The sequence below is a fragment of the Bacillus bingmayongensis genome, assembly GCF_000299035.1.
GTDB lineage: Bacteria > Bacillota > Bacilli > Bacillales > Bacillaceae_G > Bacillus_A > Bacillus_A bingmayongensis.
Genome location: NZ_JH921518.1, coordinates 230,102 through 284,428, shown reverse-complemented (window position 1 = coordinate 284,428; position 54,327 = coordinate 230,102). Strand labels below are relative to the sequence as shown.

Annotated in this window: 45 protein-coding genes, 4 pseudogenes and 1 riboswitch (1 of these 50 running past the window's edge); of the genes and pseudogenes, 38 read left to right on the top strand and 11 right to left on the bottom strand. The window is 34.6% G+C overall.

Annotated elements, in window-relative coordinates:
- A pseudogene (locus Y7E_RS34470) lies at positions 1-488 on the bottom strand (helix-turn-helix domain-containing protein); the annotation flags it as partial.
- Positions 489-500: 12 nt separating this feature from the next.
- A pseudogene (locus Y7E_RS35070) lies at positions 501-602 on the bottom strand (hypothetical protein); the annotation flags it as partial.
- Positions 603-932: 330 nt separating this feature from the next.
- On the opposite strand from Y7E_RS35070, the gene Y7E_RS0115985 reads away from it, so the two are divergent.
- On the top strand, positions 933-1,835 hold the full coding sequence (locus Y7E_RS0115985) for a mechanosensitive ion channel family protein (protein ID WP_017152278.1): 903 nt from the start codon (positions 933-935) through the stop codon (positions 1,833-1,835).
- Positions 1,836-2,224: 389 nt separating this feature from the next.
- Here the strand turns inward: Y7E_RS0115985 and Y7E_RS0115980 are convergent, their stop codons facing one another.
- A complete protein-coding gene (locus tag Y7E_RS0115980; protein ID WP_017152277.1) occupies positions 2,225-3,943 on the bottom strand; it encodes a M4 family metallopeptidase in 1,719 nt (572 codons plus the stop codon).
- A gap of 235 nt (positions 3,944-4,178) precedes the next feature.
- Between Y7E_RS0115980 and Y7E_RS0115975 the strand changes: the two genes are divergently transcribed.
- From Y7E_RS0115975 to Y7E_RS0115960, 4 genes are all read left to right on the top strand, one after another.
- The gene (locus tag Y7E_RS0115975) at positions 4,179-4,625 is read left to right on the top strand and encodes a GNAT family N-acetyltransferase (protein ID WP_017152276.1); all 447 of its coding nucleotides are present in this window, start codon (positions 4,179-4,181) and stop codon (positions 4,623-4,625) included.
- Between the two features lie 27 nt (positions 4,626-4,652).
- Positions 4,653-4,997: a YunG family protein gene (locus Y7E_RS0115970; protein ID WP_017152275.1), complete on the top strand. Its 345-nt coding sequence runs from the start codon at positions 4,653-4,655 to the stop codon at positions 4,995-4,997.
- A 92-nt stretch (positions 4,998-5,089) separates the two neighbouring features.
- Complete coding sequence (locus Y7E_RS0115965) at positions 5,090-6,415, top strand: bifunctional S-methyl-5'-thioadenosine deaminase/S-adenosylhomocysteine deaminase (protein ID WP_026049236.1); 1,326 nt, start codon at positions 5,090-5,092, stop codon at positions 6,413-6,415.
- Positions 6,416-6,608: 193 nt separating this feature from the next.
- Complete coding sequence (locus Y7E_RS0115960) at positions 6,609-8,237, top strand: peptide ABC transporter substrate-binding protein (protein ID WP_017152273.1); 1,629 nt, start codon at positions 6,609-6,611, stop codon at positions 8,235-8,237.
- A 260-nt stretch (positions 8,238-8,497) separates the two neighbouring features.
- On the opposite strand, the gene Y7E_RS0115955 is transcribed toward Y7E_RS0115960, so the two are convergent.
- Positions 8,498-8,842: a hypothetical protein gene (locus Y7E_RS0115955; RefSeq protein ID WP_167321109.1), complete on the bottom strand. Its 345-nt coding sequence runs from the start codon at positions 8,840-8,842 to the stop codon at positions 8,498-8,500.
- 66 nt (positions 8,843-8,908) lie between these two features.
- On the opposite strand from Y7E_RS0115955, the gene Y7E_RS0115950 reads away from it, so the two are divergent.
- The gene (locus Y7E_RS0115950; protein ID WP_017152271.1) at positions 8,909-10,174 is read left to right on the top strand and encodes a lipase family protein; all 1,266 of its coding nucleotides are present in this window, start codon (positions 8,909-8,911) and stop codon (positions 10,172-10,174) included.
- 11 nt (positions 10,175-10,185) lie between these two features.
- Entirely contained in the window at positions 10,186-10,482 is a 297-nt protein-coding gene (locus tag Y7E_RS0115945; protein ID WP_017152270.1) for a hypothetical protein, read from the top strand.
- A gap of 408 nt (positions 10,483-10,890) precedes the next feature.
- Here Y7E_RS0115945 and Y7E_RS0115940 read toward each other — a convergent pair whose 3' ends face one another.
- Positions 10,891-12,321, bottom strand: coding sequence for an IS4 family transposase (locus tag Y7E_RS0115940; protein WP_017152269.1), 1,431 nt, complete (start codon positions 12,319-12,321; stop codon positions 10,891-10,893).
- Positions 12,322-12,540: 219 nt separating this feature from the next.
- On the bottom strand, positions 12,541-13,050 hold the full coding sequence (locus tag Y7E_RS0115935; RefSeq protein ID WP_017152268.1) for a ClbS/DfsB family four-helix bundle protein: 510 nt from the start codon (positions 13,048-13,050) through the stop codon (positions 12,541-12,543).
- A gap of 80 nt (positions 13,051-13,130) precedes the next feature.
- Between Y7E_RS0115935 and Y7E_RS0115930 the strand changes: the two genes are divergently transcribed.
- The 4 genes and pseudogenes from Y7E_RS0115930 to Y7E_RS0115915 all read left to right on the top strand — a co-directional run.
- A complete protein-coding gene (locus Y7E_RS0115930; protein ID WP_017152267.1) occupies positions 13,131-14,093 on the top strand; it encodes a helix-turn-helix transcriptional regulator in 963 nt (320 codons plus the stop codon).
- 501 nt (positions 14,094-14,594) lie between these two features.
- A pseudogene (locus Y7E_RS29980) lies at positions 14,595-14,750 on the top strand (VOC family protein); the annotation flags it as partial.
- A gap of 113 nt (positions 14,751-14,863) precedes the next feature.
- Complete coding sequence (locus tag Y7E_RS0115920; protein ID WP_017152265.1) at positions 14,864-15,616, top strand: YhfM domain-containing protein; 753 nt, start codon at positions 14,864-14,866, stop codon at positions 15,614-15,616.
- Between the two features lie 909 nt (positions 15,617-16,525).
- Positions 16,526-16,720: pseudogene (locus Y7E_RS0115915) on the top strand (response regulator); the annotation flags it as partial.
- Between the two features lie 22 nt (positions 16,721-16,742).
- Here the strand turns inward: Y7E_RS0115915 and Y7E_RS0115910 are convergent.
- The gene (locus tag Y7E_RS0115910) at positions 16,743-18,041 is read right to left on the bottom strand and encodes an Nramp family divalent metal transporter (protein WP_017152263.1); all 1,299 of its coding nucleotides are present in this window, start codon (positions 18,039-18,041) and stop codon (positions 16,743-16,745) included.
- 537 nt (positions 18,042-18,578) lie between these two features.
- Here Y7E_RS0115910 and trhO point away from each other — a divergent pair.
- Positions 18,579-19,553, top strand: coding sequence for an oxygen-dependent tRNA uridine(34) hydroxylase TrhO (gene trhO / locus Y7E_RS0115905; RefSeq protein ID WP_017152262.1), 975 nt, complete (start codon positions 18,579-18,581; stop codon positions 19,551-19,553).
- Between the two features lie 56 nt (positions 19,554-19,609).
- On the opposite strand, the gene Y7E_RS0115900 is transcribed toward trhO, so the two are convergent.
- Both Y7E_RS0115900 and Y7E_RS0115895 read right to left on the bottom strand, forming a co-directional pair.
- A complete protein-coding gene (locus tag Y7E_RS0115900; RefSeq protein ID WP_017152261.1) occupies positions 19,610-20,071 on the bottom strand; it encodes a YfbM family protein in 462 nt (153 codons plus the stop codon).
- Between the two features lie 89 nt (positions 20,072-20,160).
- Positions 20,161-20,706, bottom strand: a complete 546-nt coding sequence (locus Y7E_RS0115895; protein ID WP_017152260.1) for a GNAT family N-acetyltransferase — start codon at positions 20,704-20,706, stop codon at positions 20,161-20,163.
- Between the two features lie 235 nt (positions 20,707-20,941).
- On the opposite strand from Y7E_RS0115895, the gene panE reads away from it, so the two are divergent.
- The 3 genes from panE (at position 20,942) to Y7E_RS0115880 (ending at position 23,064) form a co-directional block, all read left to right on the top strand.
- The gene (panE, locus tag Y7E_RS0115890) at positions 20,942-21,856 is read left to right on the top strand and encodes a 2-dehydropantoate 2-reductase (RefSeq protein ID WP_017152259.1); all 915 of its coding nucleotides are present in this window, start codon (positions 20,942-20,944) and stop codon (positions 21,854-21,856) included.
- Positions 21,857-22,008: 152 nt separating this feature from the next.
- Positions 22,009-22,284: a hypothetical protein gene (locus Y7E_RS0115885; protein WP_017152258.1), complete on the top strand. Its 276-nt coding sequence runs from the start codon at positions 22,009-22,011 to the stop codon at positions 22,282-22,284.
- A 294-nt stretch (positions 22,285-22,578) separates the two neighbouring features.
- Complete coding sequence (locus Y7E_RS0115880) at positions 22,579-23,064, top strand: GNAT family N-acetyltransferase (RefSeq protein ID WP_017152257.1); 486 nt, start codon at positions 22,579-22,581, stop codon at positions 23,062-23,064.
- A gap of 27 nt (positions 23,065-23,091) precedes the next feature.
- Here the strand turns inward: Y7E_RS0115880 and Y7E_RS34465 are convergent, their stop codons facing one another.
- Positions 23,092-23,196: a hypothetical protein gene (locus tag Y7E_RS34465; protein ID WP_237741392.1), complete on the bottom strand. Its 105-nt coding sequence runs from the start codon at positions 23,194-23,196 to the stop codon at positions 23,092-23,094.
- Between the two features lie 184 nt (positions 23,197-23,380).
- Positions 23,381-23,526, top strand: a riboswitch (cyclic di-AMP (ydaO/yuaA leader).
- Between the two features lie 145 nt (positions 23,527-23,671).
- Between Y7E_RS34465 and Y7E_RS0115875 the strand changes: the two genes are divergently transcribed.
- The 8 genes from Y7E_RS0115875 (at position 23,672) to Y7E_RS0115840 (ending at position 35,777) form a co-directional block, all read left to right on the top strand.
- Entirely contained in the window at positions 23,672-25,498 is a 1,827-nt protein-coding gene (locus tag Y7E_RS0115875; protein ID WP_017152256.1) for an APC family permease, read from the top strand.
- Positions 25,499-26,144: 646 nt separating this feature from the next.
- Positions 26,145-27,668, top strand: coding sequence for a sensor histidine kinase (locus Y7E_RS0115870; RefSeq protein WP_017152255.1), 1,524 nt, complete (start codon positions 26,145-26,147; stop codon positions 27,666-27,668).
- A complete protein-coding gene (locus Y7E_RS0115865) occupies positions 27,631-28,290 on the top strand; it encodes a response regulator (protein ID WP_017152254.1) in 660 nt (219 codons plus the stop codon). The genes Y7E_RS0115870 and Y7E_RS0115865 overlap by 38 nt, the downstream gene beginning before the upstream one ends.
- Before the next feature lie 394 nt (positions 28,291-28,684).
- Positions 28,685-29,776, top strand: coding sequence for a hypothetical protein (locus tag Y7E_RS0115860; protein WP_017152253.1), 1,092 nt, complete (start codon positions 28,685-28,687; stop codon positions 29,774-29,776).
- A gap of 987 nt (positions 29,777-30,763) precedes the next feature.
- Positions 30,764-31,924 (top strand): non-hemolytic enterotoxin subunit A, encoded by a 1,161-nt coding sequence (nheA, locus tag Y7E_RS0115855; RefSeq protein WP_017152252.1) that lies wholly within the window; start codon positions 30,764-30,766, stop codon positions 31,922-31,924.
- Between the two features lie 52 nt (positions 31,925-31,976).
- Entirely contained in the window at positions 31,977-33,185 is a 1,209-nt protein-coding gene (gene nheB, locus Y7E_RS0115850) for a non-hemolytic enterotoxin subunit B (protein ID WP_017152251.1), read from the top strand.
- A 183-nt stretch (positions 33,186-33,368) separates the two neighbouring features.
- Positions 33,369-34,457, top strand: coding sequence for a non-hemolytic enterotoxin subunit C (gene nheC / locus Y7E_RS0115845; protein ID WP_026049235.1), 1,089 nt, complete (start codon positions 33,369-33,371; stop codon positions 34,455-34,457).
- Between the two features lie 372 nt (positions 34,458-34,829).
- The gene (locus tag Y7E_RS0115840) at positions 34,830-35,777 is read left to right on the top strand and encodes a sugar-binding transcriptional regulator (protein ID WP_017152249.1); all 948 of its coding nucleotides are present in this window, start codon (positions 34,830-34,832) and stop codon (positions 35,775-35,777) included.
- Positions 35,778-35,838: 61 nt separating this feature from the next.
- Here the strand turns inward: Y7E_RS0115840 and Y7E_RS0115835 are convergent, their stop codons facing one another.
- Positions 35,839-36,201, bottom strand: coding sequence for a hypothetical protein (locus Y7E_RS0115835; protein WP_017152248.1), 363 nt, complete (start codon positions 36,199-36,201; stop codon positions 35,839-35,841).
- A 163-nt stretch (positions 36,202-36,364) separates the two neighbouring features.
- Between Y7E_RS0115835 and deoC the strand changes: the two genes are divergently transcribed.
- From deoC to Y7E_RS0115760, 15 genes are all read left to right on the top strand, one after another.
- Complete coding sequence (deoC, locus tag Y7E_RS0115830) at positions 36,365-37,036, top strand: deoxyribose-phosphate aldolase (protein ID WP_017152247.1); 672 nt, start codon at positions 36,365-36,367, stop codon at positions 37,034-37,036.
- Positions 37,037-37,148: 112 nt separating this feature from the next.
- Positions 37,149-38,330 carry a NupC/NupG family nucleoside CNT transporter gene (locus Y7E_RS0115825; RefSeq protein WP_017152246.1) on the top strand — a complete coding sequence of 394 codons (1,182 nt, stop codon included), beginning with the start codon at positions 37,149-37,151 and terminating at the stop codon, positions 38,328-38,330.
- Between the two features lie 36 nt (positions 38,331-38,366).
- Positions 38,367-39,668, top strand: coding sequence for a pyrimidine-nucleoside phosphorylase (locus Y7E_RS0115820; RefSeq protein ID WP_026049234.1), 1,302 nt, complete (start codon positions 38,367-38,369; stop codon positions 39,666-39,668).
- Positions 39,669-39,707: 39 nt separating this feature from the next.
- Positions 39,708-40,103: a cytidine deaminase gene (locus Y7E_RS0115815; protein WP_017152244.1), complete on the top strand. Its 396-nt coding sequence runs from the start codon at positions 39,708-39,710 to the stop codon at positions 40,101-40,103.
- Positions 40,104-40,580: 477 nt separating this feature from the next.
- Entirely contained in the window at positions 40,581-42,932 is a 2,352-nt protein-coding gene (locus Y7E_RS0115810) for a xanthine dehydrogenase family protein molybdopterin-binding subunit (RefSeq protein ID WP_017152243.1), read from the top strand.
- Positions 42,919-43,755: an FAD binding domain-containing protein gene (locus Y7E_RS0115805; RefSeq protein ID WP_017152242.1), complete on the top strand. Its 837-nt coding sequence runs from the start codon at positions 42,919-42,921 to the stop codon at positions 43,753-43,755. The genes Y7E_RS0115810 and Y7E_RS0115805 overlap by 14 nt, the downstream gene beginning before the upstream one ends.
- Positions 43,755-44,222 carry a (2Fe-2S)-binding protein gene (locus Y7E_RS0115800; protein WP_017152241.1) on the top strand — a complete coding sequence of 156 codons (468 nt, stop codon included), beginning with the start codon at positions 43,755-43,757 and terminating at the stop codon, positions 44,220-44,222. Before Y7E_RS0115805 ends, Y7E_RS0115800 begins: the two co-directional genes overlap by 1 nt.
- Entirely contained in the window at positions 44,222-45,172 is a 951-nt protein-coding gene (locus tag Y7E_RS0115795) for an XdhC family protein (protein WP_017152240.1), read from the top strand. Before Y7E_RS0115800 ends, Y7E_RS0115795 begins: the two co-directional genes overlap by 1 nt.
- 1 nt (position 45,173) lies before the next feature.
- Complete coding sequence (locus Y7E_RS0115790; protein ID WP_081584643.1) at positions 45,174-45,776, top strand: nucleotidyltransferase family protein; 603 nt, start codon at positions 45,174-45,176, stop codon at positions 45,774-45,776.
- 275 nt (positions 45,777-46,051) lie between these two features.
- Positions 46,052-47,038, top strand: coding sequence for a hypothetical protein (locus Y7E_RS29975; protein WP_237741391.1), 987 nt, complete (start codon positions 46,052-46,054; stop codon positions 47,036-47,038).
- A 452-nt stretch (positions 47,039-47,490) separates the two neighbouring features.
- Positions 47,491-49,293: a DNA/RNA non-specific endonuclease gene (locus Y7E_RS0115780; RefSeq protein ID WP_017152237.1), complete on the top strand. Its 1,803-nt coding sequence runs from the start codon at positions 47,491-47,493 to the stop codon at positions 49,291-49,293.
- A gap of 344 nt (positions 49,294-49,637) precedes the next feature.
- Positions 49,638-50,699 carry a M4 family metallopeptidase gene (locus Y7E_RS0115775; protein ID WP_017152236.1) on the top strand — a complete coding sequence of 354 codons (1,062 nt, stop codon included), beginning with the start codon at positions 49,638-49,640 and terminating at the stop codon, positions 50,697-50,699.
- Between the two features lie 38 nt (positions 50,700-50,737).
- Positions 50,738-51,055: a protealysin inhibitor emfourin gene (locus Y7E_RS0115770; protein WP_017152235.1), complete on the top strand. Its 318-nt coding sequence runs from the start codon at positions 50,738-50,740 to the stop codon at positions 51,053-51,055.
- 590 nt (positions 51,056-51,645) lie between these two features.
- The gene (locus Y7E_RS0115765; protein ID WP_154652047.1) at positions 51,646-53,352 is read left to right on the top strand and encodes a peptidoglycan-binding protein; all 1,707 of its coding nucleotides are present in this window, start codon (positions 51,646-51,648) and stop codon (positions 53,350-53,352) included.
- Between the two features lie 70 nt (positions 53,353-53,422).
- A protein-coding gene (locus Y7E_RS0115760) for a SpoIID/LytB domain-containing protein (RefSeq protein ID WP_017152233.1) crosses the window boundary here: on the top strand, positions 53,423-54,327 show its 5' portion. Its footprint extends 133 nt past the window's final position; 905 of the gene's 1,038 nt are visible here — the first part of the coding sequence; its start codon is at positions 53,423-53,425; the stop codon falls past the right edge of the window.

Below are 54,327 nucleotides of genomic sequence, written 5' to 3'. Positions count from 1 at the left end.
AAATTGTTTCACCCAGTAGTAATACGTACTACGCGCAATCTCAGCTATTTTCACTAAGTGACTTACCTTAAAAACATGCCTTAATTCATAAATTACTTGCGCTTTTTGACGTTCTGAGATTTTCTCTCCTCTTGAACTAAGGCGTTCAACTTTTTTAAATATGCATTTTCCATACGTAAACGCTCTATTTCCGCTAATAATGCTTCTTGTGATCCTTCTACTGGCTGTTCTTTCTTTGTTTCTTTTTTCATCGTTGGACGCCCCCGTTTTTTTGAATAAAGGGCGTCAATACCTTGTTTTTCTAGAGTTTTTTTCCACTGTAAAATAGTCGATGGATCCGGAATATTATATATTACAGCTGTTTCTAAAAGAGACGTCCCTGTTTCATTCATAAAGTTAAGTACGTCCATTTTAAATTGTACAGAGTAATTTGTATACCTAGATCTCAAGCCTTCTATTCCATATTTTTTATAGAGACCTACCCATTTCATAATAGATTTATGATGCGTACCTATTCGATTGCCTATGGCTCTATAAGATTCTTTCCCTTCAAGATAGTCCTGAATAGCTTCTAATTTAACTTCTAATGAAAACTTTGCCATAAAAAAACTACACCTCCAATTGTTAATTGTGTCTAACAATTGGGGTGCAGTACAATCTGTTTATCTAAAGTGGTGTTTTTATAGTGAAAAGTGAAAAGAAGATCTGAACTGAAAGGCGGATTAAGGAACCGTTGAGTAGCGATAAAGTTACTCCGCTAAAGGGCCAGATTGTTGAAGATGAACCGGGAATAAAAATCAAAATACACAGTTAAGGAAACAATATTTAAGGTCAAAGTAATAGATGATCCTGGAAGAAATTTTGAGATGATCAAAAGGTATTTACAATAAAACAGCTTTGCATGAAATTTTCATTTTTAAGGAAGTGGATGGATGGATTTATTAACTTTTACTGAGGAATTTTTTAATTATGTAAGGAAGTTTTTACTTTTAAGATTTACACTATTTGCTTTGGTTCTCATGACCTTTTCCTTTGTCATAAACCGTATTATTGATTGGTTCTTTAGGAAGTCAAGTTTTTTTGATGAAGAAGTAGAACAGACGATTCAAAGTGTAATTCGATCAATTTTTAGGTATGGAATTATGATTAGCCTTGTTATTTATCTAATTAGTCAATTTGTAGATATAAAAGGTATTCTTGCAGGTGCAGGGATTGCGGGAGTTGTCGTCGGTTTTGCTGCACAACAGATGCTAAAAGATGTTATATTAGGGTTCGCAAGATTAACGGACAAAGAGTTTCGTGTCGGCGATTTTGTTACTTTTAACGGAACAAGTTCAGGTACCATTGAGGAAATCAGTATTCGCTTTATGCAAATTCGTGAATGGTCGGGAAAACTCCTTACCATCCCACATGGAGAGATTAGAACGATACAAAATTTTAATAAAGGCCGGATGCGGGTTATTGAACGGATTACGGTAAGTTATCAGGAAAATCCTACAAGAATAAAGGAATTGTTAGAAAAAGTAAGTGTTATCTGCAATGAAAAATTGGATCAAAGCCTATATAGGATAGAGGACGAGGCTGTTGAACCATTTCAATATATTGGTATTACAGACTTAAATCCAAACCTTAAATATGTTGGATACGAATTTTGTATTATAGGCTTGGTTAAACCTGAAGAGTATTTTGAAACTTCCAGGCAAGTAAGGTTTGAACTAATGTCTATATTCCATAAGAATCAAGTACAAATGCCAACAGCGAACATGTTCGTTCATACTGAAAAATTACAGGAGATTCCTGGAGAGCAGCTTTCACAAGCAGGTAAAGAAAACTAGCTGATTGGAGATCCTAGGTCAGTTCATGAGGCGCGATTGCAAATTATATTTAGAATTTGGGTTTGTAGACCGGCAGATTTCGATGAGCTTAAGGGTTTAAACAATACCTCCTAAAAAAGTAACTTCTGCACTCGGGCGCAATTCTGTAGCAAGAATTGTGCTCATTCTTTATGTATTGGGCTACATTCTTGTATAACTAATTGTGGAAATAATGGCAATTTGAGATAATTGTTATTAAGTTAAAGAGCAGGTTAGTTTAATAACATCAGTAACAGTTTGTTTAAAATAAAGAGCTAACTACATCCAGTTAGCTCTTTATTTTTCTCTAAAAAGGAACTTATTAAAGCGAATAATTCGATTGATATGTTGTTAAAACTTTAATTCTAGTATTAATCAATAAAAGCTGCTTTATAAGCTTGTTGAACAGCTTGAACTTCAGAAGAGTTTGCCCCATATAAATTTGTGGCAACACGAATGCAGGCAGCTTTCAATTCTTTGAAATCAGATGACATATTTAATTCATCTGTATTTGCATAGTAGAAGATATCAAACATTTTATCTTCACCAATTCCTCGAACAGCTACGTTATTATGAGTACCACCATTTGCAATTAAGTAAGCTACTTTATTAATAATGCTAGAATTGATATGTACCCCGCCATAATCACCATCACTAGTTAGCGGTAGGTTTTTATAGTCTTTAAAATCATCTGGATATGCTCCAAAGCCAGTAGAAAGAGAAGAGGGATTTGCCATATCTCTAAATACGTCTCCTGCTTGTTCACCTACTGTCCAGTTAAATGTTCCGTTGTTTGCATACTTTTCAACAGCTACACCAAAGATATCTGATAAAGCTTCATTAATGGCTCCTGATTGTCCTTCATATTTTAATTTAGACTCACTGGCAGTAACGGAATGGGTAAATTCATGTCCCGCGACGTCATATGCTTTTACAAGAGGATCACCATAAACTAGCATGCTACTGGTACTAGAATTAGAACTTAGTGCATTAAACCATTGTTTCGGATCTTTTGTTTCTGTAGAATCCCATGCGTGTACAACAGAAACAACTTTTTTACCAAGATTGTCGAAGCTGTTGCGTTTATATTTATCTTTATAGAAGTCATACACTTTTGTTGCTAAATAATGTGCACTAACAGCTTTAGAATCGTTAAATGTTGTAGAAGTACTTGTTACTAGGTTCCCAGGATATGCCCAGTCTTGTGTTGTAATATCTTTATAATTGACATCATATGTTTCAATGCCTTTTCCGCGTGAGTAATCCGCTAATGCATACTTTCCGTTACTTTGTTGTGAAATCCCAAACGTGCGGGTAATTCCAGAGTCATCCGTACCTCTTCCTGTTAGTGAGGCAAGACTCTTTTTCTTGTCGTTTTGTAATACTTGAACTAATTTTTTATCTACTTTTAAACTTGATTCTTGTACCATATCTTTTAAAATTTCACCATTAAAAGCATTCATTAAGTATGTTCCAGATACATACTGTGGTGTGGCAGCGCTAAATGTTACCTGATAAGCAGTTGTTGCTTTTTTTGTATTCTCATCTACATAAATTACTAATTTACTTTCAGCTTTATCAATAAATGTGATATCGTTACCATACTTCTTATATATATATTGCTTTGCATCATCTTTTGATAGTTTAACAGGGTTTTTTAAATCACTTTGCTGTTGTAAGTTTTGAGCGCTATCTCCTGAAATACTTTTGATTACCCCTTTTTTATCAACGTGTGCTGTAAGCTGATAACCATATACTTCGCGGTCTTCATAAGTTTGTTGCATACGTACTAACGTTGTGCCGTCATAAGAGGGGCGTTTTTGGGTGATCTTAAAGTCTACCTTTTCTTCTTTGTTTACTTGTTTAGGAGATAAGGCTTGCTTTGTTTTTTCTTTTAAGGCATCTTTCACTACATGTTCTGGAGCTTTTTGAGAAGGAAGAGTTAAGTCTCCGGCACGGTAATTCTCATCCTCTATATTGACTTGTAATTGATCATTTGTTTGTGCATTTGCTAAATTGTATGGAGCGAATATAGATAAAGCAAGACCGGTCGAAATACCGATTGAAGTAATTCTATTCTTTTTATTCATATTATATCTCCTCTATTCTTATATTTTGAAAATTAAAACTTGATAGAATTGTAATACAGAATTATGTCGAATAAAAGAGAAAAACTTCATTTTATGTAAAGATATGCAAAATTGCATAGTTTCGTAGTTAAATATAAAAATAAGGAGGATAGGTCCTGAAGGATTTGTTGAAATTTGGGTGAATAACTGTAGTGCAGTAGTTTACATGTCATATATGGTGAAGAGAGGGATACGGTTGATCATTAGGGAAGCTTTTTTAAACGAAGCAAATGAATTAAGTCATATAGCACTAACATCAAAAGCCACTTGGAACTACAGCGAAGAATTCATACTAGCATGTAAGGAAGATTTGACGATCACAGAAGAGTACATAAAAAGTAATGATGTATACGTTTTAGAAAAGCAAGGTGTGAAAATTGGTTTTTTCTCATTCCAACGTAAAGAAGAAACAGCACTCGATTTTTTATATTTACATCCAAATTATATGGGAAAAGGTTATGGTAACATTCTATGGAAAAGTGTCGTAGAAAAAGCAGCTGAATTAGGAATTAAGCGTTTTACAATTGATAGTGATCCAAATGCAAAAGGGTATTATATGAAAATGGGAGCAAAGTTAATTGGGGAGACACCTTCAACAGTTTTTAAAGATCGTGTTTTGCCACTTTTACAGTATGATGTATAAAAATGAGTATACATAGGAGATGCTGAAATGAGTGAATTAGAAATTGCACAAGTGCACGAGGTTTTAATAAAATCTTGGTCATTAGAAACAAGCTCAAAGTGGACGATAGAAAATCCAGCAAAAGGACAATGTGGTGTAACAGCACTTGTTATACATGATTTGTTTGGAGGAGACATAAAGAAGACGCAAGTTGGCGAAGCTTGGCACTTTTACAATGTTATAAATGGCAAGCGATATGATTTTACACAAGCACAATTTTTTGAAGAGATAGCCTATATGGATATTGCTTCTAATAGAGAAGAAGCATTTGCAGACACAAATGAAAGGCAATATGATTCTTTAAAACAGAAAGTGCATATCTTTATGCAATAGAATTTGTATGAAGCGAAATATCTTTTGACTCTTAACGCTTAATAAGTTACTATAATGGTGGTAACTTATTAAAAGGGAAATACTTCATAGAGTTGAGAGGGGAAATACTTTTGAAAACAGCTTATGTAAGCGCTACGATTGCAACTTTAAATGAACAGAATGAAATGTTACAAAACGGATATATCATTGTAGAAGATGGTAAAATTATAGAAGTGAAAAATGGTGAATTCTCTAATGAAAATCAAGTAGATGAAGTAGTAAATCTGAAAGGAAAATGGCTATTGCCAGGTCTTGTGAATACACATACGCATGTTGTGATGAGTCTTTTACGTGGCATTGGTGACGATATGCTATTACAACCATGGCTTGAAACGAGAATTTGGCCGCTTGAAAGTCAATTTACTCCAGAGCTTGCCGTTGCAAGTACAGAACTTGGCTTGTTAGAAATGGTGAAAAGCGGGACGACAACATTTTCTGATATGTTTAATCCAATTGGTGTGGATCAGGATGCAATTATGGAAACAGTTCGTAATAGTGGAATGCGTGCTGCAGTTTCAAGAACCTTATTTAGCTTTGGAACGAAAGAGGATGAACAGAAGGCAATTCAAGATGCAGAGCAATATGTAAAACGATATTACAGTGAAGATGGTATGTTAACAACGATGGTTGCTCCTCATAGCCCGTATACATGCTCTACAGAAATGTTAGAAGAGTGCGCGCGTATTGCAGTAGAAAATCAGACAATGGTTCACATTCACCTTTCCGAAACAGAGCGTGAAGTACGGGATATTGAAGTACAATATGGCAAACGTCCAGTAGCGTATGCAGCAAGTTGTGGTTTATTTAAGAGACCGACAGTTATTGCTCATGGAGTTGTGTTAAATGAAAATGAGCGCGCTTTCTTAGCAGAAAATGATGTTCGTGTTGCTCATAACCCAAATAGTAACTTAAAATTAGGGTCTGGTATAGCGGATGTTAGAGCAATGTTAGAAGCGGGAATCAAAGTGGGTATCGCAACAGATAGCGTGGCATCTAACAATAATTTAGATATGTTTGAAGAGCTCCGCGTCGCAACGTTATTGCAAAAGGGCATCCATAAAGATGCCACTGCATTACCAGTTGAAACAGCTCTTTCACTTGCAACAAAAGGAGCTGCAGAAGTAATTGGAATGAAACAAACGGGCTCAATTGAGGTAGGGAAATGTGCTGACTTTATTACAATAGATCCGTCCAATAAGCCACATTTACAACCAGCAGAAGAAGTATTGTCACACCTTGTGTATGCAGCAAGTGGAAAAGATGTATCTGATGTCATTATTAATGGAGAGCGTATTGTTTGGAATGGTGAATGCAAAACATTAGATGAAGAGCGGATTATTTTTGAAGCGAGTCGTTATAAGCGAGGATTAAAGATGTAGTTGTAAGGTAGAAATCAATGATGAAATAGAGAAAATTGATAAAAATACTATCCTTTTTAGTAAATAAAAGAAGGATAGTGTTTTTTATTTTAGAATGCATACATATTCATTGAGATGTAACGGCTTTACAGTAATATTTCTGTTATAATATATAACGCTTTATAATATTATTTGAATTTAAGGAGAAAAATTCATGAAGCAACATGAGACACGATTAATAGTATTTATACTTACAACAGCTTTACTTTTAACAGCTTGTAGTAGCAAAACTGTTAAAACAAATGAAGTAGCAAAAAAACAGGTGTTAAACGTAACGGTATCAGAAGAAATTCCTTCCCTTGATACAGCGAAAGCGATGGACGGTACATCATCACATGTAATGCAAAATATATTTGAAGGGTTATATGTACTGGATCATCAAGATAAGCCTATTCCTGGTGTGGCGAAGTCTTTTGAGAGAAGTGAGGATGGGAAAAGATATATATTCCATTTGCGTAAAGATGCAAAATGGTCAAATGGGGAATCGGTAACAGCATATGATTTTACTTTTGCGTGGAAACGGGTATTGAGTCCTGAAACAGCAGCTCAATATGCATACTTGCTGTTTGATATAAAAAACGCGAAAGAAATAAATAAAGGTATATTGGCTGCTGATCAACTAGGAGTAAAGGTATTAGATAATTATACGCTAGAAGTGCAATTAGAACAGCCTGTCCCATATTTACTACAATTATTAGCATTACCTGTTTATTTACCACAGCACGAATCGTTTGTGAAAGAACAAGGAAATAGATATGGATTAGAGCCAAATAATCTTATATACAATGGGGCGTTTGTGTTAGAAAAATGGAAGCATGAACAAGAATTTCAATTGAAGAAAAACAATACATATTGGGATAAGAAGCAAGTGAAGCTAGAGGCTATAAATTTTCATATTGTAAAAGATACAATGACGGCTGTAAATTTATATGAATCTGGTAGTATTGATCGCGCTCCTGTTAGTGCAATATTTGTAGATCAATACAAGGGAAAAAAGGAATTGCATATGAAAAAAGAATCTGCGATAGCCATGTTACGTTTTAATGAAAGGAATGCTACGTTAGCAAATAAAAAAATCAGGCAATCTATTTCTTTAGCACTGAATAAAGAGGGATTTGTAAATCACTTTATCAATAATGGTGCAACACCTGCAGAAGGTCTTATCCCGATAGGATATAAGAATGAAACAAATGGAAAAGATTTTCGACAGGAAAATGGTAATCTTGCTGTGTATGATTTGCAAAAGGCTAAACAAATTTGGGAAGATGCAAAAAAAGAACTTAGTACAGAAAGTGTCACACTTGAATTTTTAACATTTGAACAAGACAATGCAAAACGTATAGCAGAATATATAAAAGGAGAGCTTGAAAAGCACTTACAAGGCTTAGAGATACAGATTAAGCAGCAACCATCTAAACAAAAATTACAGCTTGAACAAACAGGACAGTATGATATATCTATGGTAGTATGGGGGCCAGATTACAAAGATCCTATAAATTACTTAGAGTTATTTACGACAGATAATCCGAATAATAAAATGAAGTATTCAAATTCATATTATGACAATCTTATAAATAAAGCTAAACATGATATTGTATTAGATCGACAGAAAAGATGGGAATCTTTACAAGAAGCAGAGAGAATATTGTTAGAAGATGTTGCTGTTGCTCCGCTTTATCATACTGGTCTAGCATACATACAAAAGGAATATGTAAAAGGAATTGAAAAGCATCAATTTGGTGGTGTGTATACGTATAAAAATGCTTATTTAGGTGAAAGATAGATTGAATTAAAAAGCTAAGACGTATGTGTCTTAGCTTTTTTAGTGTCTACAAAAACAATGTTTAGAAAGGATAACGTGAGGGTATTAAAATCTCTTGAGTTGATGGGCATGTATGGTGACCCCTATTTTGTCGGTGGGGGACGAATGTATTATGATGAGGTTGTTCACCTTTAAAGTATTAGTTTACACTTGTCCCTGCACATTGTGTGGGGATTTTTTTTATGAAGAAAAGACACCTTTATCATTAGGTGTCCAAAAATTTAATATTTTAATTCTAAACTTTTACTTTTAGAAATTGAACCTATTGTGTATTCGTCTCCGCCATATTGAATAGTTATGTTAAATGTTTTACTTTTATCGTCTTTAACGTGTCCAGAGATATAAATAGATTGTAAGTCTTTAGGCCCAAATTTATGTCCAGTAATTACTACATCTAAATCTTGTTTTTCTTTAAAGTATTTAACTGTTGTCTCTTTTGCTTCTTTTATTACTTGTTGTTCTTTTGTTGCTTCTTTATTTTTTTGATCCATATTACATCCTCCTAAAATACTTAAAATAAGTATAAACAATAAACAAAAACTAATTTTTTTTATAGTAATATCCATATTTATCCTCCATTAATGTTATCTTAATTATAAGAATATATCAAATATTACAGGAGGGGAAATGTTTTGAGTAATAAAAATGAAGTTTTAGATTCTACTTTTTATCAATTAGCGGACACTGCGTATAAATCTGATAAAGATATTGATGAAGAAGTTGTTATTACTAATAAAGATGGTCAAAGTTTACAAACATGGGAAAAAGGAAAAACATTCCATGACGAACAAACAGGAATGGATGCTGTAGTATTTGAAAGAGTAGTAGATGGAAAAACACAAGTGATGGTAGCTTTTCGGGGAACTCAAGGGGACAAGATTCTAGTAGAAAATTCTCTAGGGATTCCGATGAAACCAGGAGAAGGAATGAAGGATTTAGAAACAGATATTGATTATTTTGTTACGCGTAGTAAAGGGGTACATGACCCAGCACCACCTCCAACAGCACCAGGAACGGAAGCTAATCATCCAGAGAAATACTGGAATGAAGAAAATAAACAATGGGAATATCATAATCAATTTGAACAAGCTGAAAAAGTAATGGAAAAAGTCAACGAACACTATAAGGATAAAAATGTAGAAGTATATGTTACAGGTCATTCTTTAGGAGGGGCTTTAGCTGAGTATGTTTCGGCATTTGATGATAGTGTGAAATGTATGTCATGGAATGCGCCAAGTGCAAAACATTTACTACCACCTGATTTGTGTGAAAAATCTGATAACGGTGAGTTTAAGGACAGAATAGTTAGTGTCGTTCATGGATCAGATACGATTGGTTATGGTCTATATGGTTCTTATGATGGTCATATTGGTTCTACATATGCTGTGTCACCACCTCCGTCGAAAGAGGATATAGAAGCCCTACGAAATCTGCCTCCATCACAACAACTTGCTTTATTACTAGCAAGATTTAAAGATTCTATTTCAGGCCCTGGGTATCATTATCAAGATAGTAAAAATAAAAACTTTCCATTTGGAAATGATGGATTTTTATCAAATTCATACCTACTGAATGTAGATACAGGGAAAATGGTATCTGAGTCGCCTGGTAAATTGTTAGGCGGCGGAGAAATTCGTGTAGTCGTAGAGAATTTAGAGGAAGCCGTAAGACGCATGAAACAAAATGCACAAGAATTCCAAAACCGAGTGCCGAGATTAACTTCAAATATGATGGATTTATTAGAAACAGCTGAAAGTAAACGATTAGAAGCTAAGATAACAAATATACGTGCGCATGTTGAACATATGAGTCATTGGTACATCCGTACAGCTACAGAAATTTCGGATTTTATTGAAAAGAAAGTGGATGACTATAAGAAGACAGATGGACAGAAATAAGGGGGATTCACATGCCAAGGATCTATTTAAATGAAGAGGCTTTAAATAAGGCGTTACAACAGTTTGAAGAGATGATTCGAGATTTAGAACATAATAGAAGTGTGGTAAATAGTATTCACCATATGCTTGATACAAGTTGGTCTCAGCTTGGTGTGGGGAAGAAAGCGGTTGGTGATGTAGACAATTTTAGAAAAGATATTGCAAAAAGAATGGAAGAATTAGAGTCTGATAAGCATGAATTAAAGAATGCCATTGATTTAATCAAAGCGCTTGATCAAAGTTATGATTATATGGGGCCGAAGTATTAAAAAAACACTCACTAGGAGTGTTTTTTGTATTCAAATCAGTATTTTATATACGGGGTACAGACAGCCAAACGAAAAAAAACCACGCTAAGGATTTTCGAGTCATTTTATCGCTAATTTAAATTGTGTTGCATTAACAACCGTTTTCATTGGTATTCTCATGTCCTAACGCAACACAAATGGTGTTGTGTTGTATCAAAATATTCTTAACGGGACAAAATTCAAAAGATTTTATATCGAAATTTGCTTAACGTGGTTTATTTCCAAAATGCTGGCGGTACCCCATGCCCATCAACCTAAGCTTTTATAAGTTTAATTTCACGTGAGATTTTTCTTTTCCCTAAAGATCCAGTGTAATTTCTTTAAAGATTTGCATACCAAATAAACCCTATCGGGTTTCAATTTTTTTGATTATGCTACATGATTGTGAGACATAGAAAAGTTGTATACGACGCCTAAGATATCAAAGACTGTTTTCTTCTCATACCTATGAGATTTTCGTCCGTTTTTCTGTAAGAGATTAAACAGACGAAACAATATCTTTGTTAATTCTTGGGTGTCTTTTTGTAGAGATTGATAAATAAGTGGAAAATAATCTTTTATGATATAAATCGCTTTATATTCGCTTAATTCTCGTTTCTTCTTGATGAGGAGTAAATGGCGCATTTGAAACATGGTGGAGGAACAAAGAAGGATACTTATTAATTGTCCGTATAAGTGACATTCTAGTCGTTCTAATTTTACAGAATGACAGTGATGAATACGAAAAAACGATTTCCATGTTTTAAAGATAAGTTCAATTTGCCATCGTAAGGAGTAAAAATCGTATACTTGTTCCTTTGGTAGATATTCCAAAGGAATATTTGTAATGTAAAAGTTAATTGCACTAAGCTGTTTACTGCGTTCTTTGTAGGTAATTTGCTTCTTATGTTCTTTAGATGCTAAATCCTTTTGTCTACGTTTCATTTGTGTTTCAGTTAATTTATACAGAATAAGTCTTGCAGGAAGCTTTTGATACATTCCAATATAAATCTCAGGAATTTCATATGTTTCACCTGACTGTAATTGGTCACTGAATTGCTCCATATCTAATTGGATGTATTCAGAGTGCTTTTTTATTGTTCCATTTTGAAAGTATTCAGGCTCTTTATTCTTTTGATATATACGAGTATTGAGCTTTAATCGTGAAATAAAATAAGCACCACACTCATCTATCGTATGTAGATCTTTTAAGTCGAAGTATCCCAAGTTCCGTATACATACATCGTGCGGTTGAAGAGACGTTAAGCAAGTAGAACCATAAATTTTATCATTGTGCTTTCCAGCACCCACATGAACATGTAAAAACTGTCCACTTAATAAATCGTACTCTAATTGAATTTTCACACCGGCACTTTGACCACTACCTCCTGAACCTTGGTATATAGAAACGAATTTATCTGGAACCTGAAAATGTGTAGAATCTAATACACGAATACGATGAAAAGAGTTTGTATACAAAGTTGAAATCTTGCTAGAGGAACAAAATTGTTGGTGAAGTAAATGTGCTAGGAGTTGTTGTAAAAACCGCACAGCCTGAGAATTAAAGCGTTGATTTAGTCCTTCTGGACTCATAGAAATACCTGTATGAACTTCTAAACGACTACACAGTTGTGTTAGGGAGGAATGAGCTATGTTTTGGCTTAACCAAACACATAGTGCTACTAATTCTTGTGCACCATATTTACTTCTTCGTTGAACAAATCCTGCTTTTCTAGCTAACTGATTCAAAGCATGTGGCGACATATACCGCTGTAATTCTTTTGAAAACAAGTCCAGTTCATCAGAAAACGATAAATTCATACCAAAACCGCCATCCTTTCTCTATAAAAGAACAGTGTTCTTTTCATTATATAGATACAAAATTATCTTAGCCTGATAGCTATAAGGTTCTTTCAACAAAGTGCGAATTTTGCACACTAAGAAAATTCAAATAAATAAAGTCTATTTCTTTTAATGTATAAGAAATAGACTTTATTGTCTTTTGTCTAACTGTCTGAATACTTACTTTTTTTGAATCACTTATAAAACTATTTTTTTCCATTTGCGTATTTTAGTTCTGAAATTCGTAAATGGAGCAACTGTATTGATATGCACCCATTTCCAAACAGGCCACATTGCTTTTGTTGTGGCCCATTTCCTTTGTTCTGGTTGGAATAATTCTGCTTCAGAAAGATCATTTATCCAATTAACTAACATTCGGACTAACTTTGTCAATTCTTCCTCCTGCTGTTTTAAGGTTAAAATACCGTATTGCTCATAAAAAGATTGATAAAGTCCACCTAAGTTATTCCATTTATAGTCTGGAGTGGGCGTTTGTACGTCAAGTCCACATTGTTCGTCTTTTTCCCATGATAACAACAAGTTAATCCACCCCAATTGATAAGAAAGTATTTCAGAAGGAGATTTATCCACTTCAGAGATATGTTTATCTCTCAACTCTTCAGGAATCACCTTAAATTCTTCAATAAATTTCTTATAGGCTTTATCGATTGATTCAATTAATTCTTCAGAATTAGAGTACTGTTTCATAGTTCTTTCACACCTTTATTTTTGATACCTTCAGTATATGATAGAATGGTATCAAAACATGATATCATTAGGAGTTTTTTATGAAAAAAGACGAGCGACTCATTCAAGAAATGATCTATATCAATTCAAAAAAGAATTTTAATCTTAACGACTTGATTGAAGAATTCGATATTTCCAGAAGTACCGCCTTACGAGACATTGCTTCCTTAGAAGAATTAGGTGTTCCTCTTTATTCTGAAAAGGGAAGTCATGGTGGATATCACGTGTTAGAAAATCAACTTCTACCGCCAATTTATTTTAGTAATAATGAACTATATTCTATATTCTTTTCGTTACAACTACTAAAAACATTGCTAAAAACTCCATTTGATAAAGACTACAAAGAAATTAAAGAGAAACTATTAGCTGTACTGCCAAAGAAACAAAAAGAGATGGTTCAGGAGGCGGATCAAGTTATCCAATTTATAGGAACAAATCAAAAAAAAGAGTCTCCATTTTTAGGAGAACTCTTCTCTGCAATACTCAACAAAAAGGTAATAGAAATCAGTTATTGTCGCTATGGCAACAATCAAAGAATCATTCAACCCTTAAGATTATTAATTACAGATGGAAATTGGTATTGCTTTAGTTGGGATTTAGACAAAAAAGAATTTCGAAATTTTCGTTGTGACTATATTCAATCTGTAAAGTATAAAGATAAAGAAAGCATTCCTTTTACTGAAGAGAAAATTAGTTCGTTATATAGAAAACAATTCAATACACAACGACCTTTTTCTTTTAAAGTCAAAGTTAGTGAGAAAGGGGTTGAACAGTTCTATAAACGCATTTACGATAACATGTCACTTCAAGAAGAAGAACAAAACAAATACATTATTGGGACTTTTGGAGAAAAGGAGATAGATTTTCTGGTTCAGTATTTTTTGTCTTTCGGTAAAGAAATTAAAATCATTTCTCCAGAAATCCTACGCTCCAAATATAAGGAATATTTAAAAGATATATTGGCGGATTGTTATGAAATAAAAAGTAGATTACATACAAACTAGCAAGTTAAACTCGGTTAACATAAAAAGAGAAAATGACATTCCTAATTAATTTCAATTAGGTTTTTGATGCCATTTTAATAGAGTTATTTAGAAGGAAGTGAAATGACTTGATTTTTGATGAAGAACTATTAAAACATATTTGATGGAATCATAGTAAATTCCAAGGATAATACCGATATAATTTAGAAAGAAATTGAACCTAAAACTTAAGAATATTCACTAGCCCACTGTTATAAAGTTTATATTTATGATGTCCCCAGAACGAAAATTCCACATGAATATCCATAATTGCATCTCTTTTTTCATCTAATTTGAAAATAAGCTTTCTATTTTTAAAAACCATCAACACCAGTTCAAATTATATGAATGAAATCCGCACATACTACTTTTGTAGGAAAGAAAAATTATACAAAAGTAGTATGATTTAAGATATTTTTACTGGTATTATAACAACAAAAAGATATCGACATAAAAATTACAATAAAGAAAGGAATAAAAATAATGATACAGAGCATATACGAAACTCATTTACATGTAAGAAATTTAGAAAAGGCGATAGCTTTCTATCAAAATAAGTTAGGGTTAGCATTAGCAAGAAAACTATCTAAAAGAAGAGTGGCTTTCTTTTGGGTAGGAGAAAATAAAATTCAATTCATCACATGATTAGAGATATGTGGTCTAAACTTAAACTATTCGAAGCGCAAGTTTTTCAGGGGGTAGTGTATTATTGTTATAATCAAATATATAATATATTTTAGGAGGAACTCAATTTGAAGAAACCATTGATTGTTGGGGCAGTATGCTTAGCACTTACTTCTTTAACTGCGTGTAGTAATGACAATGAGAAATCATCCACTGAAGTGAAAAAAGATGAGATTGTTATACATATACCTAAAGAAAAATCTAAAAATCTAGAACGATTTGAAACATTTTCTCAAAATGTAAAAGATAAGAAAAATGACGAAATACAAATTAAAAATTATTTAACTGACGAGGAAGCAAAAGTACCAACTTTAGAAACTGTAACTTATAAAGATGAAAAGTTCACTTTTACTTACAAGTACAAAAACGACTATAGAAAGGATATATGTAATAAGCTTGTTACTCCTCAAGAAACACATGGTATAGCATATATGCTAAGAGATTGCGCCCAGTCAGAAGAGGGCATTGTGCTTCATTATACAGCGAAGGATGGTGAAGGAGTATACTCCATAAAAGATAAATCTATTGAATTTATTGAAGTTGAGGGGGATAAGACCTACATATTCGTAAAGCAATTTGATGTTGGAGCTTTCGTGAACGCTATCCAACATACAAACTTTAATACACCTTCAAATACATCTAATACGCGAAAGTCAAATTACAAAGTAAATGTTCACTTTTTAAGTGGAACAACTCAAACATACTATTTGTGGATTGACAAAGAGAAATCACAAGGAATAATTATGGATTCAGAACAAACAAACCAAGGACATGAAATCGATAAAATATTTGTAGATGACATCATAAAAATGTTAAATTAAAATGACATATTTTAATGCGCCTCAATAAGATACATTTTTCAGATGATTACATGAACTCCATTACTACGTAAAAAATTGACCGCCCTCACAGGCGGTTTTCTTATACGCTGCTGTCTTCCAACACATTCGCCTTTAGGTACAGAAAGCTTCTTTTCAGTCTAGAACTATTTTTTAATAGTCAAATACTTTTTTCTATAGTCTAAAACATTTTTTTAATAAGACAATTAGAACTCATGACACCATCATATAAAAGCGTTATAAAACTACTTCAATACATCATTGAATAAGTAGGCATTAAAATTTAGCTATCTAATATTTCAAGGTGCGCTACAATTAATTATTCGGACATATTCTGCTGTTTACTTTAGTATAATTAAGAACTATCTGTCTAGTAAATAGAGAATATTAGTATTTGGGAGTGAACAGTACCAGAATAATATGCAATAGTAGAGAAGGTGCTTGTTCAATGTAGTGCTTTATTAAGTACATAAATCATACTTAGATTATTTATATATATATTGTGTAGCATTTGAAAAAAGTTTGATCAAAAACAGCATAATTATTGTGAATTAGTATACAAATTTTATAAAAAAGTTCGATCAAAAGTTTTTATAAACCATGCTACAACAATGTTTTCTTAAAAAATCTTCCTCTAAAACGGTTAAACTTTTTTCAAATCATCGTAACTTTTTTATAAACGGTGCAACTTTCTTCAAACCGGTACGACTTTATTTCAAATCAACATGTACACATTTTATCGTGAGCGTCCTATTTATGTACAGAAAAACTTTTATGTACAGTGAACATTTAATGCGTGATATGTTTGAAAATTAAAGGTTTGGATGATATTCGAAGAATATGTACATAAAAGTTTACGGAGATATATCCATATAGTGAAGAGGATGGACTATGAAACAAAAATCTATATTAATCGTAGATGATGACGCAGATATTGTTCAATTAATTGAAGTGCACTTGAAACAAGACGGATTTAAAGTTTTAAGAGCTTATAATGGGGTAGAGGCATTAGATATTTTAGAGAAGAATGACATTCAACTGGCTATTTGTCTTGTGAAAATTAAAATAAAAAGAGGGTATCGTATATATTCGTACGATACCCTCTTTCTTATTGCCCAGTAAATGTTTGATACAGTAAGAAAATATTTAAAGCAATAACGAGCCCGGCAATTAACCAGGCAATTGCGCTGGTAATACGATGATTGACTAGAATACCCATAATCTTTTTGCTACTTGTAAACATAATGAGAGGTACTAATGCAAATGCAATACCAAATGATAAAACGACCTGACTCATGACAAGGGCGTAAGTTGGATTTACACCTAAAGCGATAATAACAAGTGGTGGAATCATTGTTATAAATCTTCTTAAATATAAAGGAATATGCATGCGGATAAATCCTTGCATAATAATATCACCGGACATTGTACCGACGGAAGAACTAGATAAACCAGCAGCTAACAATCCAATTCCAAAAAGGCTCGCTGATACAGGTCCAACTAAATTGCTAAATTCATTAAAAGCAACGTCTAAATCTTCAACATGTAATCCGTTTTTGAAGAACAAGGCAGCTGCTACAATTAGCATACTTGCATTAATCGCTCCAGCAATCACCATTGCAATAATGATATCAATGAATTCAAAATGGAAAATCTTTTTACGCTGTTCATCTGTTGTTCCGACTACGCGGCGCTGCGTTAAAGCAGAATGTAGATAAATCGCATGTGGCATTACTGTTGCACCTAAAATCCCAGCTGCAAGTAAAATACTATCTACACCTTGAAATTTAGGAATAAATAGTCCTGAAAGAAGGGGGCTTAGTTCTGGTTTCGCATAAAATACTTGTACACCAAATGCAACAACAACAATAAAGACCATCCCTGTAATAACAGCTTCTAATGGACGAAAGCCTCTACGCTGGAATTCAAGTATAATGAATGATCCGACTGCTGTAATTAAAGCAGCGGGTAACATTGGGATACCGAACAGTAAATATAGACCTAAAGCGGCGCCGATAAATTCAGCTAAGTCAGTAGCCATAATAACGAGTTCACCTTGTATCCATAAACCGATTGAAACGGGTTTTGGAAAATGTTCGCGAGCAACTTCAGGAAGGTTTTTACCAGTAGCAATCCCGAGTTTTGCTGATAGAGACTGAATTAATACGGCCATTAAATTGGAAGCTAGAATCACCCAAAGTAATAAATAACCGTATTGTGATCCCGCTGCAATATTTGTAGCGAAGTTCCCTGGATCAATATAAGCAACAGAAGCAATAAAAGCAGGTCCTAAAAAGGGTAATAATCTTTTTAATCCTTTTGTTTCACCACTTAAAGCTAGATGAGCAGATTGAACTGTTGTACTTTGCGAAGGGATTTGTTCATCTTTTGTTATACCTTTATTCATAATAGTCTTCCCCTTTAGTTTCTTAGCTTGATGCAATTATTGTATTTATTCTTCTATTTTATTTCAATACATTCAGATATTTTAGTTGATGTTTTTATTTGAACATAAGTGTTTCCTTAATGCAAATTATATGACTTTATACAACAAAAGGTGTACTTGAAATAACTATGTAACCAAAATAAATAAAACAGCTAACATACAGTTGTAACTTTTGGGATTTTAGGAGAATGAAGAAAATTGACCTATAATATGGAATGGAAAAGGGTGTTTTTCAATTGTAAAATAGGGGTTATAGCATATTAATTGCTGGAAACCGATTTGTATGTTATATAATATATTGGGATTACATCGCAACCGTAGTGGATTGTTATGTAATCTCGTTTTTCATTTGCGTTAACTTATGGGAAAACATTGTAAATAGGAGAAAGTTATTTGAACAATAGTTAACATATCTTTTCTTATTCTTATATGTTCCGATATGATCGTTAACTTATACATGATTTTAAAATATTGACTTAGATAGGTGGTAGAAACAACATGTTAAATACGAAACCGTATAGAGTGTTACTGTACTACATGTACACTACAATTGAGAATCCGGAAGAGTTTGCAGCTCAGCATTTAGAATTTTGTAATTCACTTGAATTAAAAGGAAGAATTCTTGTGGCAGAAGAGGGAATTAACGGAACTGCTTCAGGTACTGTTGAACAAACAGAGAAATATATGGAAGCAATGAAAAACGACCCACGTTTTGCTGGAATCGTTTTTAAAGTGGATGAAGCTGATGGGCATGCGTTCAAAAAGATGCATGTACGTCCGCGTAAAGAGCTTGTTACACTTCGATTACATGACGATATTAATCCAAAAGAAACAACAGGAAAATATTTAGAGCCAAAAGAGTTTTATGAAGCAATGCAGCAAGAAAATACAGTTGTAATTGATGCAAGAAATGATTATGAATTTGATTTAGGGCATTTTAGAGGTGCGATTAAGCCGGACATTAAATCATTCCGTGAATTGCCAGACTGGATCGATGAAAATAAAGAGATTCTTGAAGGTAAAAAGATTTTAACGTATTGTACGGGCGGTATCCGTTGTGAGAAATTTTCAGGCTGGTTAGTTCGAGAAGGTTTTGAAGACGTAAGTCAGCTTCATGGTGGAATTGTAACGTACGGAAAAGACCCTGAAGTACAAGGCGAACTTTGGGATGGGCAATGTTACGTATTCGATGAGCGTATTGGTGTTCCTGTGAACCAAAAAGAACATGTTATCGTTGGTAAAGACCACTTTACAAATGAGCCATGTGAGCGCTATGTAAATTGTGCGAATCCGGAATGTAACAAACAAATCTTATGTTCAGAAGAAAATGAACAGAAATATTTACGTGCTTGTTCACATGAATGCCGCGTGCACCCACGTAATCGTTATGTGAAAGAACATGAATTAACAGAAGAGCAAGTAGCTATTGCATTAGAAAAAATTGAAGCAGAAAATCAAGTGAAATTAGGATAATATTTCACTTGATTAAAAACGGATCTTATCGTAAAAGAGAGGATCCGTTTTTTTATTTAGATAATGAAAAAAATTACACATTGCTTGTTTGAAACAGCTTGTTTATATAGTTCTTGAATTTCTAAAAAGTAATTATAGGTATATTCTAATATTTCATCTGAATCATCATCTTCAACAAGTGGATAAAGTTGTTCATCCATTAATTCTTGAAAGTTGTACATGTTGTTAAAATCAGATTCACTTAAATCTTTTATTGCAGAATAAGCCTCTTCGACTTCACTAGCTGTAAGGTAAAACGTACCGAGAGAATCGTTATCTATGATGGAATCATTCAGTGGTACGACATGCCCAATTGGCGGTTCGCCTCCGCCAATTTCACCACATAAAATAAAATGAAGTAATTGCCATGACTTATCGATATCTAAATCAGATTCTTTAAAATAAATATCCAACTTTTTATTTTTGATTTTACTTAATTCCTCATTTGTAACTAGTATATACTGTCCGATCATCCCCATAATAGCCAGCTCCTCTAAAGGTTTTGAATTTAGTATATCATTTTTAATGTAGCTATTTGCTCCAACATTTGGAAAGTAAAGAAGAGCAGCTACTTACTCTTGTTATAATCAGATCTTGTTAAACCATAAACGACAGTATCTTCATACACTCCCCAGTACAAACAACTTTGTTTAAATGTTCCTTCATGTTTCAATCCTAATTTTTGCATGACTTTAGAGGAGGCAGGATTTTTAGCGAAAGCATCAGCATAAATTCGATTGAGCTTTAATTCTTCAAATGCATATGTAACGATGACCTGACCGGCTTCAGTGCAGTAGCCTTTACCCCAATATGATTTACCTATCCAGTATCCTAATTCTCCTTTATTATGTTTTTTATTGATAAAAAGGTATATGCAACCGATGAGTATATTTTGCTCATTAACCATTGCAAAGTGAAAACTGTCTCCTTTATCCATAGCTGTATGAGTAGAGGTAATCCACTCTTCTGCCCAGCTATCTGGATAAGGATGAGGAATAATTGTAGTAGTTTTCGCAACTTCTTTATCTCCTGCTAATTCTTGAACTTTAGGAGCATCATTTAATTCAAATGGGCGTATTGTTAATCTCTTAGATAAGAACATTGGATATTGCATTTTTTCTCATCCTTTCTAACTATACAATTAGTTTCTAATTTAATAATACATAACTTTTTGAATTGAAATACTACGAATTTATTCGTTAATAAAATGATGACTATTATTATATAGACTTAGTTAAAATAAAACCTCAACAAGAGGTTGAATCTTCTGTCTATTTTGTGGGTCAGATGTATAATATAGTTATGCTGCAATAAAGTGAAATTTCATGTTTGGAAAAGGGGAGTTCTATATGCGTATTTTAGTATTAGGGGCTGGAGGAGTCGGAGGATATTTTGGAGGTCGCTTAGTAGAAAAAGGGGAAGATGTTACTTTTCTTGTTCGTAGTGGACGAAAACAACAGCTTAAAAAAAATGGTTTAGTCCTTCGTAGTATAAATGGAGATTTCTCTTTCATACCACAATTAATAACAAAAACTGAATCAGTAGCCCCATTTGATTTAATTTTATTTTCAACAAAAACTTATCATTTAGAAGAAGCCATAAACGATTTGAAGCCATTTGTTGGTGAGAACACAATTATTATACCACTACTAAATGGTATAGCCCATCTATCTGCATTACAACGAGTATTTGGTGAGGATAAAGTTATTGGAGGTTTGTGTTTTATTGAAACAACATTAAACGGCGAGGGAGATGTTGTTCAAACTAGCTCTGCTGACCGATTTGTATTTGGGGAAATTAAACATCTACATACAGAGCGAATACATAGGATTGCCGATACCTTAAAGGGTACAAAAGCAAGTTTTGTTTTGAGTAATCATATTGTGCAAGATATGTGGCATAAATACTTATTTATTACTGTTATGTCAGGCGTGACTACGCTAATGCGCGCACCAATAGGACCAATCCGTGAAAGTGATGGGGGCCGGGACTTGATTCGGAATTTATTTGAAGAAGCAGCACAGATTATGAGAGCATCGGGAGCCCCAATTCATGATCATATTGTTGAAGAACATATAAAGACGATTGATAAGATTTCCTATGATATGAAATCTTCTATGCAGCGAGATATGGAAAAAGGTTCATTCATCGAAGTGGAGTACTTACAAGGATATTTATTGAAATTAGCAAAGCAATTCCATATAGATGCGCCGATGTTAAAAATTATTTATCAAAATTTAAAGATTTATGAAGAGACGTTGTAAGAGAAAGTTTAAACAGTCCATAGAGAGAGTCCTAGGCCTGCTGGTGTGATGTAGTGAATTACTGTAAATGAGATATAATTGGCTTTTGTCTCTTGAAACAAGCTACTGTATAAGGAGAAGAAAATTGGTTGTTATAAGGAGGGGGGATTACATTGATTAAATTTGTCCAAGTTATGTTTGGTAAACCTTGCAAAAAAGGTGAGACGTTCCAAACTAAATTTGCACGTTTTGTTTATTGGAGTGCAGTTGTAGGCTACTTTTTTGCGGTGATTCTTTTTGGGATAGGCTCACTTTTTAATGACATATTCATTCCATCCCTTGTAGGCTCTTTATTGTTTCCGTTTATATTTAGATTGGTTTATTATGTGAATTTAAAAATGAATGGTCTCGAAAAAGAAGATGGATATAAAAAAGTACAAATTAGGTAAGTGTATATGAACATTCAATATTTTATCCCACTATTTGCTGATAGTAAGACTCTCACCTCAAAATTTAACGAAAGCAAAGAAGTTATGTGGAGGGAGCAACTGTCTGCAAAAGCCCGATTAGTGTAGGATAGTAATCACCCCCCCTACGGATTAAATTTTCACTTTATAATTCTGATATTTATGAACAATAAAATTGAAAGTCGATATTATAAAAATAGTATCGGCTTTTTCTGATTAACTTAAAATAATAGTGATAATTTCTATTTGATAAAATGGAAAGTTTGGAGGAATAAAATGCAGCGACTAAACTTTAAGAAATTTGAAGTGACAGATTTTAAGGATTACTTCCAATTAGTATCTAATGAACAAGTTATGGCACAAATTACAGAACGAGCGATTCCGTTGAAAGAGGCCAAAGTAAACTATCAAAAGTTATTAGAACGTAATGAAAAATATGAGTTATATGGCTCATATAAAGTTTCTGATAGTGTAACGAATGAATTTATTGGTCTTGGGCATTTCACTTTAAATGAAAAAGAAAGAGAAGAAGCTGAAATTGGCTATATGATATTACCTACTTATTGGGGGAAAGGATATGGTACCACAATTGCAAAACAATTAATTGAATTAGCTAAGCAAACAAAATTGAACGTACTGAAAGCAATTATTGATCCAGAAAATATCCCTTCTAGAAAAATTTTAATAAAACAAGGATTTACATCAGAGAAAATTTGTGAAATTGATGGATTACCTGGAGAAATATTAAGTAGGTTTATATAAGGAAACGTCCTTTTGTTCGGAAATAAATTATGCATTATCTTTATTTGTGCGTACATCATCTTGTTCCTTTGTGGGATCACCGTATAGTTGATTAGGCTCTTCAATTATTTCATTTAAGAATTTATCAGACAAAAAATGATTTTATGTAAATATACCATCCTTTCTAGTCAAACTTGATATGACGCATTATGTTCGTTTATGAAGTAGTATCCTACATAATCATCGCAATTTTTCTATTTCTAAAAATTTAAGCTATTGTTTAAAAATTTTTGTTTACTTTTTTTAAATAAAGGAGTATTATAATCCACAGTTTCAAATTTCTAAATCGCTGAAACCGCATGGTACGGGGGACCCGTTTTTATGGATTATTGCATAATCCAAGGGGTGAATCCTTGAAAAAGGTAGGGCTACTCATAGGCCCGAATCCGACAGCTAACCTCGTAAGCGTTATATTGAGAAGGAAGGTGGAGCTTGTGCGACAAAAAAATTGATGTCTACAAGTTTATTTGTTAGGGCTTGTAGACATTTTTTGTTTTCTGAAAAGATAGTTTATTAGTTTTAACAAGCAGAGAATTGTTCGTACAAAATTATTGGAGAGTGGACAGCAGTGGTTTCATCTATAAAAAGATTTTTAATTGGAAGACCGTTAAAGTCAACTGAATTAGGAGAGCAAAAACTTAACAAAACGAAAGCATTAGCTATTCTTTCTTCTGATGCTTTATCATCAGTGGCATATGGTCCAGAGCAAATATTAATTGCACTAGCTACAGTGAGTGCGTTAGCATTTTGGTATTCAATTCCGATTGCAATTGGAGTATTAATTCTGTTAACAGCTTTAATTTTGTCTTATAGACAAATTATTTTTGCGTATCCTCATGGCGGAGGAGCATATGTAGTATCAAAAGAAAATTTAGGGGTTAATCCAGGATTAATAGCTGGAGGATCCTTATTAGTAGACTATATTTTAACTGTAGCAGTAAGTGTATCGGCAGGTACAGATGCGATTACATCTGCATTTCCTAGCTTACATGAACATAATGTAATCATTGCAATTGTATTTGTATTATTTATTACGATCTTAAACTTAAGAGGTGTAACGGAATCAGCTTCAGTTTTAGCATATCCAGTTTATTTATTCGTTTTAGCATTATTTATATTAATTGGAGTAGGAATATATAATATTGTAACGGGTCAAGTTTCACCAGATTTGCATACTCCAATTGGAACACCAGTTGCAGGTGTTAGTTTGTTTTTACTGTTAAGAGCATTCGCATCAGGTAGCTCTGCTTTAACGGGCGTTGAAGCGATTTCTAATGCAATTCCAAACTTTAAAGATCCAGCTCCCAATAATGCTGCGAAAACATTGCTTGCGATGGGATCTTTACTTGCGTTATTATTTTCAGGAATTGTATATTTAGCGTATTATTATGGGATTACTCCTAGTAAAGAAGTGACAGTCGTTTCGCAAATTGCTGAGCAAACATTTGGTCGAAACTTTATGTACTTTTTCATACAAGGTACGACAGCTTTAATATTAATTTTGGCTGCTAACACTGGTTATTCTGCGTTTCCTTTATTAGCAGTTAACCTTGCGAAAGATAAGTTTATACCGAGAATGTTTACGATTAGAGGAGATCGATTAGGGTATTCAAACGGTATTATTATCCTTGGAATTGCCTCAATTCTTTTAATTATTGCTTTCCAAGGGCAAACAGAGCATCTTATTCCACTTTATGCAGTAGGCGTGTTTATTCCATTTACGTTGTCCCAGTCTGGAATGGTGGTTAAATGGATTCGTGAAAAGCCTCAAGGATGGATTTTAAAATTAACGATCAATTTAATCGGTGCTATTATTAGTTTTATCGTTATGAGTATGTTTTTTTTAACCAAGTTTGCACAAGTTTGGACAGTTTTAATTTTCTTACCTGCCATCATTTTTGTTTTTCACCGAATTAAAAAGCATTATGAAGCGGTAGGGGATCAATTAAGTCTTAAAACGTGTGAACCAATTTTGCCGATTGAAGGGAATGTAATTATTGTTCCTGTTGCTGGCATGACTCATGTAGTAGAGAATTCATTAAATTACGCTAAATCCCTTTCACCAGATCAGATCATAGCTGTTTACGTTTCTTTTGAAAGAGAAGATGAGAAGAAATTCGAAGAAAAATGGAAGAAATGGCAGCCGGAGATTAGACTGGTGACACTGCACTCTCATTACAGAAGTATTATTCAGCCGCTGACCAAATTTATTGATACGGTTCAATATAAAGCTAGCGAATCAAATTATCGGGTTACTGTAGTAATACCACAATTTATTCCTAAAAAAGGCTGGCACAATATTCTTCATAACCAATCGAGCTTATTAATTCGTGCATTCTTGCTGTATAAGAGAAATGTAGTTATTACGACTGTGCCTTATCATTTAAAAAAATAAAGATTATAGAACAAGCAATTTCTAAGGTAGCTTTACTTATGTAGAGCTACCTTTTTATATTAATAGGTTATATACCTTATCTTTGTGTATCCAATCCTTGTTTTAAATTTGGTAGCTCAAAGCTTTTACCACTCCGAAAGTTATTCTATCTAACCTTGTTAAAATTCTTATTCATCGACTTTCGTTTTTTTTGAATAGGCTAACTTTTTAGGGTGTCTACATTTTATAAATGCCTTCAATACTATTAAAATATATAGTTTTTGATTTTTTCTTTAAGAATATTATTATAAAAATGCGTTTTTTATATCTGCATTCTCCATTAAGGAAAATAGTGCAGCTTGTATTTGTTTCTCGATACCAAATTATGATTTTAAGAAGTCGTTAAAACAGAATGAATTATAAGTCGGAAAGGAATTTGATTTATAAAAAAGCAAGGACAGGGTATATTTGTGCACAAATAATTTTAAAAATATGCCAGGAAACCCCCTGGTTTATCAAGAAAAACCATATCTAGTATGAATTATATAAAGAAGAACCTTGAGAAAGGAATATAAAAATTCAATACATATCATATAGTAGAGAATAAATTTTAGTGAAAATTGAACAATACGATGGTCACAATACTTTCAATTAGGAAGGAAAAAACATGAAATTTCTACCTCGTTTTGTCCAACATTTCCACCGCTTGCAGTGGAAATTGACTTTATTTTATGTGTTAACAACCATTGGTGTTCTATTGATACTTGAAGTGGTGGGCTTTCTTATTTCGCTTAATCTCGTGAAATATAATGCAGACCGAATGTTTGAACAACAGATAAGTATACAAGCCAAAAATATATCCTCTAACTTTAACGGACCATTTATTAATCAAAATCAACTGAAGAAAGCATTAGAAGATTGGCCCATTGAAGTAGGAACTGAATTTGATGGATTTTCTGTGGTCACTGATCCTGATGGGAAATTAATTGCAAGTGCTGGAGAGGGAGTGCCTCAGTTCATTGATTTTAAAGAAGAATTTCCTGCGAAAGTTTATCAACATATATATACAGCTCTGTCATTGAAACCATCTGAAGCACGTAAATTAAAAACATATAGCTACCATAAAGATGGGATTTTATATGTTGTTTCTCCATTAGCGAATGAGAAAGATGTTCGTGGGGTATTAGTAGTTAAAGCAGAAAACATACATTTTTCTTTGTTCGATTTTTGGAAGGTTACCTTTCAGTTTTTTGGATTTAGTATTTTGGCTTTCTTGATTGGTGCAGCAATTGTTGGGATTACCTTTGGAATTATCACGTCTCGAAGTCTCGTTCGTCGTATTCAAAAGATATTAAATTCTACAGCTGAATGGAGCCGAGGAGATTTCACAACATTTGTACATGATCCTTCAAAGGATGAATTGGGGCAGTTGGCACGTAAGCTGAATCAGATGGCGAGACAACTAAGTACCTTATTTAGAGTGCGGCAAGATTTAGCGACACTAGAGGAACGTAATCGATTAGCACGTGAGCTACATGATAGTATTAAGCAGCAACTGTTTGCTACATCAATCTGGCTGAATACTAGCAAATCCCTTATCGGAAAAGACGATGAAACCGCTAAAGAACATTTGTTAAAAGCAGAAAATGTGTTAAATCAAACGCAGCGTGAGTTAAGTGCATTGATTCAGGAATTACGTCCTGTTGCGCTTGAGGGGAAGGATCTGGCACATGCATTAAGGGATTATGTGGGGATGTGGCAAGAACAATCGGGTATCATGGTTAATTTGGAGACAAGTGGACAGCAACCAATATCACCTATTATTGAAGAAGCATTCTTTCGCATTACACAGGAGGCACTGAATAATGTTGCACGTCATAGTCAGGCAAATATGGTAATAATTCATCTAGTTTGTGAAGAAGTTGTAACGCTTTCTATTCATGATAATGGTTGTGGGTTTGATATTCAAAGGGTTGATCAACAAGGAGTAGGGTTGTCTTCTATGCGTGAGCGGATTCATGCATTAAAGGGGTATATTGATATCCAAAGCGAGATGGAGAGAGGTGTGAAAATTACCGTTCAATGTAAGCAAACAGACATTCAAGAAGATAACAAGCCGAATGCCAATTGCTATTTAGAAGAGGTGATAGAAAATGGAGAAGGAAGATCTGATTTCGATTTTAATTGTTGATGATCATGCAATTGTCAGACAAGGATTGAATACTTTGTTCACAATTCAACCTGACTTTCACGTAGTTGGAGAAGCAGAAAATGGTGAAAGTGCTACGGCTCTAGCTGCTGAACTTGTGCCAGATATCGTACTCATGGATCTAGTGATGCCAGGTATCAATGGTGTAGAGGCGATTCGAAGAGTTAAACAAGTTAGTCCTCGTTCTCAAGTGATTGTATTGACTTCTTATCATGAGGATGAGTACATTTTCCCAGCATTACGTGCAGGAGCAATATCATATGTGCTTAAAGACATTGAGCCTAATCAATTGGTTGAAACTGTCAGGAGAGGCGTACAAGGCGAATCCATGATGCATCCACGGGTGGCTGCACGGGTTGTTAATGAGATTCGTGCTACGAAACTGGCACCTCTCAATCCATTTTCCGAGCTAAGTGAACGAGAATTGGAAGTATTACGATTGATTGCTAGGGGGCTCACGAATGCTGAAATTGCTGAAGGACTTTTCATTAGTGAAAAGACAGTTAAAGGTCATGTTAGTAACATTTTAAGTAAGCTTCATATGCTCGATCGTACGAAAGCTGCTGTTTTTGCCTGGGAACAAGGGTTTATGCGTCCGAATTAGGAAAGAAATTATTAATCTATATTAGAAGGTTTCTCATACCAATTCCTTTACGTGGAATTGGTATTTTTATTTTTCGATATTTATAGTTTGCCAACTTACAATCTTGATCGTGCAAATTTTTTTCTAAATGGACCTCTAGAACTGTTTATAAACAGTTCTGTGGATTCGTTTCAAATTGCCCCTTTTATCATAATATGAACTTACTCATCAATATACAGTAGGGAGTTGAAGAATATGGTTTTGAAATTAAATCATATACGACAGTCGAATAATAACCCTTCACAAAATAAATAGAAATGTTAGATGGAAAATCAAATTTCTTTAGTTATTCAAGTGGTAGTAGTCGTTTTTATGCTGAATTCTAAATTTTTAAATAGAAGGAGCTGTTTTCGGGATGTTAAATGTTAAAAAACAAGGAAAAGGCGGTATTGGGTGGTTATCACTATGGCCAAAATGGATTGGGTATGTTGCGGGTGCATGGTCATTGATGTATTTCATATTAGGTTTGTATTGGACAGTGGGAGGAACTGGATTTCCCATTGGTATAGGAGATCCGCAACCTGGATATTCAATGTTAGGTGGTCTAAGTCAGGAAATTGGTGCACCTGCGATGGTTGGATTTGGAGTAATGGGAGTCATTGTAGCTATCATGATGATTCGTGGCTTAGGTAATGGACTTTTACGAATTATATTACTCGCGTTTGTGTATATGTTAGTAGTGATTCTATTATTCGCAGTTATTGACTACCGTGTTTTAGTGACTGTAGCATATGGAATTGTATTTCTGGTTGGAGCGCCATTTGATTTTCCGCATGGATTGAATTTTTTTGAACAGATGATGTACGGGACGATCGTGAATCAATATATTAGTATGCTAGGAGTCTTTTTATGGAGTGCTACTGCTCTAGTCTACCAACGCCAAACACGAAATGCTTGTCCATATTGTGGCCGAAGTAGTAATCCTTCTAAATGGACATCACAATCCTCAGCAGCATCTTGGGGGAAATGGTGCACTTACATTGCAATTATTGTTCCTATCTGTTATTCCATAACAAGATGGTGTTGGGCGATAGGCATTCCACTAGGAACTACTAAAGAATTACTTGATTCTTTTGAACGTGATGCACCTGGAATTTGGTTAATAGGAGCATCGTTGGCTACCGTAGCACTCGGAGGGGCAATTCTTACTCTAGGGCTTATTCAACGCTGGGGAGAACATTTTTCGCGTTGGTTTCCATTTGTTGCTGGTAAGCGTGTACCTCTTTCATTAGCGATTATTCCTGCTTCACTGGTTTCCATTATGGTTACTTCAGCTGGTTTGATGTACATCCGAAAGGTTATTAATACAGGTGGCTTAGATCATAGGGGATGGGCATTGGAAGGTCCAGAGCTATTATGGCCAATCTGGGGAATAGCTCTGTTTGGTGCTACGATTGCTTACTATTATCGGAGGCGTAATAGATGTAGACACTGTGGTAGTTTGTAGCTTACTTTGCTAATCAAAAAGTAGAAAAAAAATGGGTGTCGGTGAATTTTGTTATTGATTTGAAGATAGTAAGCGCTCGCTTTCAAATAATGAATATAGGATGGGACTTACTACCTATGAATAAAAGAGCGGACAGGGGGATGTTTTATTCAGGAGGATGATTAATTAATTTTCTTTTTTTGATAAAAAGAGAAAATGAGTCGTTTTCTGCAAGGGAGAAAAAGTTTTAACGTAAGGAAATCTGCTTTGTGAAAAGAGTGTATGCATAATTGCATACACTCAAAATAATTATCTTGATATAATTATTTTCATGAAAATTCTTTTAGAGATAAAGGTGCTTTTCAATGAAAAGTACTCTTATTAATATTTTATAAAGTTAATGTTATTTTATATTGAAATAAAGACAAAAAGCCTATGGAATAGCGAAAGAAAAAATACTCCTTTACGATGAAAAATAGCTGTGTTTAAATGATGCTACAGTATAAAACTTGAAATTAAACACAGCTATTTGTTTCATATTTTTATTGATGAATAGTGAAAAATGAATAATATTTCTGTGTAACATATGTAATGTGTAAATGGGATTTTTCCTCTTTGTTTTATAGGGGATTGAAAGGATTCTCATAATATACTGTTCATTCAGTGAATAAAGGTATGATGAGTAGCTCGTATGATTTGTTTAAAGTTCAAGTAATACTATACTACATTGTGAATCTAATAGATTGAAAGAGGTGGATATAGTAAAGTATGATTTTGTGTTCTTATTAAGATATTGTTGTTAACTGAATCAAACAAGTAAGGATTGAAATCGCCAATAAGCAAATATAAAAACGAACAGTTAGAAATAGGGTTCACACATATTGGAAAAAGATTTAATAGATATTATGAGAACGTTTCCTATATTTCCCTGTTTGATAAGGGATACATAAAGAAACAAAAAATCTATATGAAATATAATTGGATACTAATACATTAGGAGGAGTTAAAGTGAAAAAAACTTTAATCACAGGCTTATTGATTACAGCAGTATCTACAAGTTGTTTAACACCAATAAGTGCTTTCGCGGAAAGTAATCAATCTGAATTTAAACAAGCAAGTGCTCAAAACATAACGGTTAGAAATACATTATCTAATTCGATAAGAGCTTTAGGATCAAACACTCCTTTAATACAAGCATACGGATTAGTTATATTACAACAGCCAGATATTAAAGTAAGTGCTATGAGTAGTTTGACAGATTTTCAAAAGATCGCAAAAACGAATGTCCGTGAGTGGGTAGATGAATATAATCCGAAGTTAATGGATCTAAATCAAGAAATGATGAGATATAGTACAAGATTTAATAGCTATTATAGCAAATTATATGATTTAGCTGGAAAAGTGAATGAAGATGGACAAGCGAAAACGGATTTTGTAAGCGCTTTCGGTAGACTCCATGGTCAATCGCAAACAATTCAAGATGACATGGAACAAACTTTACTTGAGTTAAATCGCTTTAAAGCTTTATTGGATAAAGATAATGCGAGTCTATCTCAAAAGGCTGAGACAGCAATTCAATCATTAAAGGGCTCAAATGGAGATATTGTACAAATAAGAGCGGATATTAAAAGAATTCAAGAAGAGATTCAAGCAGAACTTACAAAGATTTTAAATCGACCAAATGAAATTATTAAAGGCTCGATTAATATTGGGAAGCAAGTTTTCACAATTACGAATCAAACAGCTCAGACAAAAACGGTAGATTTTGTATCAATTGGGTCTCTTAGCGATGAAATTGTAAATGCTGCAGATAGTCAAACAAGAGAAGCTGCGAATAGAATTCAGCAGAAGCAAAAAGAATTACTACCACTTATTCAAAAGTTATCACAATCTGAAATTCAAGTAACTGAAATTACATTTATTGAAGATCAGGTAAAAAGTTTTACGGAGCTAATTAATAGACAAATTACAACTTTGGAGTATTTGGTAAATGATTGGAAGTCAGTGAATGAAACTATGCTTCAAATGAAAGAGAATCTTGAAACAGGTGTTTCTATCGATAGTAGTACACTCCAAAAACAATTCATTCAACTTAAAAGAATAAATGATGAGACGGCTAAACAAACGAAGCAATTTGAAGATTACGTGATAAATGTAGTGGTGCATTAAATTTTTGCAAACAATACATCACAATAATTAATGATATAGGGAGAGAAGAAAAATGACAAAAAAACCTTATAAAGTAATGGCTCTATCAGCAATCATGGCAGTAGTTGCGGCGGGAAATATCCTGCCTGCACATACATATGCAGCGGAAAGCACAACAAAACCAATTCCGATTCATGCGAGTGTAACAGATGCATCGGACAAATACTCTGAGTATTCGCTAGGGCCAGATGGTCTAAGAGATGCAATGGAACGAACAGGGTCAAATGCTTTAGTAATGGATCTGTATGCCTTAACAATTATTAAACAAGCTAATGTTAATTTTAATGGTATAACGACAGTTGATGATTCTTTAAAAGCAAAAGTCGTTCATCATCAAGATGTTGCTAGAGGAAATGCGAACCAATGGCTAGATACAATTAAACCGCAATTGATTTCCACGAACCAAAATATTATTAATTATAATACGAAATTCCAAAACTATTACGATACGTTAGTAACAGCTGTAGATAATAAAGACAAAGCAACACTAACAAAAGGACTTACAAGATTATCTACTAGTATTACAGAGAATAAAGAAAAAGTAGACAAGCTAGTGGAAGACCTAAAAAAATTCCGAAATAAAATGACAGCAGATACACAAAACTTTAAAGGTGATGCGAATCAATTAACGTCTATTTTAGCAAGTCAAGATGCTGGAATCCCACTTATGCAAAATCAAATCACAACGTATAATGAGGCGATTGGTAAATATAATGCAATTATCATTGGATCATCAGTTGCGACAGCTTTAGGCCCAATTGCTATTATAGGTGGTGCAGTTGTAATTGCTACTGGTGCAGGGACTCCACTAGGAATCGGACTCATTGCGGGTGGAGCAGCAGCGATAGGAGGAGGAACAGCTGGTATTGTTTTAGCGAAGAAAGAACTTGATAATGCACAGGCAGAAATTCAAAAGATAACAGGGCAAATTTCACAAGCTCAATTACAGGTAGCTGGCTTAACGAATATTAAAAATCAAACTGAATACTTAACGAATACGATCGATGTAGCTATTACTGCACTGCAAAATATTTCAAATCAATGGTATACAATGGGATCAAAATATAACTCTTTACTTCAAAATGTTGAATCTATTAGTCCTAACGATCTAGTTTTCATCAAAGAGGATTTAAGTATTGCTAAAGATAGCTGGAAAAATATTAAAGATTATGCTGAAAAGATTTATGCTGAGGATATTAAAGTAGTAGATACAAAAGCATAATGAATCACTAATGCTTTATATAGAGATGTTTGATAAATCTTTCAAATACGTAAAGTATGTGATGCAGGTCTCCTGTTCAATTTTGAGCAGGAGATTTTTAATCTCATTATTCGTGAGAATTGTTGAGATAAAGAAGATTTCAGTTGATAGAAGTTTCACTTTATACAAAAAGTAGGTGGAGATATGAATAAGAGGTTTTATAAGAAAATCATGTTGTCAGTGATGGTTCTTGGGGTTACGACAAGTAATATCGTACCACTTCATCCTTTTGCAGCAGAAGCAAAAAATCAAATACATTCATTACAAGAAAGTGATAAAAACTATTCTCTTGGTCCTGCTGGATTCCAAGATGTAATGGCGCAAACAACATCTAGTGTATTTGCAATGGATTCGTACGCGAAAACAATTCAAAATCAACAAGAAACAGATTTGGGTAAGATAAGTTCGATAAACGGTGATTTAAAAGAGAATATGCTCAAGCATCAAAAAGATGCAAAAGTGAATGCATCTTTTTGGCTAGATGAAATGAAACCTCAAATTATGAGAACAGATCAAAATATAGTGGAATTTAACGGGACGTTTCAGTCTTATTACAGCAGTCTAATAGCAGCTGTTGACCAAAAAGACAGAGGGAAATTGAAATCTGATTTAGAAAAATTATACAATATCATTTTGACTAATCAGAGTGAAGTGGACAAGCTATTAGAAAAGTTAAAAACGTTTCGAAGTAGAATGGCAGAAGATACAAAAAGCTTTAAAGATGATTCAAATCAGTTAACAGCAGTTTTAGCAAGTACGAATGCTGGAATTCCACTTTTAGAGCAGCAAATCAATACTTATAATGATTCAATTAAAAAAAGTAATGATATGCTGATTGCTGGGTCAGTGCTTTGCGCGGCGTTAATTACTTGTCTTGCCGGTGGACCAATGATTGCTGTTGCCAAGAAAGATATTGCAAACGCAGAGAGAGAAATAGAAAATTTAAAGGCGAGAATTTCTGGGGCGCAGGCAGAGGTAGCTATTTTGACTGATGTGAAAAATAAAACAATAAATATGACGGAAACAATTGATGCAGCCATTACTTCTCTTCACAATATTTCGAATCAGTGGTATACAATTGGTGCTAAGTATAATAATTTGTTACAAAATGTAAAAGCTATCAGTCCTGAGGAGTTTACTTTTATCAAAGAAGATCTGAATACAGCTAGAGATAGTTGGCAGGATGTCAAGAATTATACAGAAAAATTACATGAGGATGTAAAAGTAAAATAAATTGAGGATATAGAAAACGTATATGTTGTAGTAAGGAGAACAAAGAGAAACTTGATGATGAAAATTTTCACGCTATAATTCGGTCATTTTGAAGTGATTTATCCCGCATTAACGGGCAGTAAGACCCCTACCTCAAAATTCAGCGAAAGCAAAGCAGTTAGGTGAGGGATTACCTGCCTGTAAAAGCCCGATTGGTGAGGGCTAATAATCAGTGGGGATAAAGAACCCCTCACTGATTAAAGTTTCACTTTATCCTTGGGAAGTTGGCTATTAATTCAGATGGTCGAATTTTCAGGAATAAAGCGGTATAATGCTTGTAAGTACAATGCATGTAATGTTAGAAAATATAGAAAGGATACATAAATAGTTATTATGGATAAAGAGAAACAACAATTAAGCGTTGAAGTTGCAAGATTATACTACCAATCGGATTATAGCCAACAAGAAATTGCTAATAAACTGAATATCTCCAGACCGACCATCTCAAGGCTGTTAAAATATGCAAAAGAAAAAGGTTTTGTTCAAATTAACATCGCTGATCCATTTGCTGATTTAGATAATGTAGGAAACCTACTTAAAGAAAAATATAATTTATTAGAAGCACATGTCGTATTTTCTCCGGTACCAGAGTATGCGACTATTACGGAATATATTAGTAAGTATGCTGCTGAGTATATGGAGAAGACTGTTACAAATGGTGATATTGTTGGGGTGAGTTGGGGAACGACGATGTATGAAATCGCTCGAAAGATTGTACCTCAGCATGTAAAAGGAGTAGAGGTTGTTCAACTAAAAGGAGGTATTAGTCACTCGAGTGTTAATACATATGCGAATGAAACGATTGCTTTATTTGCAGATGCCTTTCAAACAACACCACGAAACTTACCGCTTCCAGTTATATTTGATAACGCGGTTACAAAGGAATTAGTCGAACAGGATAGGCATATTCACCATATTATTGAAATGGGAAAACAAGCGAATATTGCAATCTTCACAGTTGGAACTGTTAGGGATGAAGCGCTATTATTTCGATTAGGCTATTTAGATAAAGAAGAAATGAGCTTATTGAAGGAACAAGCTGTCGGTGACATTTGTTCACGTTTCTTCGATGGAGATGGAAATATTTGCAGTGAGGAAATTAATCAGCGTACAATTGGCATTGATTTAGAGGAGTTGCGCTTAAAGAAACGCTCCGTTCTTGTTGCGGGAGGTTCTAGAAAAGTAAAAGCAATTGATGGTGCATTAAGCGGAGGATATGCGAATGTGTTGATTATCGATCAGCATACTGCAAAAGAGCTTTTAAATTATAAAAAAAATTAGAAGTAAAAAGCTCTCTCAAAATAATACTTTTGAGAGAGCTTTTTTGAATATATCGTTTATTTTAGTATGAGTAAATCAGGGGATAGTACCTTGTATAGTATTTATAAGAAACACTCTTCGATTGATCTCCTTTTTCAAAAGTTAGGGAGTTAGCCATTATATCTCTTTCCACAAAAGTCCAACCATCTTCCTCCATCATATTGATAAACGGTTTCATTTTTCCACGTTTTACTAAGTAAGGATATTCATTATCTGTCGGTTCTACTGCTACCATTTCTTTATCTTGAATAACCATTTTTGAAATAGCTATAGCAAATGGTATTGGGTTCCCTTCTTGGAAAATTACTTTCCTTTTTTGAAAGACGAATATAGATAGTGCCATGCATATTAGTAATGCTAGTATAAAGGGTTTCGATTTTAGCAAATGACTCACATCCTTTGTTTCCCGTTTTATATTACAAATAAGATTCGTTTTATTGGGTATAGTTTCCTCCTGAAAAACATTGAACAAAATTTCAAAAGTGTGTTTACATTTGTTCAATTAAGGGTTAGAATGAAGTTGTTAAAAGATATGAGGAGTGAAGAAAATGAACATTGCAAAGTTAATTGATCATACAGTTTTAAAACCGAATACAACAAAAGAAGATGTGATGAAAGTTTTAGAAGAAGCAAAGAAATATAATTTCGCTTCTGTTTGTATTAATCCTACATGGGTAAAATTAGCTGCTGAAGAATTAGCAGGACATGATGTGGATGTTTGCACAGTTATCGGATTCCCTTTAGGTGCAAATACAACTGAGACAAAAGTATTTGAAACAAAAGATGTAATTGCAAAAGGTGCAACTGAAGTAGACATGGTAATCAATGTTGGTGCTTTAAAAGATGGCGATAATGAATTTGTTGAAAAGGATATTCGTGAAGTTGTACAAGCTGCAAAAGGAAAAGCACTTGTAAAAGTTATTATTGAAACTTGCTTATTAACTGATGAAGAAAAAGTACGTGCTTGCGAATTGTCAGTAAAAGCTGGTGCTGATTTTGTAAAAACTTCAACTGGATTCTCAACTGGTGGAGCAACTGCTGAAGATATCGCATTAATGCGTAAAACTGTTGGCGCAAACGTTGGTGTGAAAGCATCTGGAGGCGTTCGTACACGTGAAGATGCAGAAAAGATGGTTGAAGCTGGTGCTTCTAGAATCGGTGCAAGTGCAAGTGTTGCAATTGTATTAAATGATAAAGAAGGCGCTTCAGATAACTACTAATTCATAAGAAATGGGAAGTAATAGATACACAAAATGTTAAGGAACATAGTGTATCTATTGCTTTAATAATTGAAAAATATGTAAGCGGATACGGAAAAGGAGGGAGAATTTTATGAAATATGTAATCGGTATCATAGGCTTGATCATTGTGTTAGGTATTGCATGGCTTGCTAGTAATAATAGAAGAAAAGTGAAATATCTTCCTATTATAACGATGATTGTACTGCAGTTTATTTTAGGTTTTTTACTATTAAATACAAGCATCGGGAATGTGCTAATCGCTGGAATTGCAGATGGTTTTGGACAATTGTTAAAGTATGCTGGTGATGGTGTTAATTTTGTATTTGGTGGTTTAGTAAATCAAAAAGAATTTTCATTCTTTTTAGGGGTATTAATGCCAATTGTTTTCATATCAGCTTTAATCGGAATCCTGCAACACATTAAGGTATTGCCATTTATTGTGAAATATATTGGTTTAGCTTTAAGTAAAATAAATGGAATGGGGAAACTTGAATCGTATAATGCTGTAGCTTCAGCGATTCTAGGACAATCAGAAGTATTTATTTCGGTTAAGAAACAGTTAGGTTTATTATCGGAAAGAAGATTATATACATTGTGCGCATCTGCAATGTCAACCGTTTCTATGTCGATTGTTGGATCATACATGGTTTTATTAAAACCACAGTATGTTGTAACCGCTTTAGTACTTAACTTGTTTGGTGGATTTATTATTGCTTCTATCATTAACCCTTACGAGGTTACTGAAGAAGAAGATATGTTAGAAGTACAAGAGGAAGAGAAAAAGAGCTTTTTCGAAGTATTAGGGGAATATATAATAGATGGTTTTAAAGTCGCTATTACAGTAGCAGCTATGCTGATTGGATTCGTTGCTTTAATCGCTTTCATCAATGCTGTGTTTAAAGGTGTAATTGGTATCTCATTCCAAGAAATTCTTGGATATGTATTTGCGCCGTTTGCATTTATTATGGGAGTTCCTTGGCATGAAGCTGTTAACGCAGGTAACATCATGGCGACAAAACTTGTATCGAATGAATTTGTGGCAATGACAGATTTAGCACAAGGGAACTTTAATTTCTCTGGAAGAACAACAGCTATTATATCCGTGTTCCTTGTTTCATTTGCGAACTTCTCTTCAATTGGAATTATTGCAGGAGCTGTTAAGAGCTTAAATGAAAAACAAGGGAATGTAGTAGCAAGATTCGGTTTGAAATTACTTTTTGGTGCAACATTAGTAAGTTTCTTATCAGCAACGATTGTTGGCTTAATATATTAAAAGTTTCATAGAATATAAAAAGGAATGGTGATTAAGATGAGAATGGTAGATATTATTGCGAAAAAACGTGATGGTAAAGAATTAACAACAGAAGAAATTCATTTCTTCATTAAAGGGTATACAGATGGATCAATACCTGATTATCAAGTGAGTGCTCTTGCGATGGCTATTTTCTTCCAAGACATGTCTGATCGTGAACGTGCTGACTTAACGATGGCTATGGTGAATTCTGGAGAAACAATTGATTTATCAGAGATTGAAGGAGTTAAAGTAGACAAACACTCAACTGGTGGTGTTGGGGATACAACAACATTAGTTTTAGGACCATTGGTAGCTGCTTTAGATGTACCAGTTGCAAAAATGTCTGGTCGAGGCTTAGGTCATACAGGTGGTACGATTGATAAATTAGAAGCAGTGGAAGGCTTCCATGTCGAAATTACGAAAGAACAATTTATTGATTTAGTAAATCGCGATAAGGTTGCAGTTATTGGTCAAACAGGAAATTTAACGCCTGCTGATAAAAAAATATACGCACTCCGTGATGTTACTGGAACGGTGAACTCAATACCGTTAATCGCAAGTTCAATTATGAGTAAAAAAATTGCAGCTGGTGCTGATGCAATTGTTCTTGATGTTAAAACGGGTGCAGGTGCATTTATGAAAACAGAAGAGGATGCGAAAGAATTAGCACATGCGATGGTACGAATCGGAAATAATGTTGGTCGTCAAACAATGGCTGTTATTTCAGATATGTCACAACCTCTTGGTTTTGCAATTGGTAATGCTCTTGAAGTGAAGGAAGCAATTGATACACTAAAAGGAGAAGGTCCAGAAGACTTAACGGAATTAGTACTTGTATTAGGAAGTCAAATGGTTGTACTTGGTAAAAAAGCGAATACATTAGAAGAAGCACGTGAAATGTTGATAGAAGTTATGAAGAATGGAAAAGCAATTGAAAAGTTCAAGGAGTTCTTAAGTAATCAAGGTGGGGATAGTTCAATTGTAGATCAACCAGAAAAATTACCACAAGCTAAATATGTAATTGATGTACCGGCTAAAAATTCAGGTGTTGTGTCTAACATCGTTGCAGATGAAATTGGTATTGCGGCAATGCTTCTAGGAGCAGGTCGTGCAACAAAAGAAGATGAAATTGATTTAGCGGTTGGTTTAATGCTACGCAAAAAAGTGGGAGAAGCTGTAAAAGAAGGGGAAACACTTGTTACGATTTATGCAAATCGTGAAAACGTTGAAGATGTAAAAGCTAAAATTTATGAAAATATTTCTGTATCAGAAAAAGCAGAGACTCCTAAATTAATTCATACAATTATTACTGATTAATGGTTAGTAGAATGGAATTTACTTTGAGGAGGAAATAGTATGGATAAAAAAAGATACATTGCAGAAGCGACAAAAATGTTAGAGAAAGCTTATATTCCGTATTCTAAATTCCCTGTTGGAGCAGCATTAGTTACGAAGGATGGTAAAATTTATACTGGCTGTAACATAGAAAACGCTTCATACGGTTTATGTAATTGTGCTGAAAGAACAGCTATTTTCAAAGCGGTATCAGAAGGGGAACGCGATTTCAGTTATTTGGTAATCACAGGTAAAACAGATGGGCCGATTTCACCATGCGGAGCTTGTAGACAAGTTATTGCAGAGTTTTGTGAGCCTAAAATGCCAGTGTTATTGACAAACCTAAAAGGTGATGAAAAAGAAGTAACGGTGGAACAATTACTGCCAGGTGCATTTTCGATAGAGGATTTAATCTAATTTCAAATGAATATTAAGAAAGAAGCTGTCCTAAAATTCATATGTTGGGAGAGCTTCTTTTTTTGAAGAATATACTTTTATTTATCCCGCTATTTGTGGGCAGTAAGCCCCCCTCAAGATTCAGAGAGAAACAAGGAAGGTAGGTGGGGGATCAACTGCCCGTAAAAGCCCGATTGGTGAGGGCTAATAATCAGTGGGGATGAAGCCCCCCACTGATTAAAGTTTCACTTTATATAACCATTGAAATTCTGTTCATGAAAGACATTTTTCTATTTGAATGAGAATTTGCTGGGGTGGATCGAACGTTTTGCAGGATTACTCTTTCTGTCTGCTTCTTATCTATTTCAACCTGGTAAACTGTCCACAAGGTTAGATGGAGTTCCCCCTAATGGTATTGTACATCTATAAAGAGTTTCGTACTAAACGAGGGGGGCTACGAATAGGTTGATAGAAGAGTAGAAGGAAGGGAGGGCTAAAATGAAATCGTATCACATCATTGGAAAAAGTATTAAACGAAAAGAAGGTGCAGATAAAGTAACGGGTAGAGCAAAATATGTGGATGACGAGATTGAGATAGGTACTTTATACGCAAAACTCTTAACGAGTGTGTATGCGCATGCTGTTATTGAAAGTATTGATATAAGAAGAGCTGAGGAAATCCTTGGTGTTCATGCTGTAATAACAGGTGTAGATTATCCTATTCTGGTCGGTTCCAGTATTGTAGATCGTCCCCCATTAGCCTACGAAAAAGTTCGGTATTTTGGTGAGCCTATTGCACTTGTCGTAGCGGATAGCGAAGCGATTGCTAAACATGCAGCAGCGCAAATACGTGTTACATATAAGAAACTTCCTGTGGTCCACGCCCCGCTACAAGCCTATTTAGAAAGGGATATACTCGTACATGAAAATATAGAACAATATGAATTGAAAGAAGACGTATATCCAGAAGCGCGTACAAACATTGCAAATAGAACGAAAATTCGTAAGGGAGATATTCGAGAAGGGTTTGCAAATAGTGAAGTTATTGTAGAGGAAACGTTTTCTTTTCGGCAATCTGATCATACTGCAATGGAGACGCGATGTGCGAAAGCAGAAATTAAGCCAAATGGAGAGGTTATTATTCATTCTACTTCGCAGGCCCCTTTTGAAATTAAAAAATTGCTCAGTAAGGCGTTTCAAATTGATGAGGAAAAAATAATTGTACACGTGCCTTTAGTTGGAGGGGCGTATGGTGGAAAAACAACGGTACAACTTGAGTATTTAGTATATCTTGCTTCTAAAGCAGTGGGTGGAAGGCGTGTTACCCTTCGGAATAGTAGAGAAGAAGATTTTGTAACATCGCCTGTTCATATTGGTTTACAAGCAAAAGTAAAGCTTGGATGTACAAAGAATGGGAAATTGCAATCTGCAGAAATTTTATATTTATTTGATGGCGGTGCGTATGCTGATCGAGCAGTGACCATGAGTAAAGCGGCTGGATTAGACTGTACAGGTCCATACTCAATTCAGCATGTATCGTGTGATTCGCTTTGTATGTACACAAATCATCCATATGCGACATCGTTTCGTGGATTTAGTCATGCCGAGTATACATTTGTAATTGAAAGAATGATGGATATATTGGCAAAGAAAGTAAATATATGTCCGCTTGAGTTTCGTATGAAAAATACAATTGAGCGAGGAGATACAACACCAACACAAGTATTGGTCACAAAAAGTAATACGGGGGATATTAAGGCGTGCCTACAAAAGTTAAAGTCGCTTATTAGTTGGGAAGAGGGCAATCGAATTATTTTACCAAATGGAAGGATACGAGCAAAAGGAATTAGTTGCTTTTGGAAAAATTCGAATACACCGAATAATGCTGGAGCGGGTGCGACTTTAACCTTTAATAATGATGGGAGTGCAAATATTTATTGTGGTGCTGTTGAAATTGGACAAGGAACGAAAACGATTTTGACACAAATGGTTGCAGAAAAAATGAATATGAGTGTTAAAGATGTATCTATTATGATGGAAGTTAATACACAAATAACACCGCAACATTGGAAAACAGCTGCTAGTCGAACGACACATCTTGTTGGAAATGCAGTGGTAAAAGCGGCTGAAGATGCAATGAGCCAATTGTTAGATACAGCCGCTTATTTACTTGGAACATCGGCACATGATTTAGCAATTGCGAACAAGACTGTATATGTGAAAACAAATCCAGATATTTACGTACCATTTTCAAAAATTGTTTTTGGATATGTTGATTCGAGTGGAAATGTAGTCGGATCACAAGTAATCGGAAGAGGTACTTATGTCTTTGAAGGGATTACAAAGATTGATTATGAAACAGGAAAAGGACAACAAGGGACGGAATGGGGAGTGGGAGCACAAGCGATTGAAGTTGAATTTGATCCACAGACATATACGTATAAATTAATTAAAGCAGTAACGATTGCAGATGCAGGAAAGATTTTAAATAGAAAAGGAGCAGAAACACAAATTATAGGGGCTATGAGTATGGGGTTAAGTTTTGCGACGAGAGAAACATTTTACTATGACTTGTATGGGAGAGTTCTTAATAATCAGTTTCGTTCTTATAAAGTGATGCATTATGGGCAACACCCAAAATACATTGCTGAATTTGTGGAAGTACCGCATGATCAAGCTGCATTTGGGTCTAGAGGGCTTGGTGAGCATGGAATTATCGGTATGCCAGCTGCTTTAGCGAATGCGTTATCTATTGCAGCTAGTATTTCACTTCGTCAATTACCTATTAATCCTGAATTGATTTGGAAAGTAAAACAAGCGAAGGAGAATGGTGTATATGATACCATTTGACTTTGAATATTATCGTCCGAATTCTATTGAAGAAGCAATCCGATTATTTCATCAGCTGGATAAAGAGGGAAAAAGGCCTATTTATTATGGAGGAGGCACCGAAATTATTACAATGGGGCGTTTGCAGCAAATGATTGCGAAAGCGATCATTGATTTGAAAGATATTCCCGAATGTAATATTTGTGTTTGGAATGACCAAAAGCTTATTCTTGGAGCTGCATTAACATTAACACAAGTTCAAGAGGAAAAAGTATTCCCTCTTCTTGGAGAGACTGCCGGAAGAGCTGCAGATCACACAGCAAGAAATAAAATTACGCTTGGTGGCAATATTGCAGGGGAAATTATATATAGAGAAGCAGTGCTCCCTTTTTTACTAGCTGATAGCACATTTGTTATTGCAAGAAAAGAAGGTGTAAAGTATATCAAAGCACAGCAAGCGTTTATTGAGAAGTTACAATTGCAAAAAGGTGAGTTTCTTATACAAATTATCACCGATCAAAAATATATAGAATCTCCTTATTACAGTGTGAAAAAAAGGCAATTAGAGAAAATTGATTACCCACTTGTAACAGTTGCTGCGTTAAAAGGTGATGAAAACATTCGAATTGCATTTAGTGGATTGTGTGCCTTTCCATTTCGGTCGATCGTAATGGAGGCAGTGTTAAACGATTGGGATAGTCCAGTAAGGAAGAGAATTGAGCGCGCCCTTCTTCATATTCCTGCACCTATATTAGATGATATACGAGGTTCGCGTGCTTATCGTATGTTTGTTTTGCAACATATCCTTTATGATGTGCTGATGAAGCTTGAAGGGGTGAAATAATGGGAAAGGGGCAATTTATTCTTCATGTGAATGGAGAAGATAGAGAAGTGATTGTCAGAATGGCAGATACGCTATTATATACATTACGACATAACCTCGGTCTAACTGGAGCTAAGCCTGGATGTGAAAACGGTGATTGTGGTGCTTGTACAGTTCTTGTTGAGGGGCTACCGATTAAGTCTTGTATTATGTTAGCTGTGGAAGCTATTGGTAAGCGGATTACAACGATTGAAGGCTTACGGGAAACGCCTATTCAGCAAGCTTTTGAAGACAAATGGGCTTTTCAGTGTGGGTACTGTACGCCTGGATTTATTATGAATTGTCATGCGCTCGTTACACAAAAAATGGATGTGGATGATTCAGTTATTAAAGAATGGTTAAGTTCTAATATTTGCCGGTGCACCAGTTATCAAGAGATTGAAGAAGCTGTGAAATCTGTCTTGCAAAAGCAACGGGAGAATCAATAATGATTTCTGCTCATACTGTACTAGAAGCACTACTATTATGTGAACAACGATGTGCCTTAGCGACTATTATCCATGTGGAAGGCTCTGCATATTGTAAAGAAGGAACTATCATGCTTTTTTGTGAAGATGGAACAAAAGTCGGAATGTTAAGTGCAGGGTGTTTAGAAGAAGAAGTTTCTTTTTATGCAGCAGAAGTGATAGAGAATCAAGCCTGGTCTATTCATCAGTTTAATACAAAAGCAGAAGATGATTTATCTTGGGGAATGGGATGTAACGGTATCATTCATATATTAGTTGAGCATATAGATGAGGAGTACAAAGCTTTTTTGGAAACACTATATGAATATCTTAAGAAGGGTATTTCAGTTCGGATGATAAAAAATATTTCTTTAATACAAACTTTATTTATCAGTGAGAATGGTGACACATTTGGGAATGAGGAAGCTTTATTTTCAACTCATTCCTTACATGGTTTACACGGTAAATGGTTTTATCAACACTTTACACCAAAGCCAAGACTTTTTATTTTTGGAGCGGGAGAGGATGCAAAACCGCTTGTTCGGCTTGCAAAAGAAGTAAACTTTTTTGTAACAGTTTGTGATTGGCGTGAATCGTTATGTAATTCTTCACATTTTCCGAGTGCAGATGTTTGTATGAATGGTTTTCCGAAAGAGATTGTACCACGACTTCTATTAAGAGAAGAAGATTTTGTTGTGATTATGACTCACCATTTTCAACGCGATCAGCAATTGGTTGAACTTTTATTGGAACAATGTGTTCGCTATATCGGTATTTTAGGTCCACGTCACCGCACTGCTCGTCTATTAGAAGGAGAGGCGATACCCAAAAATGTTCATTCTCCGGTAGGGCTTGCAATTGGGGGAAAAGGGCCAACTGAAATAGCGATTAGTATAATAGCTGAAATCATCCAAGAATTAAGGAGGAAGTAAAATAAAGATTGCAGGGATATATTTAGCTGCTGGAAACAGTCGAAGAATGGGGCCTGGAATACATAAATTGTACTTACCACTACAGAGGCAACCACTTGGAAACTTAGCGTTACAAGCAGCAATTTCTTCAAGGCTCTCTCATATTATTGTTGTTACAAATGACCCCATGTGGATTTTAAAAGGGATGTGCCGTGAAAATGTGCATATTCTTTCTTGTCCAAACGCTGATAAAGGACAATCGTATTCTCTTCAGTGTGGTGTTGAGATGGCAAAACAAATGAATGTAGATGCAGCGGTTGTCCTATTGGCGGATCAGCCATTTGTTACAGCTGAGTTTATTAATAAGATAATAGGTTGTTATGAACAAAATAAAAACATTCATTTTGTAGCAGCGAGTTATACAGGAATAAGGCAACCGCCTGTTTTATTTACAAAAAAAACATTTCCGTTTTTTCAATCCATAAAAGGAGATCAGGGAGCACGTACAATTTTTATGCAACCTACGATAAATGGAGTTTCATTGTTGTCTGAAGATGATAAAGTATTTTTTGATATTGATACATGGGAAAAATATCAACAGGTGAAACAAGAATATGCAAACTGATAAGATGAATGTATTTAGAAAAGTTTTATGTTAAGCATAAACGATAAAATGAGTATTTTGGTTAATGGTGCATAAAAGTTCTGTTCTGGGGTAAATTGTTTCTGGTAACTTGATGGTGATGGAGCACTGGAAAAGGAAAAAATATATAAGGTGTTTGAAATGATATCACAAATTGCGAATGAATAAGTAATATAGGTTAGGTTCTATTTTCTTATCAAATTATTTTCGTATAAGAGTCCATTTTGACACAAGCCAAGTTATACCATCATATCCTTATGATGAAAGGATGTGATGAGTTGAGTTACTTTACGTATGTTCCGTATTACCGGACCTATCCTTACTTGTATTATCCTCCCTATTATGGAGTTGAGACAGTTTATCCAATGAATACCTATTATGCTTATTCACCTTATCAGGATTATCGTAATCACCTAGGTTCTCCTTTTCCTGTATATGAAGGAGAATATTATTACGAAAACCTTCGTCAGGAGGATAAGGCACTATACGCGGCAATTTGGGAAAGAAGTGGTGGTCCGGAATGGCAAGCGAGACATGGCTTGACAGCAGAGCAATATCAGCGAACGTTCAACGAACTAGTTGCGCAAGGCTATCGCTTGATTTGCATAAACGGTTACACTGTGCAAGGCCAGGATTATTATGCTGCAATCTGGGAAAAAAGTAGTGGTCCAGAATGGCAGGCGCGCCATGGTTTAACGTCCTCTCAGTACCAGCAGACGTTTGATAGGTTGATTGCACAAGGTTACCGTTTAATATGCGTGAGTGGTTACGGAAGTGGGGGGCAAGATCGCTATGCTGCTATTTGGGAGAAACGTGATGGTCCGGAATGGCAAGCGAGACATGGTTTGACCGCAGAACAATATCAGCGAACGTTCAATGAACTGATTGCACAAGGCTATCGGCTTATCCATGTTAGTGGTCACACAAACAATGGTGAGGATCGTTATGCTGCTATTTGGGAGAAACGTGGTGGTCCGGAATGGCAAGCGCGGCATGGCTTGACAGCAGAGCAATATCAACGGACGTTCAACGAACTGGTTGCGCAAGGCTATCGGTTGATACAAGTAAGCGGCTATGGTAGTAATGGTATAGGGCGTTTCGCGGCAATTTGGGAGAAACGTGGTGGTCCGGAATGGCAAGCGCGGCATGGTTTAACATCTTCTCAGTACCAACAGACGTTTGATAGGTTGGTTGCACAAGGTTACCGCTTAGTGTCGGTGAACGGTTACTACCCATATAATTAAATGTCTGACACTGTGCTTGAGGACCATATAGGATTGTAAAATGATAAAACTATAGAAATATGAGGTGCTATATAGTACCTCGTATTTCTATAGTTGTTGGTTTTACTTATGTTATTGAGGTAGTCAAACTTTTGTATCGTCAGTAAGTGACTAAAAGGAATTTTTTTATTTATTACTGATAAGGGCACGTAATATCGACTGAATACAGGGGGATATTAATCTTGCATATCTTCTAAATAGTTGTTATTCCGGATAGCAACTTAAAAAAGAAATGAAAAAATTTTTATCTTTAAATATTCTGTCTTGAAAATACTTGAATCTTTTGTTTGGTATAAGCACGCAGTGGATAGCTATTCGTATTATTCAATTGCATAATGCAATTGAGACTAGGAAATATATAACATGAGGTGAGAAGTTGTAAAGATTTGTCGCGTATTTTAAGGAGGATAACCATGTCTATTATACGATTTGATGAATTTCAGAATTTGAATAGTAATCTTGTTTTTATGCAACAACAAGAAGCGCTACAGCGTTACATCGAACGATCTAATGAACGTGAACACATCGCTAGTGAACTAGAAACTAAAAGCCCTCTTGAAGTAGAAACGCCAGAGCGGGTTGCCTTTCGTAAGGCGCTTATTCATCCTCGGGATGGACTGGCGATAGAGCGTCTTATTGGTCAAAATGATTTGTTTCCTATTTCTTATCTTGAAGCCGGCCTTAATGTAGCTAAATCTGTTTGTAGGATTGAAGTCCGCGATAGTATTGGGAGAGTTCTCGGACACGGTACGGGATTTCTTGTTTCGCCTTCCTTATTACTTACAAATAATCATGTTTTAGACAACGAAGATAGGGCGCTGTTTAGTCTCGCAGAATTTAACTATGAGCTTGATTTAAACTTAAAAGAGCGCCAGATCAAGAGTTTTCGTTTTGCACCTAAGCGTTTATTTATTACTGATGTAGACCTTGATTTTACATTAGTCGCTATCGAAGAAGTATCTGCTGACGGAACGAAATTGAGTGATTTTGATTTCTTGCCTCTTTTATCCCAAAGAGGGAAAGCTTTAGTTGGTGAATATGTATCAATAGTCCAACATCCTTCCGGTGCACCTAAAGCTGTAGCTATAAGGGAAAACAAAATTACGGATATATTTGATGATTACATTCACTACTCAACAGATACGATGGAGGGATCATCTGGCTCGCCTGTATTTAACGACGAATGGATTGTCATTGCCCTTCATCATGCTGGGGTTCCAGATCCAAACGATAATACCAAATTTATATCTAATGAGGGGGTTCGTATAAGCAGTATTTTGAAATTTGTCACGGAGCAATATTCTGGTTTAAGTGATGATAAGAAAAAGTTAGTTGATGACATGTTGAAGGATAGGGATTTTGTGGATCATAAACTTGAAGAGATGTTGATTAAGGAATTAAACTACGAATGGCATGAGGAATCAACTGGTTATGACACAAAATTTCTTGGCAATCATTACGAAGTTCCTCATCCGAAATTTAGATCTGATCTTGAACAGGACATAGCACCTGTAAAGAATAGCAATAATGTATTAAACTATACACACTTTTCAATTGTTATGAGTAAATCACGTCGTTTAGCTTATTATACTGTAGTTAATATTGATGGAAAGCAACTGATTAATATTAAACGTGAGAAAGATAAATGGCATTTCGAGCCACGTATTGAAAAGAAATACCAGTGTGGTCCAGAGTTATACCAAGGCAATGATATTGATCAAGGGCACCTTGTACGTAGACGAGACCCTGTATGGGGAAATGTAGCAAAAGAAGCAAATGAGGATACGTTCCACTTTACAAACTGTTCTCCGCAACATAAAAATTTAAATCAAAAAACTTGGCTAGATTTAGAAGATTATATTTTAAACAATGCTGAAAACTCTAAACTTAAAGTAACAGTATTTACTGGTCCAATATTTAGGAGTGATGACGTTGTTTATCGAGGAGTCCAGATACCAGCAGAGTTCTGGAAAATCGCAGTGATTGTCAAGGAAGATGACAGTTTATCTGCTATGGCCTATTTACAGACTCAAAAAAATCTTATTGATAATTTGGAATTCGCTTACGGTGAATATAAAACATATCAAGTACCAATTTCAAAAATTGAATCTTTAACAGGTCTTGATTTTGGAGATTTACGAAATCATGATCCAATAGCTCGATTAGAATCTACAATAGGTCACGTTATTGAGACTGCTGAAGACCTACAATTTTAATTTTTGAACATAACACTAAAGTTAATTATCATCTAGGAAGCCTACGATTGATTCGCTTCTAATCTAGAAGTAAATATAATTTTCATAATTAACCTGTAGAGAGTGCTAATATTTTGTTCAGGGGATATTTCAAAATATTAGTTTTATGAAGATATGGCACTCTCAAACACGAGCTAGAATATTTAGACTATGCTCTTATGTTAATGAGAAAGGTATGGACATGCATCAAACATAAGAGTGGATTAAGGTATTTGAAGAGGGTTACAAATAAATGTTTAAACTTCATGTAATAAGATCAAGCTAATAAAGATGTTTTTTACTAGTATTATGAAAGGATGGAAAATTTGGATACAAAACGTTGTTCACATAGGAATTGCCAATGTTTTATTGTACCTAACTATGTTCTGGAGAATTTAGCACAAAACGAAGTAGAAGCAGCACGAATCAGTTTAGCAAAAAGTAGACAAATTCGAAAACGCAGAATTTTGAAGGAATATGATATTACTGGTGTTGTTTCCTTAACTGATGCAGGAACAGGGCCGCGAGGAGAATCTGCTCGTCATGTATACGATTGTAAAGGTGGGACAAAACTTCGGGTGAATGAGGTTAGGAAAGAAGGAGACAGATCAAGTGGGGATACCGTAATTGATCATGCGTATGATTATGTTGGAGTTGTGCGTGACTATTTCAAAAATGTGTTCCACCGTAATTCTATCGATGATAAAGGACTTGATCTTATTCTGAATGTTCACTATGGGCATAACTTTCAAAATGCCTATTGGGACGGTGATGAAATGGTGTTTGGTGATGGAGATGGAGTTATTTTTACTAGTTTTGCAAATTCACTCGATGTTATTGGGCACGAACTTACACATGGTATCACTCAGTTTACTAACGGATTAGAATATGAAGGTCAATCTGGGGCTTTGAATGAACATATTTCGGATGTGTTTGGAATTGCAATTAAGCAATCTTATTTAAAGCAAACAGCACAGGAGGCAGACTGGCTAATTGGTGCTGATATAATGGGGCCAACCCTAAAAGGACAAGCCCTTCGTTCAATGAAAGCACCTGGTACTGCATTTGACAATAAACTAATGGGGAAAGATATGCAACCTGATCATATGAAAAACTATTATCAAGGAGAACGTGATCACCATGGTGTCCATATCAATAGTGGAATACCAAACAAGGTGTTTTATCTTGTATCCATGGAGATTGGAACAGAGAAAGCAGCTTTGATATGGTATAATGCAATACAAAGCTTATTTGCAACTACAAATTTCAATCAATTTGCCCAAATTGTAATGAAAGCAGCACAAAAACTTGTTGATAGTGGAGAAGTTCCTAAAACGGCTGCCAAAACAGTAGAATCTGCTTTTAAAACGGTTGGACTACCTTATTAGTCGTATTTTTTATCATGAATTGGAGGCTTAATATTCATATGCATATCCAATTTATCTGTAACGGGGGAATCGCCAACTTCGACTTAATCTTTCAGACAGATACACTCGAGTTACCAAAGGAAAAAGCTAAGAAATTACTTGATTTAATCAAGCAAGCTAATCTTTTTAGTCTTAAATCAAGTAAAGCGGGGGTTGCTACAACCAAAGGAGCGGATGCTTTTTCTTATCAGCTAAGGATAGAAGATGGAAAGGAGCAAAAATCCTTTTCATTTACCGATGTAACAGCTCCGCAGGAAGTGCGCCCTTTATTGGATTATTTACGTAATTTGGCTATTGCAGAAAAAATGAAGGGATAACAAAAAAAGAAATAACATGTAAGTTGATAGTGTATAATAGAGTGATGATCTCGCTCTACTATATGATTCGAGTACTTTTGTTGTCTAAAAAGCATATCTTCAGGTATGCTTTTTTGTTTTTAACTGTTTAATTACTATCACATAAGTGTAGATTCTTATCTATATAATGACACGAGATTTGTAACCTTTGCATTTCTTGTTTTACTGAGATAGAAATCAATTATTGTATTTTGGAAATAGTTCAACTGGTGCTACCTAAAGTTTTCTGCATTTATTTACATTAAAAATTATAGAGTGTATTTGACAAAAGAGATAAAATTGCCTATTTGCATATGAAAATGGGCAATTTTACGATTTCCTAAGAATATACTTGAGCATAGTATTATGGATAAAGGCCCTTATCTGCTTTGTTCATGTACTAGAGAGGAAGTGTAGTGTTTAAAGTAATGTTTAGAAATAAAATTTATAAAAAGGAGAGAGTAGAATTGACAGGTTATAATTCTCATCAATATTCTTCAGAGAACAGTATAACAAACCCTTCTATAGAAGGAGCTTATGGCAATATACAATTAGTGAATAGACCTGATGACATGAATGATATAAATGAACCGTTGTACCGACAACCGAGCGGAAAATTATTTGCAAAAATATATGAAAAGGACACAGAAAAACCTATTAAGGATGCCAAAATATCGATTTATGAAATGACAGAAGAAGGGCAAATTGTGACTTCGCGACAAAATAATGTTATTACAATAAATACTGACGAATTTGGTGAGACACCTACAATTGCTTTACCTGCACCTTCTAAAGAACATGCGTTAGACCCTTTAGGTCCTAAGCCGTACCTTGAATATACGGTAGCGATTGAAGCGGCTGGTTATGCACCAGTAATAGTTCGTGGTACACAAATCTTTGCCGATGTTACGGCGAAACAAACGATGGAACTAATACCTATTAGTGAAACGGAAGGGCGTCAATCGGTGGAAGTAATTGATATTCCTGAACATACATTAGTTGGGCAATATCCACAGCAAGAACAACAACAACAACCGCAGTCTACAAGACGAAATGGTGATTATGATGTTTTGATACCTGAATTTGTTATTGTTCACGATGGGCATCCTAATGCTCCCGCACCAAGATATAAGGTGAAATTTAAAGATTATATAAAAAATGTGCTTGCTTCTGAAGTATATCCTTCGTGGAGAAGGGAAGCACTTGTAGCCAATGCCCTTTGTGTTACGTCTTATACGTTAAACCGTATATACACAGAATATTATGAAGCGAAAGGATTTACGATTACAGGTATCACACAGTTTGATCATAAATATACTCATGGTAGGAATACTTTTGAAGAAACAGATAATGTAGTGGAAGAAATATTTAAACAATATATTGCAAAGCCTGGGAAAATTGAACCGTTATTTGCACAATATCGTGCTGGTAAGAAGGTTCCGTGTCCATATGCGAGTCGACCAGGGATGCTCTATCAGTGGGGAACTGCATGTCTTGCAGAGCGAGGGATGAATTATATAGAAATTTTGAAATATTATTATAAGGAAATAGAAATTCGTTTAGCTGAATTTATACAAGTTGTTAAACCATTCCCTGGATTTAATTTAAAAGAGGGGGATCAAAAAGAAGCTGTTCGTACGATCCAAAAGTATTTATATCACATAAGGAAAAAGTTTAAAGATATTCCTCAAACAAATGTAAATGGAATATTCGATCCGAATACAACAAATGCAGTGAAAAGTTTTCAAAAACATTTTAAACTTCCTGAAAACGGAGTCGTGGATGAACTAACTTGGAATAAAATTACTGATATATATGTATATGTGACAAATCTTCCGGGGATTTTCCCGATTCTACAGATAGGTAGCCGTGGAGAAAGTGTTAAAGTATTACAGATTTTATTAAAGAAATTTGGATTTTATGTAGGAGAAGTAGATGGGGTTTTTGGAATGGGAACTGATAAATCGGTAAAAGAATTTCAGAAAGTTAAAGGCTTTACCATTACGGGAGTGATGAGAAAGGAATTGTGGAAAGTTCTAGAAGAGATGCAGTTTTCTGTAAGGGAGTCACGAACTTCTTTACCTAACGTAACAAATAATTCGATGGTTCATGGAACACATACAAGTTTAAATGGAAATCAACACAAGCCTTCTTCGTATACAAACACATCGTCTATTTATTCATCCTCCACACCATGCATCCCTAATACATCCGCATATCAAAAATCAACATATCCCACACATCCCTATTATGGAAATGGTTATTATCCTTTCTACTAATTACTAAGGTCATTAAAATGCAAGGGAGTGGTTAATTAAAACAGTTGTACAGGAAGGAGGGGTTCTATTGATGATTGGATATAATTCGTATCAGCAAGAGGTAGTAAAAAGGTCATTTTATCAAAAACCCAATTTTTTAAATGAAGAATATTATACTCATGGTGCAGAGTATTTCTATCGTGCTTCGACAGGTAAGCTGATTGTATCTGTTTATGAAATGAATACGGAAAAGCCAATTAAGGGAGCTAAAGTATCAATTCGTAAGCAAGAAGGAAACGGTCATATTATTACTACAATTGAAACGAATGAAATTGGTCAAACGAATGTCGTTTCTTTACCAGCGCCCCCTAAAGAGTATGCCTCAGATCCTCTAGGACCAAAACCTTATTCTGAATATATTCTAACTATTGAAGCTCCTAATTATGGGGTTAAAGTAATTCGAGGTGTACAAATTTTCGCGGATACTACAGCTAGACAAAAAGTTGAAATGGCTCCTATTATCCGGACAGGAAATCAGCAATCTATAAAAATCATTGATATACCCGAACATAAATTAACTGAACAATTTCTAGAACGGCAATTTCAGCCACAGTATTTTAGTTGTATTCCTTCGATTGTAAATGTTAAGATACCGAAGTTTATTATAGTCCATGATGGTGATCCTCATGCACAAGCTCCGAGATATAGAGTGTCATTTAAAGATTATATAAAAAATGTAGCTGCTTCTGAAATATATCCAACATGGCCGAAAGAAGCTCTAAGGGCCAATATTATTTGTATGACATCATTTGCATTGAACCGTATATATAGGGGGTATTATTTTGTAAGAGGATTTACAATTAGTAGTTCTGCTCAATTTGATCAATCTTATAATCATGGTAAAAATACTTTTGCAGAAATAGATGGTATAGTTGATGAGGTATATAACCAATATATTGCAAATCCCTATAGTACTGAACCGTTATTAATCCCATA

Bases quoted from the DNA above. Each gene is read 5' to 3' on its own strand.
- Y7E_RS0115985 (WP_017152278.1), top strand. From the start codon at position 933: ATGGATTTATTAACTTTTACTGAGGAATTTTTTAATTATGTAAGGAAG.
- Y7E_RS0115980 (WP_017152277.1), bottom strand. From the start codon at position 3,943: ATGAATAAAAAGAATAGAATTACTTCAATCGGTATTTCGACCGGTCTT.
- Y7E_RS0115970 (WP_017152275.1), top strand. From the start codon at position 4,653: ATGAGTGAATTAGAAATTGCACAAGTGCACGAGGTTTTAATAAAATCT.
- Y7E_RS0115960 (WP_017152273.1), top strand. From the start codon at position 6,609: ATGAAGCAACATGAGACACGATTAATAGTATTTATACTTACAACAGCT.
- Y7E_RS0115955 (WP_167321109.1), bottom strand. From the start codon at position 8,842: ATGGATATTACTATAAAAAAAATTAGTTTTTGTTTATTGTTTATACTT.
- Y7E_RS0115945 (WP_017152270.1), top strand. From the start codon at position 10,186: ATGCCAAGGATCTATTTAAATGAAGAGGCTTTAAATAAGGCGTTACAA.
- Y7E_RS0115940 (WP_017152269.1), bottom strand. From the start codon at position 12,321: ATGAATTTATCGTTTTCTGATGAACTGGACTTGTTTTCAAAAGAATTA.
- Y7E_RS0115935 (WP_017152268.1), bottom strand. From the start codon at position 13,050: ATGAAACAGTACTCTAATTCTGAAGAATTAATTGAATCAATCGATAAA.
- Y7E_RS0115930 (WP_017152267.1), top strand. From the start codon at position 13,131: ATGAAAAAAGACGAGCGACTCATTCAAGAAATGATCTATATCAATTCA.
- Y7E_RS0115910 (WP_017152263.1), bottom strand. From the start codon at position 18,041: ATGAATAAAGGTATAACAAAAGATGAACAAATCCCTTCGCAAAGTACA.
- trhO (WP_017152262.1), top strand. From the start codon at position 18,579: ATGTTAAATACGAAACCGTATAGAGTGTTACTGTACTACATGTACACT.
- Y7E_RS0115900 (WP_017152261.1), bottom strand. From the start codon at position 20,071: ATGGGGATGATCGGACAGTATATACTAGTTACAAATGAGGAATTAAGT.
- Y7E_RS0115895 (WP_017152260.1), bottom strand. From the start codon at position 20,706: ATGCAATATCCAATGTTCTTATCTAAGAGATTAACAATACGCCCATTT.
- panE (WP_017152259.1), top strand. From the start codon at position 20,942: ATGCGTATTTTAGTATTAGGGGCTGGAGGAGTCGGAGGATATTTTGGA.
- Y7E_RS0115880 (WP_017152257.1), top strand. From the start codon at position 22,579: ATGCAGCGACTAAACTTTAAGAAATTTGAAGTGACAGATTTTAAGGAT.
- Y7E_RS0115870 (WP_017152255.1), top strand. From the start codon at position 26,145: ATGAAATTTCTACCTCGTTTTGTCCAACATTTCCACCGCTTGCAGTGG.
- Y7E_RS0115865 (WP_017152254.1), top strand. From the start codon at position 27,631: ATGGAGAAGGAAGATCTGATTTCGATTTTAATTGTTGATGATCATGCA.
- Y7E_RS0115860 (WP_017152253.1), top strand. From the start codon at position 28,685: ATGTTAAATGTTAAAAAACAAGGAAAAGGCGGTATTGGGTGGTTATCA.
- nheB (WP_017152251.1), top strand. From the start codon at position 31,977: ATGACAAAAAAACCTTATAAAGTAATGGCTCTATCAGCAATCATGGCA.
- nheC (WP_026049235.1), top strand. From the start codon at position 33,369: ATGAATAAGAGGTTTTATAAGAAAATCATGTTGTCAGTGATGGTTCTT.
- Y7E_RS0115840 (WP_017152249.1), top strand. From the start codon at position 34,830: ATGGATAAAGAGAAACAACAATTAAGCGTTGAAGTTGCAAGATTATAC.
- deoC (WP_017152247.1), top strand. From the start codon at position 36,365: ATGAACATTGCAAAGTTAATTGATCATACAGTTTTAAAACCGAATACA.
- Y7E_RS0115825 (WP_017152246.1), top strand. From the start codon at position 37,149: ATGAAATATGTAATCGGTATCATAGGCTTGATCATTGTGTTAGGTATT.
- Y7E_RS0115820 (WP_026049234.1), top strand. From the start codon at position 38,367: ATGAGAATGGTAGATATTATTGCGAAAAAACGTGATGGTAAAGAATTA.
- Y7E_RS0115815 (WP_017152244.1), top strand. From the start codon at position 39,708: ATGGATAAAAAAAGATACATTGCAGAAGCGACAAAAATGTTAGAGAAA.
- Y7E_RS0115810 (WP_017152243.1), top strand. From the start codon at position 40,581: ATGAAATCGTATCACATCATTGGAAAAAGTATTAAACGAAAAGAAGGT.
- Y7E_RS0115805 (WP_017152242.1), top strand. From the start codon at position 42,919: ATGATACCATTTGACTTTGAATATTATCGTCCGAATTCTATTGAAGAA.
- Y7E_RS0115800 (WP_017152241.1), top strand. From the start codon at position 43,755: ATGGGAAAGGGGCAATTTATTCTTCATGTGAATGGAGAAGATAGAGAA.
- Y7E_RS0115795 (WP_017152240.1), top strand. From the start codon at position 44,222: ATGATTTCTGCTCATACTGTACTAGAAGCACTACTATTATGTGAACAA.
- Y7E_RS29975 (WP_237741391.1), top strand. From the start codon at position 46,052: ATGATGAAAGGATGTGATGAGTTGAGTTACTTTACGTATGTTCCGTAT.
- Y7E_RS0115780 (WP_017152237.1), top strand. From the start codon at position 47,491: ATGTCTATTATACGATTTGATGAATTTCAGAATTTGAATAGTAATCTT.
- Y7E_RS0115770 (WP_017152235.1), top strand. From the start codon at position 50,738: ATGCATATCCAATTTATCTGTAACGGGGGAATCGCCAACTTCGACTTA.
- Y7E_RS0115765 (WP_154652047.1), top strand. From the start codon at position 51,646: ATGAATGATATAAATGAACCGTTGTACCGACAACCGAGCGGAAAATTA.